The sequence below is a fragment of the Pseudomonas sp. NFX15 genome, assembly GCF_049132105.1.
GTDB lineage: Bacteria > Pseudomonadota > Gammaproteobacteria > Pseudomonadales > Pseudomonadaceae > Aquipseudomonas.
Genome location: NZ_JAFMPV010000007.1, coordinates 56210 through 113880, shown reverse-complemented (window position 1 = coordinate 113880; position 57671 = coordinate 56210). Strand labels below are relative to the sequence as shown.

The window sequence follows — 57671 nt, the reverse complement described above, 5'->3', positions numbered from 1 at the left end:
CCGGGTCAACGAACGCCTCACGACCTTTACCTGGCACCAGCGCGAACCACTCGACATGGGGCCGTGGTGGCGTGAAACGGCGGTCGAAAATCCCGATGCGCAGCCGATCACCAATCTGATCGAGGCTGACCTGTGGATAACCCTGTTTGCCGAGCGCCGCGACAAGGCCATCGCCGATGCCAGGCTCATCGCCGTGCCCACTGGCGATGAAGATGCGACGGCCCGCTTCAAGCGGCTGACGAGTTATCTGGACATCGGCTGGAATGTCTTCAATTTTGCCGCGATGCTGGTGCCCGGGCTGGGCGAAGCCATGCTCGGCATCATGGTCGCGCAAATGCTCGCCGAGGTGGCCGAGGGGGTTGAGGACTGGAGCGTCGGTGACAAAGAACAAGCTTCTGCTTACTTCACTGGCGTGCTGATCAACTTCGCGCAGTTGACGCTCATGGGCGCCGGGCATGTGTTGCCCGGTACCACGCTGGCGCCGCTCAAGGTTTCACCCTTCGTCGATGGGCTCAAACCTGTGGAGATCGGCGGCAGGGAGCGGTTGTGGAATCCGGATCTGCGGCCCTATGAGCAACCGCTCACCTTGCCGCGCGATGCAACGGCGGGTGAAGCGGGACTCTACCGGCACCGGAATCAAGACCTGCTGCGCCTCGATAACAAGTGTTACGGCGTTAAACAGGACCCGGACACCGGTGAACATCGCCTGCAGCATCCAACCCGCCCCGAAGCCTATCAACCGCTGCTGGAGCACAACGGTGCCGGCACTTGGAAAACCGAACTTGATCGGCCGCTCAAATGGGACCGACGCACATTACTCCGGCGCCTGGGTTCGTCTGTCGATGGATTCTCCGATGAAACCCTCGATCAGATTCTGACTGTGAGCGGTGTGCACGAAAATCTGCTGCGCAGGTTTCATGTCGAGCATGAAACCCCGTCCGCGCTGCTGGCCGATACCCTCGAGCGTTTCCGGGCCCATGCCGATGCCGAGGCCTGTGCGGCAAAGATTCTGGTCAATCAGGTGGGTGAAGAATGGGCCGCGTTTGTCCCGCGCTTCATGACGCAATTGCCCGGTTGGCCCAACGCCAAAGCCATCGAAGTCTTCGAGGGCGCGCAGCTGTCCGGCCTGTCGATCAAGAACGGCTATGCCGATGCGTTACCCGTGGATACCTTGCAGATCACCCGCCAGGAAGTGCTTGCCGGCGCGCTGCCCGAGCGTGTTGTGGGGTTTGTTGATGAACCTTCGCTTCGGCAACTGCTCGGGCAATGGTTTTCCGGTGACCGGCACAAACGCATCGAAGCGTTGCGCGATAAATTGGCGGGGCAGGCGCGTCAGCACAAAGGGCGTCTTTTTGATGAGCTTTACAGGCGTCGCACGCGTTCGGACGATCCATTGGTGAACCTGCTCAAGGGTGACGGGGAAGTGATCTCCACCCCGCAGGCGCGAACGCTGCTGCGTGATGCGCAACCCTCGGACATGCAGCACCTGAGCGAAAAAAAAAGTGTGCCTTTGAGGCTGTCTGAGCAGGCCCGGGAGGCCGCAGAGCAACTTCGGCTGACACGGGCTTACGAAGGGCTTTTTCTCGATGGCCTGCACAATCCTGACACCGCGCGCCTGGAGTTGCATTCGTTGGCGCATCTGTCGGGTTGGCCAGCAGATCTGCGCCTGGAGATTCGTGAATACTCTTTCGAGGGGACGTTGAGCGACAGTGTTGGGCCGGCAGACGCGCCGATCCGTAAGGTGCTGGTCTGGGGCGAGGATGGCCAATACGAAGCCCGGGACGCCCTTGATCAACACCTGCACGGCGCGGACAACTTGTATGCCGCGGTGTTGCATGCCTTGCCCGACGCGCAGCGAGTGGCGTTTGGCTTTGGTGTCAACGAGGCGTCACGGTTAGAGCGGGCGGTAAAAACGCGACCGTTGGAGCGCCACGTACTTGAATCGATTTTGCGTGATAACCCGAATTTCAAACCCACTTACGACCCGGCCGTCATGCGCCTGCGCGGGGGCATGCCGGGTTACGCGCAGCAAGTGCCGCAGGACATGAGCCTGAGACACCGCGCCCTGGCGCTGTACCCGGCCTCCACACCGCAAGAGGTCGAAAGCCTGTTGATAGCGCTCACTCACGACGATGGCTCAGTGGAGCCGCGTCTCACAGCGCTGGAGGCTGAATTCAATCAGTTGATCAAAAGTCTGGACCGTTGGAGAGATGCGCCTACAGTGTCCTGGCGCTTCTTGCCGTCAGGTGTGGAGGAGTGGCAATCACGCAATCTGCTCTGCAAGCGTTTCAGACAATGCTGGCAGCGCACCGGACCGGCGGGAGTCGAGATTGCAGGCGTGACACGACCTCAATTTTTGTCACTGGACAACATTCCCCAACTGCGTCGACTGCTGGAGACACTGCCAAAGCTGGACGCCAATTTTGACCATGTCACCAGCATGAGTCTGCGCGATAGCCAGTTGCGTCTGGAGCATCTGTCCCTGCTCGACTCGTTTCGTCAACTGCGCTATCTCAACCTGCAAGGAAACGCGCTGACCGCTGTTCCTGAAGCCATTGGCAGAATGGGTCATCTCACTGACCTGTTTCTCAGCGAAAATCGCATTGAACTGGATGTACTGGCTGTCAATCGCCTCAAAAATCTGACCCGTCTCAAGTCTTTGGGGTTGCGTGACAACCCCTTGAAGCGCCTTCCGGACATCAGTCGAATGCCGCACTTGCAGGCTATTTTGCTTAACGAAACGGGCTTGGACACCTGGCCAGTCGGGCTGTTTTCCCAGTCACGCCCGCGCCATATCTATCTGGATCTGAGCGGCAATCCGATCAGTCGTATTCCGCACGTCGCACCGGGTTCGTTCCGCGCCGAGTTGCTGGCGCGCACGGTAATCAGTCGGGAGCCGCGCTGGATCTCGCCGGCCAATCTCGAAAGGCTCAAGTTCTACATTGAATCGGTCGGCATGGACCCTGACCGTGCGTATCCGCCCCGCGGCACACTGGACAGCGCCGACTGGTGGATGGGCATGTCCGAGCGGCAATGGCAAAACAAGCAGGAACTTTGGAACAACGTCGAGGACGAGTTCGACTCGGTGCCGTTTTTCAACGAAATCCGCAAACTTTCCCAATCCGCCGATTTCGCGGCCGGCGGCACCTATCAGACGGAACTGACCGCCAAGGTCTGGCGCATGATCGAGGCCATGGCCCGTGACAGCGAACTGCGGATCAAACTGTTCGCTGAAGCCGCAACACCTACCGAATGCGTGGACGGTGGCACGCAGCTGTTCAACGCCATGGGCGTGCAGGTGTTGATTCACGAGGCGTACGCGTTGCAACGCGCGAGCTTGATCGAAGCGCGATTGCTCGAACTGGCGCTGGGCAAGTCGCGCCTGGATGAACTCGGCGCGATTGCCCGTCAGCGAGTGACCCTGCGTTTGGCGCAGGGCGAGCAGTTCCGACGGGTCGATGATCTTGGTCATGTCATTGGAACGATCGACGAAGTGGAAGTCCATCTGGCCTACATGACCGATCTCGCGCAACGCCTTGATCTGCCATGGCAAGCACGGGGCATGCAGTTCCGCAAGATCGCCGGGGTGAGCAAAGAGATGATTGATGCCGCGTTCGAGCGGATTGTGGCGCTGGAAGAAGGTGAGTTGCTGACCGACCGCATTCTCGACCAACCACTCTGGAGAACCTGGCTGGAGTCCGCGAGCCGAGAACCGTTGAATGGTTTGAAACGCCGGATTGATGCAACCACCGAGTTGCAGGATGCACTACAGCGCAGGGCCGAAGGGGCGGCTTTCACGGCTGAGGAAAAGACTGAAGTGGAATCAGAAATAACGGCGCTTTGTCTTGAGTTGGGCAGAAGTGAAAGCGACTTCGCCGAGGGTCAGATCATGTCGGACGAGGCATATGTTCAAGCCTTGGATGACATTGATCGGCAGATCACCCAGCAACTGAAAACCCTGACTCGCGAAGCGATGATTCGGGCAAATCTGGATCGGTTGCGAATCAACACTGCCCTTTAACCGGGCACTGTGTAGGAGCGAGCCGGCTCGCGATGGTCGTCTACGATGACACGTACAACCGGGAGCACGGGGTTACGTGAGTCCATCGCAAGCGAGCTCGCTCCTACAGTGATCGGCGCACGGGTTAGAACAGGAAGTAGCGCTGGGCCATTGGCAGGGTTTCTGCCGGTTCACACCAGAGCAAAACGCCATCGGCCTTGACCTGATAAGTCTGCGGGTCGACGTCGATACTCGGCAGGTAATCGTTGTGGATCAGGTCGGTTTTCTGCACCTCGCGACAGCCTTTGACCACGGCGATTTTCTTCTTCAAGCCCAGGGCTTCGGGCAAGCCTGCCTCCTGCGCCGCCTGGCTGATGAAGGTCATGCTGGTGGCATGCAACGAGCCGCCGAAGCTGGCGAACATCGGGCGGTAGTGCACCGGTTGTGGTGTCGGGATCGAAGCGTTGGCGTCGCCCATCAGGCTGGCGGCGATGGCGCCGCCCTTGAGGATCAGCGTCGGTTTCACACCGAAAAACGCCGGGCGCCAGAGCACCAGATCCGCCCACTTGCCCACTTCCACCGAGCCCACTTCATGGCTGATGCCGTGGGTGATCGCCGGGTTGATGGTGTACTTGGCGATGTAGCGCTTGGCGCGGAAGTTGTCGTTGCCTTCACCGTCCAGCGGCAGAGGGCCGCGTTGTTTTTTCATTTTGTCGGCGGTCTGCCAGGTGCGCGTGATGACTTCGCCGACGCGGCCCATGGCCTGGCTGTCGGAGCTGATCATCGAGAACGCGCCGAGGTCGTGCAGGATGTCTTCGGCGGCAATCGTCTCGCGGCGGATGCGGCTTTCGGCGAAGGCCACATCCTCGGCGATGCTCGGGTCCAGGTGATGGCAGACCATCAGCATGTCGAGGTGTTCATCGATGGTGTTGCGGGTGAACGGCCGGGTCGGGTTGGTTGAACTCGGCAGCACGTTGGCAAAGCCGCACGCCTTGATGATGTCGGGGGCGTGACCGCCACCGGCACCTTCGGTGTGGTAGGTGTGGATGGTGCGGCCCTTGAAGGCGGCGAGGGTGGTCTCGACGAAACCGGATTCATTGAGGGTGTCGGTATGAATCGCGACCTGCACGTCGTATTGATCGGCGACAGTCAGGCAGTTGTCGATACTCGCCGGGGTGGTGCCCCAATCTTCGTGAAGCTTGAGGCCGATGGCGCCGGCCATGACCTGTTCGATCAACGGCTCCGGCAGGCTGGCGTTGCCTTTGCCGGTCAGGCCGATGTTCATCGGGAACGCATCGGCAGCCTGGAGCATGCGTGCCAGGTGCCACGGCCCGGAGGTGCAGGTGGTCGCATTGGTGCCGGTGGCCGGCCCGGTGCCGCCACCGATCATGGTGGTCACGCCGCTCATCAAGGCTTCTTCGATCTGCTGCGGGCAGATGAAGTGGATGTGGGTGTCGATGCCGCCGGCGGTGAGGATCATGCCTTCGCCGGCGATGACTTCGGTGCTGGCGCCGATGGCGATGTTGACGTTGGGCTGGATGTCTGGATTGCCGGCCTTGCCGATGGCGGCGATGCGCCCGTCCTTGAGACCGACGTCGGCCTTGACGATGCCCCAGTGGTCGATGATCAGCGCGTTGGTGATCAGGGTGTCAACGACCTCGGCGGCCAGCAACTGGCTCTGGCCCTGGCCGTCGCGGATGACTTTGCCGCCACCGAATTTCACTTCTTCACCGTACGTGGTGAAGTCCTGTTCCACTTCGATCCACAGTTCGGTATCGGCCAGGCGCACCTTGTCGCCGACGGTGGGGCCGAACATGTCGGCGTAGGCCTGTCTTGAAATTTTCATGCGCTTGCCTTGGGATTCAATTGGATTTGAGACCGCTCGCGTTGCTCGCTTTCGCTGGCAAGCCAGCGCCTACAGGGATCGTATTCCAGCCCCGATACCCTTGCCGGCGAAGGGGCCGGAACTGACGCTGCATGGCTAGAGATTCCCCATGACCCGCCCGGCAAACCCGAACACGCGACGATGCCCGGCGAGGTCCACCAACTCCACCTCGCGGCTCTGCCCTGGCTCGAAGCGCACGGCGGTGCCGGCTGGAATGTTCAGGCGCATGCCGCGGCTGGCGGTACGGTCGAAGGTCAGCGCGTCGTTGGTTTCGAAAAAGTGGTAGTGCGAGCCGACCTGGATTGGCCGGTCACCGCTGTTGGCCACGTTCAGGCTGATCGTGCGCCGACCGGCGTTGAGTTCAATCTCGCCGGGCTGGATCTGGTATTCGCCGGGAATCATCAATGGGCTCCTTGGAGAATCTTGTAGTACAGGGCGGTCGGTTTGTAGCGGCCGCTCGGGTCGCAGGCATAGTCGGGAATCTCACCGGCGCGGGTATAACCCAGTGATTGGTAGAAGGCTTCGGCCGGCGAGCCGGCCTCGGTGTCGAGGTACAGCATGCCGCGCTTGTGCTGCAGCGCAGCCGCCTCCAGCGCCATCATCAATTGCTGGCCCAGGCCACGACGTCGCGCGTGTTCGCGTACCAGCAGCTTCTGCACTTCGGCACGGTTCAGGCCGTTGCGTTTCTGGCACAGACCCAACTGCACGCTGGCCTGCACCTGCTCGTCCTTGACCACCACCCACAGCAACACACTGCCCTTGTTCAGGTTGTCCTGGACCTCATCGAAATAGGCGTGGGCCTGCATTGCATCCAGATCAGCCATGAACCCGACACTGGCGCCGTAGCCGACGGCATCGAGCAGCAAGTCGATCAAGCCCTGACGATAATGCGCAAAACTTTCAACGTTGACGCGTCGCAGTTGGGCGGCGTTCATCGGGCTTACTCCTGGTCGATGCCTGGCGGTTGTGCGCCGGGATTGAGGGTCAGTTGCATGAAGGTCAGGTCCAGCCAGCGGCCGAACTTGGTGCCGACTTGCGGCATCTGCCCGGTGGTCACGAAACCGATGCGTTCGTGCAAGCGAATGGACGCGGCGTTACCGCTTTCGATGGCGGCGACCATCACATGCTTGCCGCAGCCTTTGGCGCGTTCGATCAACACGACCATCAGTTGCGGGCCGAGGCCGTTGCCGCGCTGGTCACTGCGTACGTACACCGAGTGTTCGACGGTGTGACGGAAACCGTCGAAGGGGCGCCAGTCGCCGAACGAAGCGTAGCCGAGCACCGTGTTGTCGGCATCGACGATCACCAGGATCGGGTACGCCTGGGCTTGCCGGGCGCTGAACCAGGCCTGGCGGTTGCCGAGGTCGACGGCCTGTTCGTTCCAGATGGCGGTGGTGTTGAGCACCGCGTCGTTGTAGATGTCACGGATGGCCGGCAGGTCGGCGTGCACGGCATCGCGGATGTGGTAAGTCATGACGCGGCCTCAGGCGATGGGTTGATGGACGGTGACCAGTTTGGTGCCGTCGGGGAACGTGGCCTCGACCTGGATTTCCGGGATCATTTCCGGGATGCCTTCCATCACCTGCTCGCGGCTCAGCAGGGTGGTGCCAAAGTGCATCAACTCGGCCACGGTCCGCCCATCGCGTGCGCCTTCGAGCAGGGCCGCGGAGATGTAGGCCATGGCCTCCGGATAATTGAGCTTCACGCCGCGGGCCAAACGCCGTTCGGCCACCAGGCCGGCGGTGAAAATGAGCAGTTTGTCTTTTTCGCGAGGGGTCAGGTCCATCGTTGAGCATCCATCATCGGCAGTTTTAAAGGTCTTGATCCCAGCAGGAGCTGGCTTGCCAGCGAAGCCTTTGGCGTCTTCGAGTACGCCTTCGCTGGCAAGCCAGCGCCTACAGGGGATCGGTGTCAGGTGTTCCATATTCTGGGTGGCATGGCTTCACGGCCAAGCAAGGCTGGGCGCAACAACTTCCACAGTTCGATCAGCCAGCCGCGTGCCAACAGCGCCTCACCAGCCAGGCAGCGGGCAACCAGCAGCCCCGGCAGCTGGCTCAGATCGCCGCGCACCGCGTGGGTCAGCGAGCGGCATTTTTCCAGCAGTTCACTATCGATTTCGCCCGTCACCAGCAATGTCGCAAACACCGGTTGCCCATCGAGTCCGATAGGCGAGTCGAGCAAACCGTCCGCCCCGACAATGCGCTGCCGTTCGTGCCAGAGCAACTGGCCGTCGCGACGAATGTTCAGCCGCGCCTGAAAGTGCCCGAGGTCGAAGCGCTCGCCACTGGCCGGACGCCCCAACGCCACCACGTCCCAGTAGAACAGCCGGGCGTCGCCTTCAAGGTCAATGGAGGTGCTGAGCTCTGCCTGCGCCGCACTGAAAATGATTGTCTCTTGCGGCAGCCATTCCAGTGTCGCGCCAGCCGCCACCTTCAGTTTCAGTTGCTGATAGGCGGGACCGGCCGCGCGGTACCACTTGGCCGCACCGGGGCTGGTGATTTGTGCCCAGGCATCGCGCTCGACGCTGGCCGAGATGTCCAGCCGATCACCGCCGGCAATCCCGCCCGGCGGGTGGACGATGATGTGTTGGCAGACCTCGGGTCCTTCGGCATACAGGTGTTTTTGCACCCGCAGCGGGCCAAGGTGTCGACGCTGGACCGGGCGCGTGCAGTCGCCGAATCGGGCGTAACCCAACTCCAGTTCGGCGTGCCAGCTGGGGGTGAACAAGGCGCCAGGGGCGGGAAGAGTCATAGTCAGTGCTTATCGTGAGGACATCACGAGGGTTGCAAAGGCTGTGCCGCAAGGTTTCGCGAGTGGGAGGCGCCCGTTTACCGATTTGGCGCACCAATAAAGAGCGTCGCAGGAAATATCGTGCAATAAATTGGTGCCCAGGGTGCCAGGGCTCAGATCGTAACCAGCCCGCGCACCCCTTCGGCCTCCATGTTTTCACCGCGACCCTGTTGCACGATTTCGCCCCGGGACATCACCAGGTATTGGTCGGCCAGTTCGGCGGCGAAATCGTAGAACTGCTCCACCAGCAGAATCGCCATGTCACCGCGGGCCGCGAGCGTCTTGATTACTGCACCGATTTCCTTGATCACCGAAGGCTGGATGCCTTCGGTAGGCTCGTCGAGGATCAGCAGGCGAGGGCGGCTGGCCAATGCGCGGCCGATGGCCAGCTGCTGTTGCTGGCCGCCGGACAGGTCGCCGCCACGACGTTGCTTCATCTGCAGCAACACCGGGAACAGCTCGTAGATAAACGACGGGACTTCCTTGGCTTCGCTGCCGGGCAAGCGCGACAACCCCATCAGCAGGTTTTCCTCGACGGTCAGGCGACCGAAGATCTCCCGGCCCTGGGGCACGTAGGCGATGCCGGCGTGCACACGCTGGTGGGGCTTGAAGGTGGTGATCGGTTTGCCTTCCCAGTTGACGGCGCCTTCCTTGGCCGGCAACAGGCCCATCAGGCACTTGAGCAGGGTGGTCTTGCCCACGCCATTACGCCCGAGCAGGCAGGTGACTTCGCCGACCTTCACGTCAAATGTCAGGCCGCGCAGGATGTGGCTTCCGCCGTAGTACTGGTGCAGTTTGTCGACTTGCAACATTCTCAAATTCTCCTCAAATCCCTGTAGGAGCTGGCTTGCCAGCGAAGCTTTTCGGCGTCTGCCAGGACGCCTTCGCTGGCAAGCCAGCGCCTACAGGTTTTGTGTTTGCAGGTCAGCGACCGAGGTACACCTCGATCACCCGCTCGTTGTCTTGCACCTGTTCCAGCGAACCCTCGGCCAGCACGCTGCCTTGATGCAACACCGTGACGTGGTCGGCAATCGAGCCGACGAAACCCATGTCGTGTTCCACCACCATCAGCGAATGCTTGCCGGCCAGGCTTTTGAACAGCTCGGCGGTGAACTCGGTTTCGGCGTCGGTCATGCCCGCCACCGGTTCGTCGAGCAACAGCAATTGCGGGTCTTGCATCAGCAGCATGCCGATCTCCAGGAACTGCTTCTGCCCGTGGGACAACAGGCCGGCCGGGCGATTGACCGATGTCGTCAAGCGAATGGTCTCCAGCACTTGGGCGATGCGGTCTTTCTGTTCGCCATTGAGGCGAGCCCGCAGGCTGGCCCACACTGACTTGTCGGTTTTCTGCGCCAGCTCCAGGTTCTCGAACACACTCAAGGCTTCGAACACTGTCGGCTTCTGGAACTTGCGGCCGATGCCGGCCTGGGCGATCTGCACTTCGCTCATCTGCGTCAGGTCCAGGGTTTCGCCGAACCAGGCCTTGCCGTGGCTGGGGCGGGTCTTGCCGGTGATCACGTCCATCAGCGTGGTCTTGCCTGCGCCGTTGGGGCCGATGATGCAGCGCAGTTCGCCGACGCCGATGTACAGGTTCAGGCTGTTCAAAGCCTTGAAACCGTCGAAGCTGACGCTGATGTCTTCCAGGGTCAGGATGGTGCCATGGCGCGTGTTGAGGCCTTTATCGGCGCGCTGGCCGAGGCCGATGGTGTCGCGGCTGGTGCCGGCGTCCTTGTTGGGTTCCACGGGGAAGAATGCCGGTTCGAGCATGAATTCAGCGGTTGCCGTGACTCTCATTGTTCACCTCTTTTTTTCAGCAGGCCGATCACGCCCTTGGGCAGGTACAACGTCACGACGATGAACAGCGCGCCGAGGAAGAACAGCCAATACTCGGGGAACGCTACGGTGAACCAGCTCTTCATGCCGTTGACCACGCCGGCCCCAAGCAGCGGACCGATCAAGGTGCCGCGCCCGCCGAGTGCGACCCACACGGCCGCTTCGATGGAGTTGGTCGGCGACATTTCACTCGGGTTGATGATGCCGACCTGCGGCACGTACAACGCCCCGGCCAGTCCGCACAACACCGCGCTCAACACCCACACGAACAACTTGAAACCACGCGGGTCGTAGCCGCAGAACATCAAGCGGTTCTCGGCATCGCGCAGCGCGGTCAGTACGCGGCCAAACTTGCTTTGCGCCAGGCGCCAGCCGATGAACAGGCTCGCCAACAGCAACAGCACCGTGGCGAAAAACAGCACGGCACGGGTGCCCGGTTCAGTGATGCCAAAGCCAAGGATGGTGCGGAAATTGGTGAAGCCGTTATTGCCGCCGAAGCCGGTCTCGTTGCGGAAAAACAGGAGCATGCCGGCAAAGGTCAGGGCCTGGGTCATGATCGAGAAATACACGCCCTTGATCCGCGAACGGAAGGCAAAGAAACCGAACACCAAGGCCAGCAACCCCGGCGCCAGCACCACCAGGCACAGAGTCCAGAGGAAGCTGCTGGTGCCGGTCCAGAACCACGGCAGTTCGGTCCACGACAGGAAGGTCATGAACGCCGGCAAGCCATCACCAGACGCCTGGCGCATCAGGTACATGCCCATCGCGTAACCGCCGAGGGCGAAGAACAGGCCGTGGCCGAGGGACAGCAGGCCGGCGTAACCCCAGACCAGGTCCAGCGCCAGGGCAACGATGGCGTAGCACAGGATCTTGCCCGCCAGCGTCAGGGTGTAGGCCGACACGTGCAGCGTGCTGTCCGCCGGTAACAGCGACAGCAACGGCAACGCCAGCAACAGAACGAGGATCACCACACCGACGGCAATCGTGACTTTCGGGCCGGCCTTTTGCGTGGCCGTGAGCATCAGGGGCTGGTTCATCAGTCGATCACCCGTCCTTTGAGCGCGAAGAGGCCTTGCGGACGTTTCTGGATGAACAGAATGATCAACGCGAGGATGAGGATCTTGCCGAGCACGGCGCCGATCTGTGGTTCGAGAATCTTGTTGGCTATCCCTAAGCCAAACGCGGCCAGCACGCTACCGGCCAACTGCCCGACGCCGCCGAGCACCACCACCAGGAACGAGTCGATGATGTAGCTCTGGCCGAGGTCCGGACCGACGTTGCCGATCTGGCTGAGGGCCACGCCACCGAGACCGGCGATGCCCGAGCCGAGGCCGAAGGCGAGCATGTCCACGCGTCCGGTGGGTACGCCGCAGCAGGCCGCCATGTCGCGGTTCTGCGTCACGGCGCGCACGTTCAGGCCCAGGCGCGTCTTGTTCAGCAGCAGCCAGGTCAGCACCACCACAAACAGCGCGAAGGCGATGATGACGATGCGGTTGTACGGCAGCACGAGATTGGGCAGCACCTGGATCCCGCCCGACAACCACGCCGGGTTGGCCACCTCGACGTTCTGCGCGCCGAACACCAGCCGCACCAACTGAATCAGCATCAGGCTGATGCCCCAAGTGGCGAGCAGGGTTTCCAGTGGGCGGCCGTAGAGGTGGCGAATCACCGTGCGCTCCAGCGCCATGCCGATGGCCGCGGTGACGAAAAACGCTACCGGCAGCGCGATCAGCGGATAGAACTCGATGGCCTGCGGGGCGAAGCGCTGGAACATCAGTTGCACCACGTAGGTCGAGTAGGCACCGAGCATCAGCATCTCGCCGTGGGCCATGTTGATCACGCCGAGCAGGCCGAAAGTGATCGCCAGGCCCAGCGCGGCCAGCAGCAGGATCGAGCCCAGCGACATGCCGCTGAACGCCTCGCCGAGAATCTCGCCGATCAGCAGTTTGCGTTTGACCTGGGCCAGGCTGGTTTCAGCAGCGGTGCGCACATTGGCATCGGCTTCGACGCCAGGATCGAGCAAGCCTTCGAGGCGGGTGCGGGCCAGTGGGTCGCCAGTCTCGCCGAGTAAACGGACCGCCGCTAGGCGTACGCTGGGGTCCGTGTCGACCAGTTGCAGATTGGCCAGGGCGAGACTCAGGGCGGCGTGGACACCTTCATCTTTTTCCCCCGCCAATTGTTGATCGAGGAATTTCAGTTGTGCGGGTTTTGCGCTTTTCTGCAATTGCTGCGCGGCGACCAGGCGGGTTTTGGCGTCGGCGGCGAGCAACTGATGGGTGGCCAGGGCGGTGTCGATCAGGCCCCGCAGACGATTGTTCAGGCGCAGGGTTTTGACTTGGCCGTCGAGGGTCAACTCGCCTTTTTGCAGGGCGTTGATCAACTCGATACGGGCCGGATCGGGCTGCGCGGCCCAGGCTTCCAGCAACCTGGCTTGCTGCACGGGATTGGCGGCAATGAAGTCTTCGCCATCGCCGGCGTGAACGGCCATCGGCAGCAACAATGCGATGGCGAGAATAAGGCGGGAAAGTACAGTGGGCATTTCAAATGTCCTGGCAATACGCGGACCCTGTAGGCGCTGGCTGGCCAGCGAAGCTTCTGGCGTCAGCCAGTACGCCTTCGCTGGCCAGCCAGCGCCTACAGGGAATTGTGTCGGGCCAAAGCTCCATGCTCAGGCCACGGCACCCCATGGCTCAGTTGCTCTTCATCGCGTAGTCCGGCTTCTTGTCGTTGCCGGGAATGAACGGGCTCCATGGCTGGGCGCGGATCGGGCCTTCGGTCTGCCATACGACGTTGAACTGGCCGTCACCCTGGATCTCGCCAATCATCACCGGCTTGTGCAGGTGGTGGTTGGTCTTGTCCATGGTCAGGGTGTAACCGGACGGCGCGGCAAAGGTCTGGCCGGCGAGGGCTTCGCGGACTTTGTCGACGTCGGTGGACTTGGCTTTTTCCACCGCTTGCGCCCACATGTGGATGCCGACGTAAGTGGCCTCCATCGGGTCGTTGGTCACCGCTTTGTCGGCGCCCGGCAGGTTGTGTTTCTTCGCGTAGGCCCTCCAGTCATCGACGAACTTCTTGTTCACCGGGTTCTCGACCGATTCGAAGTAGTTCCACGCCGCCAGGTTGCCCACCAGTGGCTTGGTGTCGATGCCGCGCAGTTCTTCTTCGCCGACCGAGAACGCCACGACCGGAACGTCGGTGGCCTTCAGGCCCTGGTTGGCCAGTTCCTTGTAGAACGGCACGTTGGAGTCGCCGTTGACGGTGGAGATAACGGCGGTCTTGCCGCCCGCGGAGAACTTCTTGATGTTGGCGACGATGGTTTGATAGTCGCTATGACCGAACGGGGTATAGACCTCTTCGATGTCTTTGTCGGCCACGCCTTTGGAGTGCAGGAACGAACGCAGGATCTTGTTGGTGGTGCGCGGGTAGACATAGTCGGTGCCGAGCAGGAAGTAGCGCTTGGCGCTGCCGCCTTCTTCGCTCATCAGGTATTCCACGGCGGGGATGGCCTGTTGGTTCGGCGCGGCGCCGGTGTAGAACACGTTCGGCGACATTTCTTCGCCTTCGTATTGCACCGGATAGAACAGCAGGCCGTTGAGTTCTTCGAACACCGGCAGCACCGATTTGCGCGACACCGACGTCCAGCAACCGAACACCACGGCGACCTTGTCCTGGGTCAGCAACTGGCGGCCCTTCTCGGCAAACAACGGCCAGTTCGACGCCGGGTCGACCACCACCGGTTCCAGCATCTTGCCGTTCACGCCGCCCTTGGCGTTGATCTCGTCGATGGTCATCAGCGCCATGTCTTTGAGCGACGTTTCGGAGATCGCCATGGTCCCGGACAACGAATGCAGAATACCGACCTTGATGGTCTCGGCGGCCTGGACGGTCCAGGTCATGCCCATTGCGGCAATGCTGGCCGAGAGTGTGAAAGCCTTGATCAAACTGCGACGCTTCATTGTGCGATCTCCATGAACTTATGAATTTTCTTGGTTGGCAGATGCGGACTACTGAAGGGTGTTTTGCAAAGGCTGTGCCCGGTCGGGTAAAGGTATGTAAGTGCCGTTCTAGAGGGGTTTTGTGATTTTGTGGCGCACCATGACGGATCGTGTTTGGCGCGTTGGTGCGAAGGGCTGCGCCACATTGGGGCGAGCGATGGCGATCAATTGTGGGACGCCCGGCAGCGATCACCTGTAGGCGCTGGCTTGCCAGCGAAAGCGTCGAGTCAGGCGTCATTCGAATTGGCTGGACGGCCGCCTTCGCTGGCAAGCCAGCGCCTACAGTTTGATCAGTGTCGTTTAGCGGCGGCGCATGAGGGCGATGAAGAACACACCACCAATGGCTGCGGTGGCAACGCCGATGGGCAAGTCTTCGGGGGCGATCAGGGTTCGGGCGGCGACGTCGACCCAGACCAGGAACAGGCTGCCAATCAGCACGCACACCGGCAGTAGTCTTCGGTGTTCTGCGCCGACCAGGCGCCGCGCAATGTGCGGCACCATCAGCCCGACAAACCCGATGGAGCCGCTGATCGACACCAGCACCCCGGTCATCAATGACGCAATCAAAAACACCCGCAGGCGCACGGTGCGCGCATTCAAACCCAGGGTCACCGCCGTCTGTTCGCCCGCCATCAGCGCATTCAGAGGTCGCGCCATCCCGAGCAACAACACCAGGCCGAGCAGCACGCTCAGCGCCGGTACGGCGAGCAACTCCCAGCGTGCCAGACCGAGGCCGCCGAGCATCCAGAACATCACCGCCGAACTGGCGCGGTGATCGCCCATGAACAGCAGCAAATTGGCAATCGCCATCATCACGAACGATACCGCCACACCGCACAACAACAAGCGGTCGCTGTCCAGGCGCCCGTGACGACTGGCGATCATCAGCACCACCAGCATGTTCAGCAATGCGCCGATGAATGCCGCGATGGGCAAGGTCAGCAAGCCAACGATTTCACCGACATGCAGCACCACGATCACCGCGCCCAGCGTCGCGCCGGACGTTACGCCGAGCAGGTGCGGGTCGGCCAACGGGTTGCGCGTCACCGCTTGCAGCACCGCGCCGATCAACGCCAGCCCGGCGCCCACCAGCGCACCGAGCAACATGCGCGGCACGCGGATCAGCCAGACGATGTGTTCCTGCCCGGCACTCCAGTGCGGCTCACCGACACCGAGCAACTTGTGCTGCAGGACGCGCCACACCACATCCAACGGCACCTGCGCCGGGCCGAAGCCCAGCGACACCACGCACGACACCAGCAACAGCGCACCGAGGGCGATCAGCAACAGGGTGTAGCGACGGTTGATCATTCGCCGTGAAAACCCTTGGCCAGGGTTGCGACCGCCAGCACATTGTCGATCCCCGGCGTGGCCTGCACATAAGGGATGACGATGAACCGCCGGTGTTTGATCGCGTCCACCGATTGCAGGGCTTTGTTATCGAGCAGGAACTGAATCTTCTGCTCGGCTGTGATTTCGCTGTAGTCGACGATCACGATCACCTGCGGGTTGCGCTCGACCACGGTTTCCCAGTTGACCCGCGTCCAGCTCGCGTCGACATCCTCCAGGATATTGCGCCCGCCAGCGGCGTCGATCAGTGCTTGCGGCATGCCCAGGCGGCCCGAAGTCATGGCCCGGTCCTCGCCGCTGTCGTACAGGAACACCCGTGGTTTATCTACGGACAGGTTTTTTTGAATACTCGCCACTTGCGCCTGCATTGCGGCGATCAAGGCATTGGCGCGGTCCTGCACGTCGAAGATCTTGCCGAGGTTGCGCAGGTCGTTGTAGGTGTCATCGAGGCTGGCCGGCGGGCGCTTCATCACGAAGGCGCAGGACTCGGTCAATTCATACACATTGATGCCCAGCGGTTGCAGGGTTTGCGGCGTGAGGTCGCCGCCGACGCGCATGCCATAGTCCCAACCGGCGAAGAGGAAATCGACATTGGCATCGAGCAGGGTTTCCACCGACGGGTACTTCGCCGCCAGTTCCGGCAAACCTTCGAGAATGACCTGCATCTGGGGCGTGACGGCCTTCCAGCCACTGATGCCGCTGTAGCCGACCATCCGCGGCTTGAGGCCGAGGGCGAGCATCATCTGGGTCATGTTGATGTCGTGGCTGAGTGCATGTCTTGGCGCCTGCTTGAAGGTCACGTCGCGGTTGCAGCTCTTGATGGTCAGCGGGTAATGGGTGGCTTCGGCCAGGGCCTGTGCACTGCCCGACAGCAGCGCGAGGCAGAGGCCGGCGCGCAGCAGAGAACGCAAATTCATGGTTGGGTTATCCAGGTGATTCGTGGGTAGCCGTGCAGCGGGTGTGCGTCGATCAGCGCTTCGACGCCGAACACTTCGCGCAGCAGCGCAGCTGTCAGAACGTCTTGTGGTGTGCCGCTGGCGACGATGCGACCGTGGTTGATTACATACAGCCGATCACAAAAAGCCGCTGCCAGATTGAGGTCGTGGATGCTCGCCAGGGTGCCGATGTCCAGGCCCTTGACCAACTGCAACAGCTCAAGCTGATAACGCGGATCGAGGTGGTTGGTCGGCTCGTCGAGGATCAGCAACTGCGGCTGCTGGGCCAATGCGCGGGCAAGGATGACCCGCTGTTTTTCACCGCCCGAGAGCGTGGCGAAGGCGTGGTCTTCGAAGCCCTCGAGGCCGACCGATGCCAGCGCCTGTTTGATCAGGTTCGCGTCTTCGAGGGTGTCGCCATCGAACAGGCCTTTATGTGGTGTACGGCCCATGGCGACCACCTCTTCGACGCTTAAGCCGAAGGCATCGGGGAATTCCTGCAACACCACGGCGATGCGTTGTGCGCACCAGCGTGAGGATTGCTGCCAGACATTGTGATGATCGAGCCTGACCTCGCCGTACTCGGGTTTGCTAAAGCGCCAGGCACAGCGCAACAGGCTGGTCTTGCCACTGCCGTTGGGGCCTATCAGCCCGACGAACTCACCGGCGGCCACGTGCAGCGAGGCATCGCGCAGTTGGAACTGATGATGGCAATGGCCGTGGCCCAGTGGGGACCAGGTGAGGCTAGTCAGGTTCAGCGAGGGCATGCAGTGGCTCTTGAGGTGATGCTGGTGGCCCCTTCGCTGGCAAGCCAGCTCCTACAGGGTTCATGCACATTCTGTAGGAGCTGGCTTGCCAGCGAAGGGGCCCGAAAGGCAACCCTGAATGGGTAGGGCGACGCGCGGGGATTTTACAGCCCATCGAGCCCCGCGCATCTCGCCGGTTTCAAGATGAAGATGAAGCGCTCTCAGTTTGCCGGGTAAAGCGCGACAACAGCAGGCGATCGAGCACCCACACCACCACCAGCGATGCGCCCACCAACGGGAAGGCCACCGCCAGGGCGAACATGATGACCATCGCGGTTTTCCATTTCGGCAGGTCGTGGCGCAGCGGCGGTACGCCGAGTTTTCCTTGGGGTCGACGCTTCCACCAGATCACCACGCCGCTGACGGCACTGAGCAGAATCATCAGGCAGATCAGCAACACGACAATCTGGTTGAACGTGCCGAACATCTTGCCTTCGTGCAGCATCACGCCGATTTCGGTGGCGCGGGCGACGGTGCCGTACTGCTCGAAACGGACATCGGCCAATACCTTGCCGGTGTATTGATCGATGTGCAGCGTGGCGTCGTTGCGCGGGTCGTCGGCGAACACGGCGATGGTGAACACGCCGGTTGCAGTGGTCGGCAAGGTAATGCTGTAGCCCGCTTCGACCTTGCGTTCGCGGGCGATGTTTTGTACCGATTGCAGGCTGATGGTCGGTGAGGCCGGGCCGGCCGACGCGGCGTCATGGGCCATGTGTTCGGCATGGTCGCCGGACATCGGCATCGGCGTGTTTTCCATGGCCCACGGCACGGTCTGGCGGGTGGCGCTGTTGAGGCTGCGCGCCTCGACGTCGGACTTCGGCACGTCATCCCACATGGCCGCCGGGAACACGTTCCACACTTCGGCGTATTGCTTGCCCCAGAAACCGGTCCAGGTCATGCCGCTGAGCAGCATCACCAGCAGCAAGGACGCGCCCCAGAACCCGGTGACGGCGTGCAGGTCACGCCACAACACGCGACCGCGGCTATTGAGGCGCGGCCACAGGATGCCCGCTGCCTGGCCCCGCGGCCACCAGAGGAACAGGCCGGAAACGACCAGGACGATGCCCCAGCCAGCGGCCAGTTCGATCAACCGATCACCCACGGTGCCGATCATCAACTCGCCGTGAATTGCCCGGGCAATGGCTTGCAGGTTCTTCTTGGCGTCTTGCTCGCCGAGGATGTCGCCGTGGTACGGGTCGACGAAAACGTTCAGCTCCTGGCCCTCGTTGAGCACGACGAATTGTGCGCTGCGTTCGGCGTTCAACGGGGGCAGGTACTGGGTGACCAGGCCTTGCGGGTAAGCCGTTTTCACCCGGGTCAGCAGGTCGTCGGCCGGCACGGTGTGATGACCGGCCGGGACGTTGAGCAGGCTGCCGTACATCAACGAGTCGAGTTGCGGTTTGAACAGGTAAATGGTGCCGGTCAGGGCCAGCATCACCATGAAGGGCGCCACGAACAATCCGGCGTAGAAATGCCAACGCCAGGCCAGGTTGTAGAAGTTGACTTTGGGCTGTTTCATCACGTGTGCTCCGCTTGGCTGGATCTTTTTAGTTGTCTGGTTTGCGGTTGCTGCGCAACCGATCGCGGGCAAGCCCGCTCCCACATCGGGAGCGGGCGCCCTCAAGGGTTAGAAACTCATGTCCACCTTGGTCCAGAGCGTTCGCCCCGGTTCCTTGATGGCTTGCGGGTCGTTGGCCGGGTAGCCGAATCCGGCGTTGCCCGCCAGGTTCAAGTGTTCGGCGTAAGCCTTGCCGAACAGGTTGTCGACGCCGCTGCTGACCTTCCAGTTGCTGTTGATCCGATAGGCACCGTTGAGGGAAAACACGCCGAACCCTGGCGTCTTGTCGAAGTCCTTGCCGACCACGTTGCCCTTGTTCTGGTCGATGCGGTTTTGCGCGGCGACCACTCTCCACAGTGCGCCGGCACTCCAGTTGTCTTGGCTGTAGGTCAGGCCGAAACGCGCATCCAGCGGCGGCATCTGCGGCAACGCAGTGCCATCGCTGCTGTTCTTGCCCCAGGCGTAGGCCAGGGTCGCGTCGGCTTTCCAGTTCTCGGTGAAGTGGTAGGCGCCGCCCAGTTCGCCGCCCATGATCCGTGCGTCGATGTTCTCGGCTTGCGAGGTCGTGCCCATCATGGTCGGGGTGTAATTGAACAGGATGTAATCGCGTACTTGCCCAACGTACGCCGAAGCCCAGGCTTCGACGGTTTCGGTCTTGTATTGCAGGCCGACATCGAACTGGGTGGTTTTTTCCGGCTTGATCGAATCGAAGGCATTCACCGAACCGGCGGGGCCTGAGTCGGGTGAAAACAGCTCCCAGTAATCCGGGAATCGCTGGGTATGACCGAGGCCCGCATACAGCGTGGCCGGGCTGTCGGCCAGGTCATGCTCGTAGCGGATGAAACCACTGGGGAGGGTGTCGGCGCGGGTGTCATCGGCAGTCGGGTTCGGTCGGGTCGTCATGCCCGAGCCGGTGGTTTGCCGGTAATCCTTGGCCGAGGCACGGTCCAGGCGCGCGCCGCTGATCAGGCGGTCGCGGTCGGCGGCGTACCAGGTCAGCTCGCTGAACACGCCGTAGTTATGGAAGTCGGCATCCTTGGTATACGGCAGGTCCTTGTAGGCGTCGACGCCCATGGCGCTGCGCTGGCGATGCTCATTGGTCTGCGCGTCGATGCCGCTGATCAACTGCACATCGGCCCAGCGCCAGGTGGCCTTGATGCGTGCGCCGAGGGTGCGACGGTCGACATTGGAGGCCATAGGGCCGGCCATCATCCCGGTGCCGGACGGCGTGCGCAGTGTGTAGTTGTCCATCACGTGGTCGGCATAGTTGTAGTAGACCTGCGCCTCGACCTTATCCAGAACCTCGCCGATGTTCGATTGCTCGAAACGCAAGCCCAGGCTTTCGCGCAGGAACTGTGCACCGTCCATGCCGCGCCCGGCGTAGCGCGCATCGCCATCGCCACGGCCGGCGGTCAGTTCCAGCAAGGTGTCGGTGTTCGATGTCCAGCCGACGGCCACGTCGCCGTTCCATTTTTCATAGCGCGACGCCACGGTGTCGTTGTTGCCGTCCTTGTAGTCGTCGGCGTGCGCGGTATTGCCGATGACCCGCACGTATCCCGATTGGCCGCCGGCCGCAGCGTCCACCAGTTTGTCGAAGCGGCCATTGGAGCCGCCGAGCACGCTGGCGTTGAACCGCGTACCGAGTTCGCCGAAGTGCTCCGGCTCGCGATCGAACAGGATGGTCCCGGCCGAAGAACCCGGCCCCCACAGCACGGTTTGCGGGCCTTTGATCACGGTGAGCTTGTCGTAGGTTTGCGGCGAAATGTACGACGTCGGCGCGTCCATCCGGCCCGGGCAGGCGCCGAGCATCATGCCGCCGTTGGTGAGGATGTTCAGGCGTGAACCGAACATGCCGCGCAACACCGGATCGCCGTTGGTGCCGCCGTTGCGCACCATGGCGAAGCCTGGGATGGTTTTCAGGTAGTCGGCGCCGTCGCTGGCCGGCACCGGCTGGCGCGGGTCCTTGGGGTTGGTGACAATGGTCAGGGGGGAACTGGGCGCCACGGCGGTAATCACCGTCGGGCTCAGTTCTTCACTGTGGCCGGCATGTTCATCGGCGAACGCGGAAGGCGCGAGCAAGGCACCGCACAGGATCGCGGTGGCGTGCCTGAAGCGAACACCGGATGCATTCAGGGCAGAGAAGGCTTGAGCAGCGCTCAAGCAAGGGACAGCGGTAAAACTGGACATGACAATTTCCATCGAACAGTCGTAAACGACACGGCCGACTGCCTGCGCAACTCCTGTAGGAGCGAGCTTGCTCGCGAAGGCGGCGTGCCAGACGACATCAATGTGGCTGACACTCCCTTTTCGCGAGCAAGCCCGCTCTCACAGGGTTGCGGTGGTTGTCTTGCGGACCGTGTGCAATCAGAAGTGGGTGTTTACGCGACGATGGGAGGGGCGCGGGTGCGGGCGCCGGGGAAGAAGGATCGCCGGGCATGGCCCAGGCGCGGAGAAGGCGGGGTAAAGGTGTTGACGGGCGGGATGACGAAGTTGGCGAAGGACATGCCACCGGTCAGCGCCGGGCAATTGAAGAGCAGGCTGCAATAGCCGCACTTCTCCCACAGCACATGGTGGCCCGGGGCTGGCGGGCAATGTTCGTCAGTGGCTTTTTCGCCGTGGTCGGCATGCACCATCGCCGACCTGTCCATGCTGTCCATCGGCACGTCCATGCTCATGCCCACAGGCATGGTCATCGACATGGCGCGAGAATCCATCGGCATCGACTGGGAAACCAGCGGGCCGATAAAGATCATCAACATGGCGAACAGGCTGATCCAGCTGCCGCGTGTCAGGCTCAATGCCTGAGGGCGCGATGCGGATGACCTGGCGCTAAGCGGGCGCATGGGCGTGTTCAGCGCAGGCGGTTACTGAGCGTGCTTGTGTGCTTGCATGGCGTCGGGCGCCTGCTTCTGCACCGCGACCTCGACTGTCACGTCACCGGCCTTCTCGAAGTGCAGCGTCATCGGGAAGCGCTTGCCGTCGACCAGCAGGCTGCGGTCCTTAAGGTTCAGCAACATCACGTGATAGGCCATCGGTGCGAAAGTGACCTCGCCACCGGCGGGCACTTCCACGCTCGGCACGTGCTGCATTTTCATCACGTCGCCTTGCATCACGTGCTCATGCAGTTGCGCTTCGCCGGCAATCGGTGTGTCGACGCTGAGCAGGCGGTCGGCGGCCTTGCCTTCATTGTCGATCACAAAGTACGCCGCCACGGTGGGCGCATTGGGTGGCAACTCCTGGGACCACGGATGGGCGATTTCCAGCGCGCCGACCTTGTATTCGTGGGCATTGGCAAAGCAGGCAGGCAGCAGCAACGCAGCCAGGACGATGAGTTTGTTCAACATGGCAGTTCTCCGGAACGATTTATACGCAGGTCAATTGCGAGAAAAAATCACACCAGAGGGGAAGCTCGGGGGTTGAGGCTCGGCCATTGCTGGCGCGGTGTCGGACTTTGCAGCGAGGTGACAGGCAGGCTTCGATTGGACTCCAAGTGCGCGAAATACAGCTGCGGCGTATGACTCGGCAACGCCACCAACGGCGCAGAACCCGAGCAACACCAGCAATGCTGCATGTTGGAATGATCGTCGTTTTGCGGGGTTTTTTGTTGCGGGTCCCCAATGGAAATCGCCACCATCCTGGTGCCGCTGGCGGTGCAGAAACTGCTCCACAACAGTTGTTCGGCGGGTGACTTCGCCGTTTGTGCCATCGCTCCGGACATCGGCATGGCGAGCAAATTGAACAGCACTGCGAAGCAGGCTATCCAGGCTATTGCGAGCCGTTGTCGGGACATGGGGCAAAATCCGTTTGGGTGGGCGATCAGGCGCGGGCTATTTAGCCTGATCAGGGCCGATAAGTAAAAAAGCGGCGTGCGGTTTGGTGTCGCAGCAAAAAGACAATCACTTAGTGCGCACGTACTGCGTGTAGTTTCTACTCCAAGCGTAGCTCCTATCGGGTGAAGATCGACAATGCGCCAAGTGTTTCGTCAAGCGTCAGGAACTCCCGATCAACCCCCGGCAACACCGGCCGCTTCAAGACAATCACCGGCACCCCACGTTCACGCGCCACTTCCAGCTTCGGCTCCGTCGCGGTGCTGCCGCTATTCTTGCTGATCAGCACGTCGATGTGGCGCCTTTCGAACAGCGCACGTTCATCGTCGATCAGGAAGGGCCCGCGTGCGCCAATCACTTCGCAGCGCTCATTGCCCGGGTACACGTCCAGTGCGCGTAGGGTCCAGAATTGCTCGGGCGGGATTTCGTCCAGATGTTGCAGGGGCTCGCGGCCGAGGGTGAACAGGGGACGCCGGAAGGGTTTCAGGGCTTCGATCAGTTCGATCCAGCCGCTGACTTCGCGCCAGTCATCACCGGCCTGGGCTTGCCACGCCGGACGCCGGAGTGCCCAGCAGGGAATGCCGCTCAGGCGCGCGGCGGTCGCGGCGTTCTGGCTGATTTGGGCAGCGTAGGGATGGGTGGCGTCGAGCAACAGATCGATGCCTTCATCGCCAATGAATTGTGCCAGGCCTTCGGCACCGCCGTAGCCACCGACACGAACCTGGCATTGCAGATCCGTTGGCACCCGGCCGACACCGGCCAGACTGTAGATGTGTTGCGGCCCCAGCGTGCGGGCAATGGCCATGGCCTCGGTCACGCCGCCGAGCAGCAGGATGCGCTTCATTGGGCTGTGTCTGCGTGATCGAGAGGTTTCGTCACGTCCAGCAAGGTTATCGGCAGGGCCTGGCGCCATGTATCGAAGCCGCCCAGCGGTTGGGCTTGCGCGATATGAATGCGGGTCAGCTCGCCACCGTGTTGCTGGTGCCAGGCCATCAAGGTCATTTCACTTTGCAAAGTGACGGCGTTGGCAATCAGCCGACCGCCGGGTTTTAGTTGCGCCCAGCAGGTGTCCAGCACGCCTTCGCGGGTAACGCCGCCGCCAATGAAAATCGCATCCGGCGGCTCCAGCCCGGCCAGAGCCAGTGGTGCACGGCCGCGCACCAGTTGCAGGCCGGGCACGCCGAGGACGTCACGGTTGTGCTCGATCAACGCCTGGCGGCCGTCATCCGCTTCGATGGCCAGTGCGCGGCAACTGGGGTGAGCACGCATCCACTCAATGCCGATCGAGCCGCTGCCGGCGCCGACGTCCCACAGCAATTCGCCGGGCAGCGGCGCCAGGCGGGCAAGGGTGATGGCGCGCACATCGCGCTTGGTCAATTGGCCGTCGTGCTTGAAGGCCGAGTCGGGTAGCCCGGCCAGTCGTGACAGGCGAGGGGCATCGGGTGATGCAACGCACTCGATGGCGACCAGGTTCAAGTCGGCAAACGGCGCATCATTCCAGTCGTGGGCAGTGCCGTCGACACGCCGCTCGGCTTCACCGCCCAAGTGTTCCAGCACGGTCAGGCGGCTAGGGCCGAAACCACGTTCACGCAACAGGGCCGCGATGGCGGCGGGGCTGCGACCGTCGTTGCTCAGCACCAGCAGGCGCACGCCGCTGGACAACTGCGCGTTGAGTGCGGCGACGGGCCGGGCCACCACTGACAGTGTGACGACATCCTGCAACGGCCAGCCCAGTCGTGCGGCAGCCAGTGAGCAGGAAGAGGGCGCGGGAAGCGTGAGCATTTCACTTGCCGCCAGTTGCCGGGCGAGGCTGGCGCCGACGCCGAAGAACATGGGATCGCCACTGGCCAGGACGCAGACGGGTTCGCCGCGCTGCGACAACAGCGACGCCAAGGAGAACGGGCTCGGCCACGGCTGGCGCTCGCCACGGATGCACGGCGGCAGCAGATCCAGGTGGCGTTGGCCGCCGAAGATTTTCGTGGCGCGCAACAGTGCATGCCGGGCGTTTTTGCCCAGGCCTTTGAATCCGTCTTCGCCGATGCCTACAACCGTCAGCCAGGGTGCCATGCCGTTCCTCGATCACGCGTTCACATTGGCCGGCATGATAGCGCGGGTTCCTCGGGCTGACTGCCTGCTCTTGTGCGGCGAAGAGGGCCGGACATCAAATGTCGCGGATGTTTTTTTAGCCGGCATTTATTAGTTGCTAGGGTGGTGTTCGCCCTGGGTTCGAATGACCTGGGGACCAATCAACCCATGCCAGGAAGGCAGGTAATCAAAGATGGATACGACATTCAACGACATGCAACCCAGTACCCCTTCGTCTGACGGGCTCGATGCCGCTGTACTCGACGACACGCTGCTGGCGTATTTCCCCGGCCTGACCCGAGAAGACAAACAGTACATCAAGAACAGTACGCGCTGGGCGGAACATCGCGCCGACCAGCGCCATGGCCGCGAACAGGACCCCGCGCAATGGTTCGAGTTTTATTCGGGGGTGCTGTGGTCGGTCGGCTGGAGCCTGGAGTACCAACCGGTGATCATCGTTGACAACTTTTACACCGGCAGCCTGCTGGACAGCTGGTCCAAGGCGTTGTCGACGCAAGTGAGCCGCGGCAAGTTGAGCCTGATCCGGCAAGCGTTCGGCCGACTTGAACAGGATCGTCCGGCACTGGAGTTGCTGACGTTCAGTGCCCGACAATCGGGCGATCTTCGTTTTCTGCCAGCCGAGTACAACCGTACCGGCGAGTTGGAGATCGTGCTGACAAACGTGCGATTGCTGAGTTCGAGTTGGGGGAGCCGACTGTGGTTCTGGGAGGTGGAGCAACCGCAAAAGCAATTGGACATCCGGGTACGGCGGTTCGCAATCAAGCCGCGGGAGATGAACAAACACCGTGAAATGCTGAACGCGGCAGTGAAGGATATGCGCTTGCGGGAAATTGCACTGACGACATAGGGACTGTCGCGTGGCGGGATTGCCGTTGAGGTTGATCAGGCATTCCGACCGGAGTCTTTTCATGCGGTGAAGCAAAGCAGGCATAATACGGCGCACTTTTGCCCTCACTTGCTTCGCCACCTGAACGGATCCGCCTTGAACCAACATCCACTGCCCGCTGCCTTACGCCCCTCGGCCTGTCCGGGGTTGCTGCGTATTGTCCCGGCGCTGGATGGCGGCATCTGCCGGATCAAGCTCAACGGCGGCTCGATCAGTAGCGCCCAGGCCGAGGCCGTGGCGGTTGCCGCCGAGCGTTACGCCAGCGGGGCCATCGAGGCGACCAATCGGGCCAACCTGCAGATCCGCGGCATTGGCCACGAACAAGCGGCGCTGGTTGACAGCCTGCTGGCCGCGGACTTGGGGCCGCAGCATCCGGCGGGCGACGATGTGCGCAACCTGATGCTCAGCCCGTCTGCCGGGATCGATCGCCATTCGCTGTTTGACACCCGGCCGCTGGCCAGCCGGATTCTCGCCACCCTGCAAAGCCACGCGCCGTTCCACGACCTCAGCGCAAAGTTCGCCGTGCAGCTTGATGGCGGTGAATCCCTGGCGATGCTCGAACATCCCCACGACCTGTGGCTCTCGGCGTTTGAACACGACGGCGAACAACGGTGGGCATTCGGTTTGGCAGGATGCCCGACCGACAGCCCCGTCGGTTCGGTTGCACTGGCGGACGGGCACGCCTTGGTAGTGGCGGTCCTTGAGTTGTTCCTTGAACTCGCGCGGCCAGAGCAGACGCGAATGCGGCATGTGCTGGCCGGATACCCGGTCGAGGACATTCAGCCGCGATTGGCAGAGCGCGTGCCCCTGCAAGCCGTTGTCGATTGGCAGCGAGTGTCGGGCTCGCCCGATTTACACATCGGTGCCCACCCCCAGCGCGAGCCCGGTGTTGTCTACGTCGGCGCCGTCCCACCGTTGGGACGACTCAATCCGGCGATGCTTCGGGGTGTGGCACAAGTGGCCCGCGAGTTCGGGGACGCCAGCCTGCGCTTCACGCCGTGGCAAAGCGTGCTGCTGCCGAATATTGGCGCGAACAACGCTGGCGAGGTCGTTCGGCGTTTGCAGCAGTTGGGCCTGCTGTGCGAAATCGATCAGCCATTGTCGCGGTTGATCGCCTGCACCGGCTCCAGCGGTTGCAGCAAAGGCCTGGCCGAGACCAAGGGCGATGCCCTGCAACTGGCTACATTGCTGCGTCGCCACAGACCGGCACTGAACATTCATCTGAGCGGTTGCTTGCGTTCCTGCGCCGCCGCGCACACCGCGCCCGTGACCTTGCTGGCTGTCGCGCCCGGTCACTACGATCTCTATTTTCGCGATGCAGCGCAGCCGGGTTTCGGTGCGCTGCACGCACGCAACCTTACTATTGAAGCGGTCGCGGCCCTGCTCGACGCCCGCTCACGGAGCCCCCTTGATGCTTGATTACATCCGCGACGGTCAGGAGATCTATCGCAACTCCTTCGCGATCATTCGCGCCGAAGCGAACCTCGACCGCATCCCGGCGGATCTCGAGAAACTCGCGGTGCGCGTGATTCACGCCTGCGGCATGGTCGAGGCCATCGACGGCTTGCAGTTTTCAGAGGGCGCGGGCAAGGCCGGGCGCGAGGCGCTGGCGGCCGGCGCGCCGATTCTGTGCGATGCGCGGATGGTCTCCGAAGGCGTGACCCGTGCACGCCTGCCGGCGAACAACCAGGTGATTTGCACGCTGCGCGACGAGAGCGTGCCAGAACTGGCCCGCGAGCTGGGCAACACCCGCTCGGCCGCTGCGCTGGAACTGTGGCGCCCGCACCTGGAAGGCAGCGTGGTGGTCATCGGCAATGCGCCGACCGCACTGTTTTACCTGCTGGAAATGCTCGACGCCGGCGCGCCGAAACCGGCGCTGATCCTCGGTTTCCCGGTGGGCTTCGTCGGCGCCGCCGAATCCAAGGCCGCGCTGGCGGCCGACAGCCGTGGCGTGCCGTTTGTCATCATGCAGGGTCGCCTGGGCGGTAGCGCCATGGCCGCCGCCGCCGTCAATGCCCTCGCCACGGAGATCGAATGATGCAGCAACCTGGACGTTTGATCGGCCTTGGCGTCGGCCCGGGTGACCCGGAACTGATTACGCTCAAGGCCCTGCGCTTGTTGCGCGAATCGCCGGTGGTGGCGTACTTCGTTGCCAAGGGCAAAAAGGGCAACGCTTTCGGCATCATCGAAGCGCATTTGCAAGAGGCGCAGAAACTGCTGCCGCTGGTGTACCCGGTGACCACCGAAGCCTTGCCGGCGCCGTTGTCCTACGAGCAAGTGATCAGCGACTTCTACGATGAAGCGGCCGAAGCGCTGGCCGAACATCTCGATGCCGGTCGTGACGTGGCGGTGATCTGCGAAGGCGACCCGTTCTTTTACGGCTCCTACATGTATCTGCATGACCGCCTCGCCGAACGCTATCAGGCACAAGTCGTGCCTGGCGTATGTTCGATGTTGGGCGGCGCCTCGGTGCTCGGCGCGCCGCTGGTGTATCGCAACCAGAGTCTGTCGGTGTTGTCCGGCGTGTTGCCGCACGACGAGCTCAAGCGCCGCCTGGCCGATGCCGACGCGGCGGTGATCATGAAACTGGGGCGCAACTTTCCCAAGGTCCGCCAGGTGCTGGAAGAACTCGGCCTGGCCGAGCGGGCGTTGTATGTCGAGCGCGCAACCATGGCCAATCAGAAGATCGTGCCGCTGGATCAGGTCGAGCCGATGTCTTCGCCGTACTTCTCGTTGATCATCGTTCCCGGTCAAAGGTGGCAAGGCTGATGACCCGTCCAGTTCCGGCGATTGTCATTCTTGGCAATGGCAGCCTCGCGACCGCACGCCGCATTCAACAGGTCTATCCCGGCGCCCTGATCCACGGCCTGGCCGAACGGGTTGAAGGGGCGGACCGGGTTTATCACGAATTCGGTGTGACCCTGCGCGAGCTGTATCAACAGGGCTCGCCGATCATTGCCCTGTGCGCGGCGGGGATCGTGATCCGCACGCTGGCGGCCTTGCTGTTGGAAAAAGGCGCCGAGCCGCCGGTGCTGGCGGTGGCCGAGGATGGCAGCGCCGTGGTGCCGTTGCTCGGTGGCCTGGGCGGGGTAAATGTGATGGCGCGCGAGATTGCGGCCGCGTTTGAAGTCGCCGCCGCGATCACCACCAGTGGCGAGTTGCGTTTCGGCACGTGCCTGCTCAACCCACCCAGCGGCTATGCCCTGGGCGATCTGGAGCAGGGCAAGCGGTTCGTCTGCGATTTGCTCGGCGGTGAAACCGTGCGTATCGAAGGTGCGGCGCCGTGGCTGGCGCAAGCGCAATTGCCCGAAGACGCACAGGCACGGTTGGCGGTGCATGTCAGCCATGCCGAACGCGAACCTGCAGCCCATGAATTGCTGATTTATCCGCGTAACGTAGTGGTCGCGGTAGACGCTGGCGTGGTCAACGTTGCTGCGACGGTCCGTGAGGCGTTGCATCGGGAACGGATCGCGGTGCAGTCGCTGGCCTGCCTGTTGGCGGCTGATACTGAAATGGCCAGTGCGATGTTGCGCGAAGCCGCACTTGAGCTGGGTGTACCGTTGCGTTTTGCCAGCGCCGAAGACGCGCTTGGCGAGCGCTTGAGCCTGGCGATCGGTCAGCCTGTCACCCTTCACGGCGGCAACTCGCTGGCCATTGCCGTTGCCGCTCAACCGTTGGACCCGTTGCGCATCGGCCGCCCTCGCGGACGGCTGGCCGTGATCGGTCTGGGACCCGGCGCTGCCGAACTGATGGTGCCAGCGGTGAAGGCGGAACTGGCCCGCGCCACCGACGTGCTTGGCTACGAAACCTACGTGCGCATGGCCGGGCCGTTTCGCACCGATCAGGTGCAGCATTGCACCGACAACCGCGAAGAGATGCAGCGCGCACGCCACGCCTTCGAGCTGGCGGCACAGGGGCGGTCGGTGGTGGTGGTGTCGTCGGGCGACCCGGGGGTGTTCGCCATGGCGGCGGCCGTGCTGGAAGCCCTGCATGAGTCCACCAACGCCGATTGGCACAACGTGGATCTGGAGATCCTGCCGGGGGTTTCGGCCTCGCTGGCGACGGCCGCGCAGGCCGGTGCGCCGCTGGGGCATGATTTCTGTGTGTTGTCGCTGTCCGATAACCTCAAGCCCTGGGCCATCATCGAGAAGCGACTGGACCTGGCCGCCCAAGCCGATCTCGCGTTGGCGTTCTACAACCCGATCTCGCGATCTCGTCCGTGGCAACTGGGCCAGGCGCTGGACATCGTCGCCCGGCACCGTGTACCAGCGACGCCGGTGGTGCTGGGTCGCGACATCGGGCGGCCGGGGCAGACGCTGCGGGTCACCACCCTCGGCCAACTGACCGCGGATCAGGTCGACATGCGCACCATGGTGTTGATCGGCTCGTCGCTGACCTGCGTTTTTCCGCGCTCCGAAGGCGGAGCCTGGGTCTATACGCCACGCTGGTATGGCCACAAGCCCTAGCCTTGTTTGAACGCGGTCTGTTCGGGCCGCGTTCAATACGTCGAAGTTGATTGTTATTTAAACTTCAGAATAGTTTGAGTTGTTGTTTCTGAAACTAATTGAATTCCTTGTTGTTTGATTAACGCCGGGCGGGGCGCTAGTTTGATCTGGCGCCGGACTGGCGTTTAATTAACTTGAAAGGAATCAATGAAGTGACTGAACTTACCCATCAAAAAATGACGGCTGTCGAGCGTGTTGCGTTAATTGAAGAAAGCAATGCGTTTATTGCCCAGCTTCCTCAGCCCCGCTCATTCACTGGCTTCTCCGCCGCAGAGTTGCCCATCGACAAGGACGAACTGAACGCGGCCATCATGGGCACCGGTATCGCCGGTTTTGATGAGAGCATGTCAAAGCGCAGTAAGCGTATTGTAAAGAATACTTATATGTACGCTGATCTGGTGGCCCTGCTTAAATTCCCGGCTGCCAATCAGAAAGAGCAGCGTTACAACGAGTTCATGCGGTTGATGAAACTGGCGGGCTGGTTTGCTTTTAGCCAGCCGTACAACCGTTATCAAGCGTCCTCGCACAAACTGACGATGGACAACATCGCCCTGGGAATCATCCATACCGCTATCGGCGCGGCCGTCAGCAAAGGCGCGGCGGCGCTAGGTGTGCTGTCCAAGGTGGCCGATGCGACCATGGATGCCCTGAAGAATGAGCCTGAAGCACTTAAGTTGTTTGAGCGAAATTCGAAGAAAGCCGAGGGCGGAAACTTCTGTATGGCAAGTGCACTTGAAGGTGCGGACGGCGATATCACCCTGGCTATTGGCGCTGTGCAGTATTTCGCCAAGGCACTGCCGACCAAAGTGCTGTTTGTGGAGTGGAGCACATCCAGTGTCGAGATCTACAACGGCTCGGCGACCATGCACATGGATGAAGAAGACTACGAGATGGTCGAGCCGCTGATTTTGAAAGCATTGGCAGAACAACGTCAAAAAGCGCTTTCTTATGAGTTCAAGGCAACTCAGGTTTCTTGAAGATCATTGTAGGGGCGAACTTGCTGGCGCGCGTTGTCAGTGATAACGCGGGTGTCTGGTTGTTCTTCGCGAGCAGGTTCGCTCCTACAGGGTTTGCGGTTTGCAATGCCTCTGGTTCCTTGGCGGGGAAAGATCGATGAATACGGGTTTGAACTACACCTCTTATGTGTGTGCCGGTGGTGTGATTCTGCTGGCGGACGAATTGTCCGGGGCGGACCGGCAAGATGGTCTGGACGCGTTGCTTTACGCTTACACGGTGGCCTCTCACAAGTGCCCGGACTTCAGGGCGTTCGGCGACTGGGCACAGGCCAACAAGTTGGCTATGAGGACGCTGGGCGGAGCACTGGTCAACGATAGCCATGGCAGTTTTCCTGCACCGCTGACCGGCAGTTTTACCTTGAGTGAATGGTTGCCGCAGGTCGTGGCAAAAGGTGTGTCTGCTTCAGCGTTAACGTCGCTGGCGGACAGCCTGGAACGAATATCACGCCAGACGTCGGCATCACCATCGACTGAGTTGCTGCGAAGGCATGCGGTGCAGCAGGAGCGGTGGGTACGATTGCAGGTGGCGGTGATGTCGACCGGCACCCGCATGACTGTCTTCACCATCGCCTTCGAGTATGGCGAACCGGTGGCGGGCAATCTGGCGGCGCAGCGTTTCCAGGCTGCAAAAGTCAACGCGAACGTAGCGGTCAGTGGCTATCAGGCGCTCGTCGAGCGGGAAGATTACGACCTGTCCCGCGCGACGATCATTTCATTGCTGGGGGAGCGGCGTCAGGAGCAGGTCGTTGCGCTGCACTGAACAGGGCCGTCGGCGTCAGGGCACCAGATAGCCCTTCACCCCGGTAAAGATGATCTGTGCCGCCAGCGCGCACACGAATAACCCCATCAACCGGCTGACGATCTGTAATCCCTGATCGCCGAGAATCCGCTCGATACGGCCAGACAAAAACAGCACCACGCCCACGGTAAAACTGGCCAGGGCAATGCTGACGATGGCCGTGAGTTTGTCGTCCCAGTGCGGCTGGCTCACGCCCATCACCAGCAAGGCACCGATAGTACCAGGGCCGACGGTCAGCGGGATGGTCAGCGGGACGATGGTGACATCCTGCTGCACGTTGTCGGTCTGTACCGCCGATTTGCCTTGGGCCATGCCCAGTGCCGAGATAAACAGCACACTGCCGGCGCCGATGCGGAAGGCGTCCACGGTGATGCCGAAGACGCTGAAAATCACTCGCCCGAACAAGTACAGCAGCACGCTGGAGACCAGTGTCGCCAGCGCCACTTTCCAGGCCAGCCGACGCTGTTCCTTGCGCGAGTAACCACGGGTCAGGCTGATGAAGCAAGACAATACGAAGAACGGGCTGTAGAGCACCAGCATCTTCAGGTAAACGCTGAACAGCACATGGAGCATGGGGCCGGGCTCACTGGCGAGGGAAGTCGAGGGGGAGTCTATCAGGGGTTGTGCAGTCTGTCGGCTCAGGACGTCTGGGTCGTCGCGCGATTCTGCTGGTCACGCTGTGCGACCCAGTGCTCGATCAGTTCGCGCAGTTGCGACAGTTCCACCGGCTTGGCCATGTGTCCGTCCATGCCGGCCTGGCGCGCACGCTCCTTGTGTTCGGCGAGGATATGCGCAGTCAATGCCACCACGGGGGTGCGAACCCGCTGGTTGGCGACTTCCCAGGCACGCAATTGCTGGGTTGCCGAGAAGCCGTCGAGAATCGGCATTTCGCAGTCCATCAGCACCAGGTCGTAATGCTGGGCTTTCATCGCCTGCAAGGCTTCCTCGCCGTTGCAGGCGGTGTCCGGTTGCAGGCTGAGCTTGCTTAGCATGCCGCGGATTACCTTGGTCGAAATGCTGTTGTCTTCGGCCACCAGGATGCGGAAATCGCTGGGGACCTTGACCGGTAAAGGCTGGCCGCTGGGTACAGGCTGGGTGACGAGCACGCCTTTGTTGCGCTGGGTCAGTTCGTCGGCCAGCGTAGTCTTGAGGGTGTAGCCGGCCACCGGTTTGGCGAGGATGCGCTTGATCCCCGAGTTGCGCGCGATGATCTTGCTGGGCGCGTTGCTGATGCCGGTGAGCATGATCAGCAGGATGTCGTGATTGAGGCTCGGGTCTTCCTTGATCTTGGCCGCCAATTGCATGCCGGTCATGCCGGGCATGTTCTGGTCCAGCAGGACCACATCGAAGTAATCGCGCAAATGCGCCTTGGTGCGCAGCAACGCCAGTGCTTCCTTGCCGGAAGGAGCGGCGCTGACGTTCAGGCCCCAGGCGGTACATTGCTGCACGAGCACCTTGCGACAGGTGTCGTTGTCGTCCACCACCAGCACCCGCGCACCTTGCAGCGGTCCATCGAGGTCGGAGGTCGGGTGTTCGAGGCGATCCGGGTCCAGGGGCAGGGTCAGCCACAGGGTGCTGCCCTGGTTGCTGCCGCTCTTGATGCCGAATTCCCCTTGCATCAGGCGAATCAGTTGACGGGCAATCACCAGCCCCAGGTTGCCGCCCAGATGCGTCGCCGAGAGGAAGTGCCGGCTGTGCAGTTCGGCGTGCATCAGCGCATCGCGTTCCTCGGCGTCCATCGGCTCGCCGCTGTCCTGCACGGCGATCCGCAGGCGCGGCTTGGCGCTGCGCTCGTCGAGCGCGACGACGATGAGGATTTCGCCCTCGTCGGTTTTTTTCAGGGCATTTTCCAGCAGGCTCAACAAGGTCTGGCGCAGGCGCGTCGGGTCGCCGCTGATCACGCGCGGCACCTGTGGCTGGATGAAGCTGATCAACTCGACGTTCTGCTGTTCGGCCTTGGCGCGGAAGATACTCAGGCAGTCTTCGATCAGCGCGTTGAGGTCGAACTGCACATCGTCGAGTTCGATCTGTCCGGACTCGAGTTTCGAGATGTCGAGGATCTCGTTGATCAGGGTCAGCAGTTCGTTGCCGGCACTGTGGATCGTCTGCACGTAATCGCGTTGCTTGACCGACAGCGGCGTGCCCAGCAGCAGTTCGGTCATGCCGAGGACGCCGTTCATCGGGGTACGGATCTCATGGCTGATCTTCGCCAGGAACTCGGCCTTGGCGTTGATCTCGGCATTACTGGCCGCCAGGTCGCGGCTGATGCTGAAACGGTCTTCGGTGATGCGGCGCTGGCGCTCGCTCAGCGCAATGCTCATCAGCAGGCCGCTGATGCAGATGAATACCAGCAGGGTGGTGATCAGGCCATGAGGTTCGATCAGGGTCAGGCCTAACAGGGCCGGCAGGATGATCAGTGTGCCAAGGTTGAATACCACCATGGCCGCGACGAAGAGGCGCGCCGGGCGATAGCCTTTTTGCCAGTGATAGGCGCTGACGAACAGCATGCTCAGGCCGGCCAGGGCCACCAGGCCGTAGGTGATGAAGTTCAGCGGCAAGGTGTTGACGAACAACAACAGCAGGCCGCAGGCGGTGATGAGCAACACTTCGGCGAACAGCACGCGGTGCAGCAGGTGCGGGCCGAGCGGGGCGAAGAAGCGATAGGCGAGCATCAGCCCGCAAGGCGCGGTCAGCAGCAGGGCCAGGTAGGCGCCGGGCGTTTGCAGCGCATGCCAGTCCGGCAACCAGGGGCCGGTGAGGTTCAGCAACAGCAGCAGGCTGAGCATCAGCATCCCTTCGCACGCCGCCAGCCAGAGTGCACTGCGCGAGCGGGTGTAGGCATAGCGGATGAGGTTGTGCAGGATCAGCATGGCGATGCAACCGAACAGCAGGCCGTAGATCAGCGTCTGGTTCTGGTTGGCGGCGGTCATGATCGCCGATTGCAGGGTGATGTACGGCCGTAACTCATGGTCGGAGGCCAGTCGCAGGTAAACGTCCAGTGGCTTGTCGCTTTGCGGCAACGCCAGCATGAAGTCGCTGCTGGGCAGAGGCCGCTCGGATTGGGGCTGTTCGTTACCGGTGCTGGACTGGTCGATCAGTTTGTCGCCGTCCAGTACGTACATGTTGAACTGACGCAGGTCGGGCGCGAACACCCGCAGCAGTTGTTCGTGCTTGCCGGGTGCGAGCCTGAATCGCAGCCACAGCGCACCCTCGGGCTCGGCCGCCGTGATTCGGTCGAGTTCGATGGGGCTGAATTGATTGGTGTAGCGAGCGGAGCGGATGTCGCTCAGTTGCAGGTCGCCCTGTTCGTCGAGCAATACCGCCCAGCCACTGCCTTGCGCGGCCTGGGCCGGGAGCATGCAGAGCAAGGTCAGCAAAGTGACGGTCAAGCTTATGGCAATCCTGAGCCAGCGCACGGCGAAATCCCTTCGTTAGGTTGGTGCAAGAATATAACGATGCGCGGCGCCGGAATAGCCAGGCAACAAACCGTATTGATTGCCTGGCGCGGTGTTGACCTTATTCCTGGGTTTCGCCACGTTCGCGAGCAATGGCGCGGTAGCCGATGTCCTTGCGATAGAAGCAGCCTTCCCAGTCAATCGTAGCCGCCAGTGTGTAAGCCTGCTGCTGCGCCGCATCGACACTGGCACCCATGGCGGTCGCGCACAGCACCCGACCACCGGCCGTCACCACTTGACCATCCTTGAGCGCGGTACCGGCGTGGAACACCTTGCCTTCCAGCGCCGCGGCTGCATCGAGCCCCTTGATGGCCGCGCCTTTGGCGTAGTCACCCGGATAGCCGCCAGCGGCCAGGACGATGCCGACGCTCGGGCGTGGGTCCCATTGCGCTTCCACTTTGTCCAGCGCCTGCGCCAGGGCAGCTTCGACCAGCAACACCAGGCTCGACTGCAAGCGCAGCATCACCGGTTGGGTCTCAGGGTCGCCGAAGCGGCAGTTGAACTCGATGACTTTCGGGTTGCCAGCCTTGTCGATCATCAGGCCTGCGTACAGGAAGCCAGTGTAGACGTTGCCTTCCTCAGCCATGCCGCGCACGGTCGGCCAGATCACCAGGTCCATGACGCGCTTGTGCACCTGGGCAGTGACCACGGGCGCCGGGGAGTAAGCACCCATGCCGCCGGTGTTCGGGCCGGTGTCGCCGTCGCCGACGCGTTTGTGATCCTGGCTGGTCGCCATCGGCAGCACGTTCTTGCCGTCGACCATGACGATGAAGCTGGCTTCCTCGCCATCGAGGAATTCTTCGATGACCACGCGCGAACCGGCATCGCCAAAGGCATTGCCGGCGAGCATGTCGCGCACGGCGTCTTCGGCTTCAGCCAGGGTCATGGCGACGATCACACCTTTACCGGCAGCCAGGCCGTCGGCCTTGATCACGATCGGCGCACCCTTTTCACGCAGGTAAGCCAGGGCCGGCTCGATTTCGGTGAAGTTCTGGTAGTCGGCAGTCGGGATCTTGTGGCGCGCCAGGAAATCCTTGGTGAAGGCTTTCGAACCTTCCAGCTGGGCAGCGCCAGCGGTCGGGCCGAAGCAATCCAGGCCACGGCTGCGGAACAGGTCGACGACGCCAGCGACCAGCGGCACTTCAGGGCCGACGATGGTCAGGGAAACGTTTTTCTCGGCAAAGTCTGCCAGTTGCTCAAGCGCCAGCACGTCGATGGCGACGTTCTCGCACTTGGCTTCAATCGCCGTACCGGCGTTGCCCGGCGCGACGAACACTTTCTGCACGCGTGGATCCTGGGCTACTTTCCAGGCCAGGGCGTGTTCACGGCCACCGCTGCCAATGATCAAAACATTCATTTCAAAAACCTCGGATGACGCAAATTCTGGGAGGCATCCGGCTGGATGCTCTTGTAGGAGCTGGCTTGCCAGCGAAGGGCGCGCCGCGGTGTGTCAGGCGGGGCGCCTTCGCCGGCAAGCCGGCTCCTACAGTTGATCGTGTGCTTAGTGACGGAAGTGGCGCATGCCGGTGAAGACCATCGCGATACCGGCTTCGTCGGCAGCAGCAATCACTTCAGCATCGCGCATCGAACCGCCTGGCTGGATCACCGCAGTGATACCGACCTTGGCGGCATTGTCCAGACCGTCGCGGAACGGGAAGAACGCATCCGATGCCATCACCGAACCGGCTACCTGCAAACCGGCGTGCTCAGCCTTGATGGCCGCAATGCGCGCGGAGTTCACGCGGCTCATCTGGCCGGCGCCGACACCGATGGTCTGGCGGTTCTTGGCGTAGACGATGGCGTTGGACTTCACGTACTTGGCGACTTTCCAGGCGAAGATCAGGTCGTTGATTTCCTGCTCGGTCGGTGCGCGCTTGGTCACCACTTTCAGGTCGTCGGCACTGATCATGCCGATGTCGCGGCTCTGCACCAGCAGGCCACCGTTGACGCGTTTGTAGTCCCAGGCAGCGGCGCGGTCAGCGGACCACTCGCCACAAGCCAGCAGGCGCACGTTGGCCTTGGCGGCGACAATGGCGCGGGCTTCTTCGCTGACGCTCGGGGCGATGATCACCTCGACGAACTGACGCTCGACGATGGCCTTGGCCGTCTCGGCGTCCAGTTCGCGGTTGAAGGCGATGATGCCGCCGAAAGCCGATTCGGTGTCGGTGGCGTAGGCCAGTTCGTAGGCCTGACGGATGCCGCCTTCGGCATCAGGGCTGACCGCCACGCCGCACGGGTTGGCGTGCTTGACGATGACGCAGGCCGGCTTGACGAAGCTCTTCACGCATTCCAGCGCGGCGTCGGTGTCGGCCACGTTGTTGTACGACAGTTCCTTGCCTTGCAGCTGGGTCGCGGTGGCGATGCCGACTTCGGCAGGTTTGGCCTCCACGTAGAACGCCGCGCTCTGGTGCGGGTTCTCGCCGTAGCGCATTTCCTGGGCCTTGATGAACTGGCTGTTGAAGGTGCGCGGGAATTCGCTGCGACCTTCTGTGCTGAGTGTGCTAGCTGCCTGGTTCACGGTGCCCATGTAGTTGGCGATCATGCCGTCGTAGGCGGCGGTGTGTTCGAACGCCTTGAGCATCAGGTCGAAGCGCTGGGCGTAGGTCAGGCCGCCGGTCTTGAGGTTTTCCAGGACGTGGGCGTAGTCGCTGGCGTTAACCACGATGGCCACGTCTTTGTGGTTCTTTGCAGCGGAGCGGACCATGGTCGGGCCACCGATGTCGATGTTCTCGATGGCGGTCGGCAGGTCGCAGGCTGGCTTGTTGATGGTCGCTTCGAACGGGTACAGGTTGACCGCAACCAGGTCGATCGGCTTGATGCCGTGCTCGTTCATGATGGCGTCGTCGATACCGCGACGACCGAGGATCCCGCCGTGGATTTTCGGGTGCAGGGTCTTGACCCGACCGTCCATCATTTCCGCAAAGCCGGTGTAGTCCGCGACTTCCACTGCGGCAACGCCGTTGTCCTGCAGCAGCTTGAACGTCCCGCCGGTGGAGAGGATCTCGACACCCAGGGCTTCAAGCTCCCTGGCGAATTCGAGGATCCCGGTCTTGTCGGAAACACTGATCAAGGCGCGGCGGATCGGCAGGCGGGTAGTCTGGTCGGTCATCTCAATTTCCATCAAAAGCAAAGGAAGTCAGCAAAAAAGGCGACCGGTTTTACGCGGGCGCCTTTCTGGTTTGATTGAATGCTTACAGCAAATCGTACTGCTTGAGTTTCTTGCGCAGCGTGCCTCGGTTGAGCCCGAGCAGCTCGCTGGCCTTGGTCTGGTTGCCCTTGACGTAGTTCATCACGCACTCGAGCAGGGGAGCCTCGACTTCGGAGAGCACCAGGTTGTACACATCCGTGACGGCAGCGCCCTCAAGGTGGGCGAAATAATTGTGCAGCGCCTTCTCGACACTCCCGCGAAGGGTCTGGCCTTCTTCGCTGGGCGTATTGAGGTGCTGTTTCAAATTCACGTTGTCGCTCACGGGTGTTGTTCCACTCACTAAAGTCTCGGTCATCGTCGTCATGCGGCCACCCACTCTCCGTCCCCTGTCAGGCTCTTGTAACGTTCGGCGAAAAACGCCTGAACGTTGGCGCATTGTGTTTCCGTACCATCCAAACGATTGAAGTGGGCGCGAAACTCCCTGGCGCCCGGCAGGGTTGCGAGATACCAGCCCACATGCTTTCGAGCAATGCGCACGCCCATGACATCGCCATAGAAGGCGTGCAGGGCAGCCAGATGCTCTAGCAGAATGCGTTCCACCTCGACCAGTTCCAGCGCCGGGAGCTTCTCGCCGGTACGCAGGAAATGGTCGATCTCGCGAAAAATCCATGGCCGCCCCTGGGCGGCCCGGCCAACCAGCAGGCCGTCGGCGCCGGTCGCGTCGAGCACGTACCGGGCCTTTTCCGGCGAATCGATATCGCCGTTGGCAAAGACCGGGATCGACACCGCCTGCTTGATCGCGGCAATGGTGTCGTACTCGGCAACACCTGTGTACAGGTCGGCACGGGTGCGGCCATGCACCGCCAGCGCCTTGATGCCTGCCTGTTCGGCGATCTTCGCCACCGTCAGGCCGTTCTTGTTGTCCCGGTCCCAACCGGTCCGGATCTTCAGGGTAACCGGCACATCGACCGCCGCCACGACAGCCTGCAGGATCTCGGTCACCAGGGCTTCATCTTTCAACAGTGCGGAGCCGGCGGCCTTGTTGCAGACCTTCTTCGCCGGACAACCCATGTTGATATCAATAATCTGTGCGCCCATTTCAACGTTGGCGCGGGCAGCGTCCGCCAGCATCTGTGCGTCGCCACCGGCAATCTGTACCGAGCGTGGCTCGGGATCACCTTCGTGGATCATGCGCAGGCGCGACTTGCGGGTGTTCCACAAGCTCATGTCGCTGGTGACCATTTCTGAGACTACTAGTCCCGCGCCCAAACGCTTGCACAGCTGACGAAAGGGCTGGTCAGTGACGCCCGCCATCGGGGCGAGAATCAGGCTGTTATCTAATGTGTATGGGCCGATGCGTACCGCCGACATAGGACTTCCCTGTTGTGGGGCCGGATCATGAGAGTTCGAAAAAGGGTTGGCATGATACCCGCTCTCGATGACTGGATAAAGGCTGAATTGAACAAAATCTGAACAGTTCTTCCGTTATTGCCAGTGGTTTGGTGTGCCCGGGGTCGTCAGAAAGCCGACGTCAATCGGCGAGCGATGAAGCGTTTCACTCCGGCGAGTGAAAGCTCAGGCTGTAGTTAACGGCCTTGGCGCCAGGGTCGAGAATGTCCAGGGCGATGTGGATCGGTGTTTGCGGGGGCATTTCCGCCATGCCTTCGAGGTCGCCGTTGAGGTATTCGCCGGGTTTGAAGCGGCGGCTGGCGATCAGGTGGCCGTTGAGGTCGGCGAAGCGCAGTTCCAGCAACGGGAACGGCTGGGAGAAGGGCGCGCGGTTATAGATGATCGCATCGACCACCAGGGCGCCATTGAAGTCGGGGTGGCTGCGCACCACCAGGTTGCTGCTCTTGATCTTGGCGATGTCGACCTTGGAAGGCACGGTGCAGCCGATTTGCGGGCAAACCTGCTGGAACCATGGACGGTACTGGTCCTGTCGCGCCAGTTCGTCGAAATGGTAGGCGATGTACTGCCCGGCCAGTGCGCCAGCGGCGATCAGCACTAACAGCAACCACAGCAAGCGGCGGCCCCAGGGCGAACGGCGTCGTTGCCAGTCCAGTTGCAGCGGGTCGTCGGTCAGGTCTTGCAGTACCTCGGCACGTACGCCCGGTTCGCTGCGTTCGCGGCGTTTGCGCAGGGGTTCGATCGAGGGCAGGTCGTCGTCGATTTCATTCTCGTCGGCAGCTGACAGCCGTTCGTGGTGCAACGGTGCATCGAGCGGGTCGTGCAGGCGCAATTGCGGAGGCTGCGGCTCGTCGTCGAGATCAACCGGTTCCAGTGACAGCGAAGGTTCAGTGCGTGATTCGTTGACAGGCCCGGGCGTAGGTTCCACTGCTTCGGGGCTGTCGAACGTCTCGTCGACGTGCAAGCGATCGGCGGCCGGTTCGCTGAACAGGCTGTCGGACCATGGCTCGTCGTCAGGCTCGGCGCTGTCGCGGCGGGCACTCAGGGGCTCCTCGCGATGGCGGCCGAACTCAGTGGTTGGCTGGATCTCGCGTTGTTCGAGCCGGGCGAGTTCTTCGTCGAGGTCGAGGCTGTCCAGGTCCAGCTCCGCGGCGCTCCATTGCTTTTGGCTGATGGCGCGCGGTGGCGCGGGCTCGACCGGCACCGCAGGTTCTGCAGCTTGCGCAGGCGAGAGGGGCGTCGCTATCGGTGCTTCCTTGCCAGCCTGCTCAAGCAGTTGCTTGGCGGCGTTGAACACCTGCAGGCAGGAGCCGCAGCGCACCACGCCACGTGCCACGCTCAACTGGGCATGGCTGACGCGGAAGCTGGTTTGGCAATGCGGGCACTGAGTGACGAAGCTGTCGGTCATGCGGCGTTCCGGATTATGCAGGCGATCATTCTAGCGCCGACGGCCAGTGATGCGCACCCAGCCATCGCGATTGGCGATCGGATCCAGGTCGAAGTCCTTGGTGTACGCGGCGGCGACTTCATCGCCCTGCTCGGCGAGGATGCCCGACAGTGCCAGACGACCACCCGACTTGACCAGGCCGGACAGTTGCGGCGCCAGGGACACCAGCGGGCCGGCAAGAATATTGGCGACCAGGATGTCAGCCTGAACCTGTGGCAAGTCTTCCGGCAGGTACAGCGGGAACAGGTGCTCGGCGATGTTGTTGCGCCCGGCATTGTCGCGGGACGCTTCCAGCGCCTGCACGTCGATGTCGGTACCCACGGCTTCCTTTGCACCGAGCAACAGCGCGGCAATCGCCAGGATCCCCGAGCCGCAACCGAAGTCGAGCACGTTGCAGTCTTTCAGGTCCTGACCGTCGAGCCATTCCAGGCACAGCGCCGTGGTCGGGTGGGTGCCGGTGCCGAAGGCTAGGCCCGGGTCCAGCAGCAAATTCACCGCATCAGGTTCCGGCGCGGCGTGCCAGCTTGGCACGATCCACAGGCGCTGGCCGAATTGCATCGGCTGGAAACCGTCCATCCAGCTGCGTTCCCAGTCCTGGTCTTCGATCACTTCGCTGTGGTGCTCAGGCAGCGGGCTGCCGGTCAGCAGTTCGAGGTGCGCAAGTACCGGGCCGGGCTCGGTGCCACCTTCGAACAGGGCCAGCAGGTGGGTGTGCGACCACAGTGGCGTGGTGTTGAGTTCCGGCTCGAAGATCGGCTGGTCTTCGGCGTCCATGAAAGTCACCGACACGGCGCCCACTTCAAGGAAAGCGTCTTCATAGGTTTCGGCTTGTTCTGGGCTGATGGCGAGACGTACTTGCAGCCAAGGCATGGCGGGCACCTTTGAAAAATATTGATTGCAGCCTAGCGGGCTGCGAGAAGCGCGCAAGTTTACGCGAGCGCGCAGCGTTTGTGGGAGTGGGCGTAGTTTGCATTCGCCGGGCTGGTCTGGGACCGAAGTGTACCCTGTAGGAGCAAGCTTGCTCGCGATGGCGGCGTGTCAGCCGACTTTGATGCTGAATGCTTAGACGTCTTCGCTGGCAAGCCAGCTCCTACAATGAGTAGTGAGAAATCTTCAGAAACAACAAAGCCGCCCGAAGGCGGCTTTGTTGATGGGGTCGAAGCTTAGTGCTTCTCGCCAGCCAGCTTGTGCTCGAGGTAGTGAATGTTCACGCCCCCTTTGCAGAAGCCTTCATCGCGAGTCAGGTCGCGGTGCAGCGGGATGTTGGTCTTTATCCCGTCAACCACGATCTCGTCCAGCGCATTGCGCATGCGCGCCATGGCTTCTTCACGGGTGGCGCCGTAGGTGATCAGCTTGCCGATCAACGAATCGTAGTTCGGCGGAACCGCATAACCACTGTACAGGTGCGAATCGACGCGAACGCCGTTGCCGCCTGGGGCGTGGAAGTGCTTGACCGTGCCCGGGCTCGGCATGAAGGTTTTCGGGTCTTCAGCGTTGATCCGGCATTCCAGCGCGTGACCGCGGATGACCACGTCATCCTGGGTGAACGACAGCTTGTTGCCGGCGGCGATGCTGAGCATCTCCTTGACGATGTCGATACCGGTGACCATTTCCGAAACCGGGTGCTCTACCTGGACACGAGTGTTCATCTCGATGAAGTAGAAACGACCGTTCTCGTACAGGAACTCGAAAGTACCCGCGCCACGGTAGCCGATGTCGATGCACGCCTTGACGCAGCGGGCGAAGACTTCCTGGCGAGCCTTCTCGTCGATGCCCGGTGCCGGCGCTTCTTCGAGAACTTTCTGGTGACGACGTTGCAGCGAGCAGTCGCGGTCACCCAGGTGGATGGCGTTGCCCTGGCCGTCGGAAAGCACCTGGACTTCCACGTGACGTGGGTTGGTCAGGAATTTTTCCAGGTAGACCATCGGGTTGCCGAACGCCGCGCCTGCTTCGGTGCGGGTCAGCTTGGCGAAGGAGATCAGGTCTTCCTCTTTATGCACCACGCGCATGCCGCGACCACCGCCGCCGCCAGCGGCCTTGATGATCACCGGGTAACCGACTTCGCGACCAATGCGCAGAGCGGTTTCTTCGTCTTCCGGCAGCGGGCCGTCAGAGCCCGGAACGGTTGGCACGCCGGCTTCGATCATCGCGTGCTTGGCCGATACCTTGTCGCCCATCAGGCGAATGGTGTCGGCTTTCGGACCGATGAACGCGAAACCGGAGTTCTCGACCTGCTCGGCGAAGTCGGCGTTTTCCGCGAGGAAACCGTAGCCTGGGTGAATGGCAGTGGCGCCAGTCACTTCAGCAGCAGCGATGATGGCCGGGATGTGCAGGTAAGACTGAGCGGCAGAAGCTGGACCGATGCAGACCGATTCGTCTGCCAGGCCCAGGTGCATCAGCTCTTTGTCGGCCTTGGAGTAAACGGCGACGGTCTTGATGCCCATCTCTTTGCAGGCACGCAGAATCCGCAGGGCGATCTCACCGCGGTTAGCGATCAGAACTTTTTCCAACTTCGCAGTCATCAAAGGCTCTCCGCGGTTCAAACGATGGTGAACAGCGGTTGGTCGTACTCAACCGGCTGGCCGTCTTCAACGAGGATGGATTCGATCACACCGCTGGTTTCAGCTTCGATGTGGTTCATCATCTTCATGGCTTCAACGATGCACAGGGTGTCGCCTTTCTTCACGGTCTGGCCGACTTCTACGAAGGACGGCGAGCTTGGCGAAGACTTGCGGTAGAACGTACCGACCATCGGCGAACGGGCAACGGTGCCGTTCAGCGCTGGTGCGGCGGCAGCAGCAGGTGCAGCAGCGGCAGCCGGAGCGGCGGCAGCGGCAGGCGCGGCAACCGGTGCAGGCATTGGCGCCGGTGCGTAGTACTGCTGGGCCGGAGTCTTGCTGTGACGGCTGATGCGTACGGACTCTTCGCCTTCCTTGATCTCGAGCTCGTCGATGCCGGACTCTTCCAGCAATTCGATCAGTTTCTTAACTTTACGGATATCCATGAATCATCAACTCCCAAGGGTCGGTCAGGGGCGGTTAACTTGTTGTTCAAGCTGTTCCAGGGCAGCCTCCAGGGCCAGTCGATAACCGCTGGCGCCAAGGCCGCAGATCACTCCCACCGCTACGTCGGAGAAGTAAGAGTGATGGCGGAAAGGTTCGCGTTTGTGCACGTTGGACAAATGCACTTCGATGAATGGGATGCTCACCGCCAGCAGCGCGTCACGTAATGCGACACTTGTATGTGTAAAAGCTGCTGGGTTGATCAGAATGAAGTCGACGCCTTCGCCGCGGGCAGCGTGGATGCGATCGATCAATTCGTACTCGGCGTTGCTTTGCAGGTGCAGCAGATGGTGGCCGGCATCGCGGGCACGGCGTTCCAGGTCCTGGTTGATCTGCGCCAGTGTCGTGGCGCCATAGGTGCCCGGTTCACGGGTGCCGAGCAGGTTCAGGTTGGGGCCATGCAGAACGAGTAGCGTCGCCATCGGCGGTTCCTATGTTATCTGTGAGCGATTGTCAGAACCCGGCGACTATGCCGCAAAGCCTTTGTGACTGTCCAGTTCTCTGCAATAGCCAGCACGATGACCGATGTTTGCGCGAAGTATGTGACTGCTGCATTAAATTTGGTCATTCGCCTTCGCAACACGTTCGGCGAAGTCCCAGGCCTTGATCTCGCCGATCACCCACATATCTTGGCGTTCGACGCCGACCTTGCCGAAAAACATCAGCGCAGGAGGGCCGAACAACGGATAGCGGTCGAGCAGGGTGCGTTGTTCGGCGTCGCCGGTAGAGGTAATAACCTTCAGTGGCGCCGAAGCGCAGCTTGATCGATTACGGCGTGTTGTCGACCAGGCTCAATCCGCTGGCAAGCCAGCTCCTGCAGGATATGTGCAGATCTTTGTAGGCGCTGGCTTGCCAGCGAAGGCGGTCTGTCAGACGCGGAATGCCTGAACGGCCGTGTGCAATCGCCCGCCCAACACCAGCAAATGCTCCCCTTGCTCACGCCCTTCGCCGATGCGCAGCAAGTTATCCCCGCCCAATTGATGAATCCGCTCACTGTGATCACGGATCTCGCTGACTGCGCCACTTTGCTGGGCCGTGACATCGGCGATGCGTACCGCCGTGTCGGAAATGGTCTGGATCGCCCCGACGATTTTATCCAGCGCACCGTCGGCGGCCTGGGCCTGATTGGCCGTGGCTTCGGCGTGTTCGACCTGGGCGCGCATGCCTTCCACCGACTGCCGTGCCGCGGTTTGCAGGCCGGCGATGAGGTTCTGGATTTCCGCGGTGGCGCCGGCGGTTCGTTGTGCCAGTGAGCGCACTTCTTCGGCCACCACCGCAAAGCCTCGGCCCATTTCCCCGGCGCGGGCCGCTTCGATGGCGGCGTTCAAGGCCAGCAGGTTGGTCTGGTCGGCAATGGAGCGGATCACCGTCAACACGCCGCCGATGGTGGCCGACTCCTCGGCCAGGTGTTCGATCATCTGTGCATTGCCCTGCACTTCATCCACCAGCGCATGCAGGCCGGTGAGACTCAGGCCGATGACTTTCTGTCCATGCTCCACAGCCAGCCCTGCATGACGGCTGGCGTCGGCGGCCTGGCTGGCATCGCCGGCGACTTGTTGAATGGTCGCCTCCAGTTCGCTGAGGGAATCGCGGATCAGTGCGGTGTCGCCGGCCTGATGCTCGGCGCCGTCGTGCAGGTCGTTACTCAAGTCGGCCAGGGTTCGGCTACTGCCGGCGACTTGTTCGGCATTCAGGCGAATGGTGCCAACCAGGTCAACCAGGTAGGCGCGCAAGCGATTGAGCGACGCTTCAATGTCATGCAATTCGCGGTTGGTGTTGCCCAGTTGAATGTCGCGGCTGAAGTCGCCTTCGGCCCAGGTCGACAGGGCCGGGGCGAGGTTGGTCAGGGTCCGCGCCAGTTTGCGCTGCAGGGTGTCGATCAGCAGGGCGATCAACAGGATCAGGCCGATCATTACGCCTTGCATCAGCCGCACTTCGCCCTGGATTTGCCCGTGCTGGGCGCGCACCACCGGTTCCAGCCCGGCGATGGCCTGTTGCACTTCGGCGATTTTCTGGTGGGTCGCGGTGCTGAGGTCGGCGCGTTTCTGGATTTGACCGCGAGTACGCGACAGTTCGGCCGGGTAGCGGGTGAGCAGGCTGTTGAGTTCGCGCTTGAGGCCGACGCCGGCATCTTCGGCGACGGTTTTTTCCTTGTTTTCAAGGCCCATCATCGAGGCGAAATCATCGGTGTTCGATTCGCCACTGGTGGTCACGCCGAGCAATGGCAGGGCGTCGATAATCTCCGCCTGGCTGCGGATGGTGGCCACTTCGCGCTCGACATCGGCCGCCAGTTCGCTGCGGCCGCTGCTGACCAGTTTGTCCCGCGCCAGCGACAGCTTGCCCAGGTGCTGCGATGCGGCGAGCAACGGTGTCAGGTAGGCCGCGTTGCCACCGGCGTACTGGCTGAGCTGATCGAGACTGGCACCCAGTTCGCGCTCGGCCTGCAGCAGCAATGCCTGCGGATCGCCGGCCAGTTTACCGGCGGCCAACAGGTCGGTCTTGCTGAATTCTTCAAGGGTCGACAGGCTCGGACGCAACGTCTCGGCCAAGGCTGGGGGCAGTTCGCCGAGTTCTTTTTGCAGGCCGTCGATGCTTTGGGTGGCACTGCTCAGGCGCAAAGCATCGCCGCTGCCGAGGTAGTCCTCGACGCTGCGGGCCACTTCATTCTGAAATGTCTGCGACAGGCCGAGGTAGCGCTCCATTAATAGATACGGACGCTCAAGGGCTTTCTGCGACCACCACAGGGTAGCGCCGAGGGCCACGCACACGGCCACCAACAAGAGGGTATTGAGATTGGTCAGCAGCTTCAGGCGCATTACGGACTACCAACGGCAGAAATGGTAAGTGCCTGAAGTTATTGCGTTTCTGTTACAGGGTTATGACTGTATCGGTCGTTTCCGATAAAAAAGTGGCACTTTGCTTTGACGTGCGTGCCGACTGCACGCGGTTGCGTCCGCCGTCTTTTGCGCGGTACAGCGCCTCGTCTGCCTGGCTGGCCATCGTCAGGCTGTCGGAGCTTTCGCAAAGCTCGACCACCCCGGCACTGAACGTGCACCACAGATCCTGCGGTTGCGCCGGGTAATGGATCTCGGCGAAACGCTGGCGGATTTCATCCAGTACATTCACGGCCGCGTCGATATCAGTGTCCGGCATGACGATGGCGAACTCTTCGCCACCGTAGCGGCCGATGAAGTCGGTCTTGCGCAGGCGCTGCTTGAGAAACAGCGCCAGGCTTTTGATCACCCGGTCGCCCATCGGGTGGCCGTGGCTATCATTCACCCTTTTGAAGTGGTCGATGTCGAGCATGGCAAAGCTCAGTGGCTTGTTTTCGCGACGGGCGCGGAACGAGCAATCTTCGAGCAATTGCAGGATGTGCGTGTGGTTGTACAGGCCGGTGAGGCTGTCGCGGACCATCCGCGCCTTGAGGTTGCGGGCGCGCGCTGCGCGGTTGCGCACGGTGGTGATCAGGTGCCGGGGCTTGATCGGTTTGGTCAGGAAGTCATCGCCGCCTTCGCTCATGGCGTCGAGCTGCTTGTCCAGGTCGTCTTCGGCCGACAGGTAAATGATCGGCACGCTGACATAACGGTCGTTATGGCGGATCACCTTGGCCAGTTCCGTACCGGTGCAGGCCGGCATGTACATGTCGAGGATGATCAGGTCGGGCTGGAAATCCGCGAGTTCGGCCATGGCCTGGATTGGCTCGATCAACGTGCGGGTGACGATCCCGGCGCTGTTGAGCAGGCGCTCGGTGTGCAGTGCCTGGGCGCGGGAGTCATCGATGATCAGCACTTTGTAAGGTTCGTACTGGGCGACGCAGGTCAGGACTTCGATTTTCTCCAGCAGGCTCGACGCTTCGAGGGTGCCGGTGAGGAACTCCTGGCCACCGGCGCGTACCGCGGCGAGACGGGTCGGGGTATCGGTTTCATGCAGGCTGAAGAACAACAGCGGCAAGCGATGATCGAGGCCTTCCTGGGCTTCCTCCGCCAGTTTCAGGCCAACGCCGGGGCCGCTGAAGTCGACGTCCATCACAATCGCGGCTGGCAAGCGCGCGACCATCGAGGAGCGAAACGCGTCGACGCTGCCCAGGGATTGGGCGCTGAGCCCGAAGAACTCCAGCTGTTTGGCCAGGCGCTCGGCGCGGTCGTGATCCTGCAACATCACGTAGATGGGCTTGCGCAGCGGAGGCAGCAACGTTTGATCGAGTTGGTCGCCATGGCGCAGGCCGGTGCGCGACAGGCGCTGCATCAAGCGATTGAGGTCGGTGATCAAGCCACTGCTCAAGCGTCCGCGGTTGGCATCGACCGCCTCCAGGGACTGACCGATGTGGCGCGCCAGTTGGGTGTGTTCCGGTTGCTCGAAGCGCTCGGCGAAACGCAAGAGGCGCAAATTGGCCTCGCTCAGTTCCGCAAAGTCGGCGCTGGACCACTCACTGCGTTGCAGGCGCTGCCATATCTCAAGAATCTGACGAGCCTGATGAATTACCCGCTGGGCAAAGTGGTGCTTGAGGCGCTCGCGGCTGGGGTCTTCTGGCTCGGTCATATCCTGACTACTAGTTAGGGTGCACGCTGAGGTCGAGTGGTGGCTCTATGCTAGCACCACTTTCCGATTACATGACTACCTGACGTCAATAATCTGCAATGTGGCTGCATTCAGTTTGTGACTGTTTGGTCTGTTATTGGTTGGTGGTTCTTGGTTAGGGCCAGGTAAGCCGGGGACTTCAAGGAATTTTCTTGTTTGTTGCTTCGCCCTTTCCGCGTGAAGGGCGGAGCACGTCTGTCAGGATTTTCTGATTTTTTGCCGACAGGATTCGGGCGGGATTTTTGCCTGATAGGGTTCAGGGATTCCCTTAGAGGACCTTCGTCCGTCATGACCCAGTGTTTCAAGGATGACCCCAGCGACAATCAACGTCTGAACCACAACAGCACGCCGGTAGCGGATTGCGAGTGCAGGGAAGAGCGGCTGTATGGTAGCAAGACCCTCGTCACGCAGGTACCGATCCTCACTTGCGCATGCCTGTGGCGTACCTACCAGCGCGAGGCACAAGAGATCGTCGCGCCTCGCGGGGTGCTGATCGCCGATCCGGTCGCACGCAACCGGGCGATCAACGCCGCCTACGCCCGCTTGTGGCTACAAGACCCGCGCTTCCAGTGGGCCGGGTTGGCGGCGTTTGCTTCCAAGCAAGTGGGTTGCGGGTTGTTGCATGCGGCAGACAGCGTCGAGCTTATTCGCCAGGAGCGTGAAGCGAGGCAACGCTTACATGACAGTCGCCGTGAGCACGGCTTGTTGACGCCGGCCAAGATGTCCGAACAGGCACAAGCGTTGCGTGACTATAAAGAAGCCAATGCGCGCAACCCTGTGCCTTCGGTGGATTTCCATCCGGCGGGGGAAGACTTGTCAGTGGTGCAGCAACAGTTCCGGCATGTGCACGACATGATGGCGCTGGGTAATACCACGTTGTTTCTGGATGTTTTTCCACTGCATGCGTTTTATGCCAAGCGTGGTTGGCAGGCGTTCAAGACGTGCCTGGAGGCGCGCAAGGGTATTTACGGGCACCCGAAGTTTCCGGTGTTGTGGCCGGTCGGGAGTGAAACGCTTGTTTTCGGGTTGCAGTATCCCGAGATTCTGAAAGCGTTTGAGGCGATGGAGGCGGGAAATATTGCGCTTAGCGTGGAGCTCATGGCGTGGCACGAGCAGCGCAACATCCTCCAGCCAACGATTTACCAGGACCGTCGACTCGTCTCCCTTTTGCGTGGAAATCACCTCTCCTACGTTACCGGGTTTCCCTCTGGTGTAGCCCAGGCCATCGAGTTGACGCTCACCAGCCAATGCCAAAGCGTCCAGGACGGACGAACCATCAGTTTTAGCTCCCGTCCGTTGGCGGACTTGTCGGACATCAATCAGCGTATGCCTTTCGTTCTTCAGGCTGCGATGAGTTTTGAGAACATGCTCCACGACCACAACCGAAGCACATTGGAGCAGTCAATTCAGGAAATCGCTTCGGGTTCAGAAGTATGAATTTGAGCCGTCGGCTTCGCGGAACGGGCTTGTTGCTGCTTGCTGTATTGACGTTCGTCGGCTTGCGCCCACTGCTTCAGCTCCTGGTGGGGGAGCCGGAAATCGCTTTGGAGATTGGTGGAACGTATGAAGCGATGAGGGGCCATTCCTCAGCCTCCTTTAGTCCCTTGATCCGTGGGCACCACTGGCTGGGTATACCAATGGTCGATGCGCGATTGCGATTCATAGATTCGCAATACGGATTCACCACTCCTGCAGCGCGCTTTTTTACCGTTGGGTTTGACGACAACGTTGTTGTGGACATCCGTATGTCCCCGCAAATCGAGCCACTGTTGCTGGAGGATGCCCTCAAGGTCGTTGGCGACCTGCAAGACCAATGGCGGCAAAAAGGCTGGGTGGCGAAGGGGCGTCGAACCCCGATAATTGCTGATACCCCAGAATGGCGGGCGCAGCTGCGTCACGGCGTTCAGCCAGGACTTTCCTATTGGCAGGCGGGTGATAAATATCAAGTAATGTTGGTATTGGCGCGCTTCAAGGATCACAGGCATCCGGTAGAAGAGCGCTACCTGATTACGCTCGCACTGTCTGAACCTTGGATATCCCTCCAGGAAGCAGGGCACCAGAAAGAATTCGAAGAACCCCAGTTACCTGTCTCGCAATCTGAATAGCAAGGAGCCTCACCATGCCGACCCCCGCCTTCATGACCCTTCACGGCGAAAAACAAGGACTGATCAGTAGAGGTGCCTTCACCGAAGCGTCGGTGGGCAACGTCTATCAGTTGGGCCGCGAAGACCAGATCATGGTTCAAGCCCTGAGCCATGGCATTTTCGTGCCCAAAGGACCTGGAGGAGGGCGGCGGGTGCACAAGCCGTTGATCATCACCAAGGCCATCGACAAGGCTTCGCCGCTGATCAATATCGCTTTGTGTTCTGGAGAGTCGCTCAGCAAATGTCGGGTCGAGTGGTACCGCACCTCGGCTCACGGCATGCAGGAGCACTTCTACACAATGGAACTGGAAGATGCGGTGATCATCGGCGCCGAAGTGCTCATGCCCCATTGCCAGGACCCCGGCAGCGCTCACCTCACTCAACTGGAGAAGGTTCACTTCGGTTATCGGCGCATCTATTGGCGGCATGAAATCAGCCGGACGATGGGTTCCGACGAGTGGAGCGCAGAGTGACCGGTGCGAAGCTGGTCAGGGCGCTTTATCTGTCCGCGTGGGAGCGCCAGCAGGCATGTTCGAGCGAGCAAGCGCTGGCTCATGTGCGCCAGGCGTTGGACGATCGACAATCGCTCGAAGGCCTGGATGAGCTGCGCACTGGCCTCTTGATCGATATCGATAGCGAGGTGCTGGATCAGATTGAGCGGGGCGAGTGGTGTTTGGTTAAGGCTGAATCCGGCTACGCGGACTGGACCCTACCCACCTCGCACTTCGATCAGCGGGTCATGGCATTAATGAGAAAACCGCCAGTACAGCCCTCTCGAACGCCAAGGATCTTCCGCCTCGTCGACAGCGTCACCGGTGAACCCTTGGTGCTGCGTCATTACCAGTCAACGGTGGACGGGCGGACGAGCGAGCATAGAACCGACGCCCTAGGCATCGCCCATCTCTTTGTGACGGACCGGGTACAACAGATTTCAATGGAGGTCATCGGCGTTTAGCGTGGGCGTGGGTGCTGGAGTTCACTGGTTATCAACGGTTAGAGCAGTAATTTCCGGGATTGGTCCAACGGTGGGTGCCGGGCCAAGGCACGTTGTTGTATGGTTGTGGTCGAACCGTTGAACCCAAGTTTGAAAGGAAATCGCCATGCTGGACTGGAAGAACCGCACAGGCAGCGCGCCTGAACGTGCCGCTGAACCGAAGTCGGAGGCCCGCAGTTATCTGGGTGGCCTGTTGTTCAGCCGGGCGCTGGCCACGTTGCTGGGCATCTACCTGTTGGTGGCGGGTGTCCTGGGCTGGTACTGGAGCGAGGAACCGGCACTGTTTCCGGTCCAGCAAACCGCGCAACTGGCGGCCGAGAAAGAGGGCAAGCAGATGGTGGTCGGCTACACCACCGTGGAAACCCTCAAGACCGTCGCCGGCACCTTGCTGAATAAACCAGGTGGCTACATTTCCAACGACCGCTTCCCGCCAGGCCTGTGGATGGACAACATGCCGAGCTGGGAATACGGCGTGCTGGTGCAGGTTCGCGATTTGAGCCGTGCACTGCGTAAAGACTTCGCCCGTTCGCAATCGCAGTCTGCCGAAGACGCCGACCTGGCCAAGGCCGAGCCGCGTTTCAACTTCGACAACAAGAGCTGGGTGCTGCCTTCCAGTGAGTCCGAATACCAGGAGGGCATCAATTCCCTGAGCCGCTATCAGGCTCGCCTGTCCGATCCCAACCAGAAAAGCGCACTGTTTTATGCCCGCGCCGACAACCTGAACAACTGGCTGGGCGACGTCGGGACCCGTCTGGGTTCGCTGTCGCAGCGGCTGTCGGCCAGTGTCGGCCGGGTCAAGCTCAATACGGCGTTGAAGACTGAAGTCGTGGCGCCGGGCGAGGTGCCGCAAGTCGACGAAGAAATCGTCGAGACCCCATGGATGCAGATCGACAACGTGTTCTACGAAGCCCGCGGCCAGGCCTGGGCCCTGTCGCATTTGCTGCGCGCCATTGAAGTCGACTTCGCCGATGTTTTGGCCAAGAAGAACGCCACGGTCAGCGTGCGCCAGATCATCCGTGAGCTAGAGGCATCGCAGGAACCGGTGTGGAGCCCGATGATCCTCAACGGCAGCGGCTTCGGTGTGCTGGCCAACCACTCGCTGGTCATGGCCAACTACATTTCCCGGGCCAACGCAGCGGTGATCGATTTGCGCCAACTGCTCAATCAGGGCTGAGTCATGGTTGATAACGCTGCCGATGGAATGCGCGAGGCTGCGCACCGTGCGGCTTCCGATGCCGAACAGATCGCCTGGGTCGACGAGCACGACAACCTGCTCGGCGCGCTGGTCCGCTCCGACCTGCGCCAGCGCGGGCTGATCGGGCGCGGTACCTACATCATGCTGTTCAACTCCGCCGGGGAGCTGTGCGTGCATCGCCGCACGTTGAGCAAGGCGATTTATCCCGGTTATTGGGACGTGGCGGCGGGGGGCATGGTGCTCGCCAGTGAAACCTACGCCGAGTCGGCGGCCCGTGAGCTGGAGGAAGAGTTGGGCGTGAGTGGTGTGGCGCTGACGGCCCATGATCACTTTTTCTTCGAGGACACTGGCAATCGCCTGTGGTGTTCGGCGTTCTCGGCGGTATGGGATGGCCCGTTGATCCTGCAACCGGAAGAGGTGCTCGAAGCGCGTTTTATCCCTATCGACCGGGTCATGCTGGAAATCGAGCAAAAGCCTTACTGCCCGGACTCGCTGGCGGCGTTGAAGCGCTATCTGAAGGCTCAACAAAGCGACGTCGCAAAACCGCTATAAATTGGCGCCGATTGGCTCTTAGCAATCGGCGTTTTTGCCGTTACACTGCGCGACCTTTTCAAACTGAACCGGTATTGCTGGTTGTTGTTGTAGGAGCAAGCTTGCTCGCGAAGAACGAGAGAGCGACACGTTTAGCCTGATGCCGCGCGTCATCGTTGACCTCCATCGCTGGCAAGCCAGCTCCCACAAGATAGAGTTGTACCGTTTCAGTAGCGCTGCCCCTGCCTGAGTGGGGCTTCGCGGTCGATAGCCTTCCCGAGTGCTACGACCAGTCTTTAGTCCTCCAAAGAGGATTGCCGGTGGCCAAAAAAGCCGCATCTTTCGCCGCCCTGGGCGGCCTGGTATTTTCCACCGACGCAGGTCGTCATTGCCCGGAGTGCAGTCAACCGGTGGATGCCTGCATCTGCAAACAGACCGTTATCCCGGCCGGCGACGGCATCGCGCGCGTGCGTCGCGAAAGCAAGGGCCGTGGCGGCAAGACGGTGACCACTATCACCGGCGCGCCATTGGCTGAAGACGCGCTCAAGGATCTGGCCACGACGTTGAAGAAACGTTGTGGTACCGGTGGAGCGCTGAAAGACGGTGTCATCGAAATCCAGGGCGATCATGTCGAGCTACTCTTGGCAGAACTGATCAAGCTCGGTTTCAAGGCGAAGAAGTCCGGCGGCTAGCAGCCTCTGTGAAAACCACCCGCGATTTGATCCGGCCCTGATGGCATTCAGGCCTGGCGTCGTCCACATGGTTTTCACAGAGCCTGTTCATGACCGGTTTCTAAACTCGTTGCGGTCAGTGGGGTCTACCACCTCGTTGACGAACCGTCATTTTCATTCTTTAGACTGCGCCGGCCTGAACCCAGGCGACGCATCATGACTTCTTTATAGGGGACTTCAATGTCCGTACGACGCACACGCAAAGACGATGGCAGCCAATGGACAGTTGCGGACAGCCGCAGTGTTTACGGGATTCGCCATTGGGGGGCCGGGTATTTCGCGATCAATGACGCCGGTCGCGTCGAGGTTCGTCCGAACGGTCCGAGCAGCGCGCCTATCGACCTGTTCGAGCAAGTCGACCAGCTGCGTAAAAGCGGCCTGTCCTTGCCGTTGCTGGTGCGCTTCCCGGACATTCTGCAAGACCGCGTGCGTCAGTTGACCGGCGCCTTCGATTCCAACATCGAGCGCCTGGAATACCAGAGCAAGTACACCGCGCTGTACCCGATCAAGGTCAACCAGCAAGAAGCGGTGATCGAGAACATCATCGCCACCCAGAACGTCTCCATCGGCCTTGAAGCCGGCTCCAAGCCTGAGCTGCTGGCGGTGCTGGCCTTGGCGCCGAAGGGCGGCACGATTGTCTGCAATGGCTACAAGGACCGTGAGTTCATCCGCTTGGCGTTGATGGGCCAGAAGCTCGGCCACAACGTGTTCATCGTGATCGAGAAAGAGTCCGAAGTCGGCCTGGTGATCGAAGAAGCGGCCTCGCTGAAGGTTAAGCCGCAGGTCGGCCTGCGCGTGCGCCTGTCGTCCCTGGCCTCGAGCAAGTGGGCAGACACCGGCGGCGAGAAATCCAAGTTCGGCCTGTCGGCGGCGCAACTGCTGTCGGTGGTCGAGCGTTTCCGTGCTGCCGGCCTGGACCAGGGCATCCGCCTGCTGCACTTCCACATGGGTTCGCAGATCGCCAACCTGGCGGACTACCAGCACGGCTTCAAGGAAGCGATCCGTTACTACGGCGAACTGCGCAACCTCGGCTTGCCGGTTGATCACATCGACGTCGGCGGTGGCCTGGGCGTGGACTACGACGGTACGCACTCGCGTAACGCCAGTTCGATCAACTACGACATGGACGATTACGCCGGTGTCGTGGTCGGGATGCTCAAGGAATTCTGCGACGCGCAGAGCCTGCCGCATCCGAACATCTTCTCCGAAAGCGGCCGCTCCCTGACCGCGCACCACGCCATGCTGGTGGTGCAGGTCACCGACGTCGAGAAGCACAACGACGATGTGCCGCAGATCGAGAACAAGGAAGCCCTGCCGGAAACCGTGCAGTGGCTGGTGGACCTGCTGGGCCCGACCGACATCGAGATGGTCACTGAAACCTACTGGCGCGCCACGCACTACATGAGCGATGTCGCTACCCAGTACGCCGATGGCAAGCTGACCCTGGCCGAGAAAGCCCTGGCCGAGCAATGCTACTTCGCCGTTTGCCGTCGCCTGCACAACTCGCTGAAGGCGCGCCAGCGTTCCCACCGCCAGGTGCTGGACGAACTCAACGACAAGCTGGCCGACAAGTACATCTGCAACTTCTCGGTGTTCCAGAGCCTGCCGGACACCTGGGCCATCGGCCAGGTCCTGCCGATTATCCCGTTGCATCGTCTCGACGAAGAACCGCTGCGTCGTGCGGTCCTGCAAGACCTGACCTGTGACTCCGACGGCAAGATCAACCAGTACGTCGACGAGCAGAGCATCGAGACCAGCCTGCCGGTGCACGCGCTGAACGAGGGTGAAGACTACTTGCTGGGTGTGTTCCTGGTCGGTGCCTACCAGGAAATCCTCGGTGACATGCACAACCTGTTCGGTGACACCGACTCGGTGAACATCTACCAGAACGCCGACGGCAGCGCGTACCACGCCGGTATCGAAACCCACGACACCATCGAAGACATGCTGCGTTACGTGCACTTGTCGCCGGAAGAGTTGATGACGCACTACCGCGACAAGTGCGCGAGTGCGCGCATCAGCGCCACCGAGCGCACCCAGTTCCTCGACGCACTGCGTCTTGGCCTGACCCGTTCTTCTTACCTGTCGTCCTGAGGTAAGTACCACGCTCATCGGGTTGTCTGAAAATTTTCCGTTCGTTGCGGAAATTTCAGATGACCAGGTGCGGCGATTCTCTTTTTCCAGACGAATTTGCCTACGTCCTCGGCATTTCATGCCATTTGGTCTTCTTTTCGCGTAGGTCATTTCCTAAGTTGTACTTCAGCTCTCTACTCGGCCATGTCTCTCAGCGAGAATCCCCGGCCGCCCTCCTGTAGAGATACGCCGATGTTCAATCCAGTCAGCGAATCGTCATTTCGTCTGCAAGTAGCAGGTCTGCCCGACGCCCTGGAAGTCCTGGCCTTTACCGGTAGAGAGGCCATCAGCGAGCCGTTTGTGTTCGACCTGGAGTTGCTGGTCGAAGACCCGCTGCTTGACCTCGCCAGTTTGCTGTATCGCCCGGCCGCCCTGCATTTCGGCTCGGGGGGCAGCCCCGTGCATGGCCTGTTGCATGAGCTGGTCCAGCGTGACCCTGCTTCGGTGCCCCGGCTGTGCCAGGTACGCCTGGGGCCGACGTTGGCTTGTCTGGCCCAGCGCTCCAGCCAGCGGATCTTCAGCGCGCGTTCCGTGCCGCAGATTATCGATCAGGTG

At 61.5% G+C, this 57671-nt stretch carries 51 protein-coding genes (2 of these 51 running past the window's edge); 17 read left to right on the top strand and 34 right to left on the bottom strand.

Annotated features, from left to right (window positions below; genetic code table 11):
• Nucleotides 1–4021, top strand: the 3' portion of a protein-coding gene (locus J1D76_RS10245) for a dermonecrotic toxin domain-containing protein (protein ID WP_421138202.1). It extends 1250 nt beyond the left edge of the window; 4021 of the gene's 5271 nt are visible here — the last part of the coding sequence; its start codon lies off the left edge, out of view; the stop codon is at nucleotides 4019–4021.
• Nucleotides 4022–4145: 124 nt separating this feature from the next.
• On the opposite strand, the gene ureC is transcribed toward J1D76_RS10245, so the two are convergent.
• The 21 genes from ureC to cbiE form a co-directional block, all read right to left on the bottom strand.
• A complete protein-coding gene (gene ureC, locus J1D76_RS10240; protein WP_421138201.1) occupies nucleotides 4146–5846 on the bottom strand; it encodes an urease subunit alpha in 1701 nt (566 codons plus the stop codon).
• Nucleotides 5847–5981: 135 nt separating this feature from the next.
• The gene (locus J1D76_RS10235; RefSeq protein WP_421138199.1) at nucleotides 5982–6287 is read right to left on the bottom strand and encodes an urease subunit beta; all 306 of its coding nucleotides are present in this window, start codon (nucleotides 6285–6287) and stop codon (nucleotides 5982–5984) included.
• Nucleotides 6287–6820: a GNAT family N-acetyltransferase gene (locus J1D76_RS10230; RefSeq protein WP_421138197.1), complete on the bottom strand. Its 534-nt coding sequence runs from the start codon at nucleotides 6818–6820 to the stop codon at nucleotides 6287–6289. Before J1D76_RS10230 ends, J1D76_RS10235 begins: the two co-directional genes overlap by 1 nt.
• Nucleotides 6821–6825: 5 nt before the next feature.
• A complete protein-coding gene (locus tag J1D76_RS10225) occupies nucleotides 6826–7359 on the bottom strand; it encodes a GNAT family N-acetyltransferase (protein ID WP_421138196.1) in 534 nt (177 codons plus the stop codon).
• A gap of 9 nt (nucleotides 7360–7368) precedes the next feature.
• Nucleotides 7369–7671, bottom strand: a complete 303-nt coding sequence (gene ureA, locus J1D76_RS10220; protein WP_033055605.1) for an urease subunit gamma — start codon at nucleotides 7669–7671, stop codon at nucleotides 7369–7371.
• A gap of 125 nt (nucleotides 7672–7796) precedes the next feature.
• On the bottom strand, nucleotides 7797–8636 hold the full coding sequence (locus J1D76_RS10215) for an urease accessory protein UreD (protein WP_421138195.1): 840 nt from the start codon (nucleotides 8634–8636) through the stop codon (nucleotides 7797–7799).
• A gap of 152 nt (nucleotides 8637–8788) precedes the next feature.
• On the bottom strand, nucleotides 8789–9487 hold the full coding sequence (gene urtE, locus J1D76_RS10210) for an urea ABC transporter ATP-binding subunit UrtE (protein WP_421138194.1): 699 nt from the start codon (nucleotides 9485–9487) through the stop codon (nucleotides 8789–8791).
• A 112-nt stretch (nucleotides 9488–9599) separates the two neighbouring features.
• Complete coding sequence (urtD, locus tag J1D76_RS10205) at nucleotides 9600–10469, bottom strand: urea ABC transporter ATP-binding protein UrtD (protein WP_421138192.1); 870 nt, start codon at nucleotides 10467–10469, stop codon at nucleotides 9600–9602.
• Entirely contained in the window at nucleotides 10466–11545 is a 1080-nt protein-coding gene (gene urtC, locus J1D76_RS10200) for an urea ABC transporter permease subunit UrtC (RefSeq protein ID WP_421138190.1), read from the bottom strand. The genes urtD and urtC overlap by 4 nt, the downstream gene beginning before the upstream one ends.
• On the bottom strand, nucleotides 11545–13047 hold the full coding sequence (urtB, locus tag J1D76_RS10195) for an urea ABC transporter permease subunit UrtB (protein ID WP_421138189.1): 1503 nt from the start codon (nucleotides 13045–13047) through the stop codon (nucleotides 11545–11547). The genes urtC and urtB overlap by 1 nt, the downstream gene beginning before the upstream one ends.
• Before the next feature lie 151 nt (nucleotides 13048–13198).
• Nucleotides 13199–14464, bottom strand: a complete 1266-nt coding sequence (urtA, locus tag J1D76_RS10190; RefSeq protein WP_421138188.1) for an urea ABC transporter substrate-binding protein — start codon at nucleotides 14462–14464, stop codon at nucleotides 13199–13201.
• A 339-nt stretch (nucleotides 14465–14803) separates the two neighbouring features.
• Nucleotides 14804–15814, bottom strand: a complete 1011-nt coding sequence (locus J1D76_RS10185; RefSeq protein WP_421138187.1) for a FecCD family ABC transporter permease — start codon at nucleotides 15812–15814, stop codon at nucleotides 14804–14806.
• Entirely contained in the window at nucleotides 15811–16770 is a 960-nt protein-coding gene (locus J1D76_RS10180) for an ABC transporter substrate-binding protein (RefSeq protein ID WP_421138186.1), read from the bottom strand. Before J1D76_RS10180 ends, J1D76_RS10185 begins: the two co-directional genes overlap by 4 nt.
• On the bottom strand, nucleotides 16767–17555 hold the full coding sequence (locus J1D76_RS10175) for an ABC transporter ATP-binding protein (RefSeq protein ID WP_421138185.1): 789 nt from the start codon (nucleotides 17553–17555) through the stop codon (nucleotides 16767–16769). Before J1D76_RS10175 ends, J1D76_RS10180 begins: the two co-directional genes overlap by 4 nt.
• Before the next feature lie 178 nt (nucleotides 17556–17733).
• Nucleotides 17734–19113, bottom strand: coding sequence for a PepSY-associated TM helix domain-containing protein (locus tag J1D76_RS10170; protein ID WP_421138184.1), 1380 nt, complete (start codon nucleotides 19111–19113; stop codon nucleotides 17734–17736).
• Nucleotides 19114–19221: 108 nt separating this feature from the next.
• Nucleotides 19222–21339, bottom strand: coding sequence for a TonB-dependent copper receptor (locus tag J1D76_RS10165; RefSeq protein ID WP_421138183.1), 2118 nt, complete (start codon nucleotides 21337–21339; stop codon nucleotides 19222–19224).
• A 191-nt stretch (nucleotides 21340–21530) separates the two neighbouring features.
• On the bottom strand, nucleotides 21531–21995 hold the full coding sequence (locus J1D76_RS10160; RefSeq protein ID WP_421138182.1) for a DUF2946 domain-containing protein: 465 nt from the start codon (nucleotides 21993–21995) through the stop codon (nucleotides 21531–21533).
• A gap of 21 nt (nucleotides 21996–22016) precedes the next feature.
• Nucleotides 22017–22496, bottom strand: coding sequence for a copper chaperone PCu(A)C (locus J1D76_RS10155; RefSeq protein WP_421138181.1), 480 nt, complete (start codon nucleotides 22494–22496; stop codon nucleotides 22017–22019).
• A 47-nt stretch (nucleotides 22497–22543) separates the two neighbouring features.
• The gene (locus J1D76_RS10150; RefSeq protein WP_421138180.1) at nucleotides 22544–22942 is read right to left on the bottom strand and encodes a DUF2946 domain-containing protein; all 399 of its coding nucleotides are present in this window, start codon (nucleotides 22940–22942) and stop codon (nucleotides 22544–22546) included.
• A 155-nt stretch (nucleotides 22943–23097) separates the two neighbouring features.
• On the bottom strand, nucleotides 23098–23823 hold the full coding sequence (locus tag J1D76_RS10145; protein ID WP_421138179.1) for a cobalt-precorrin-6A reductase: 726 nt from the start codon (nucleotides 23821–23823) through the stop codon (nucleotides 23098–23100).
• Nucleotides 23820–25046 (bottom strand): precorrin-6y C5,15-methyltransferase (decarboxylating) subunit CbiE, encoded by a 1227-nt coding sequence (gene cbiE, locus J1D76_RS10140; protein ID WP_421138178.1) that lies wholly within the window; start codon nucleotides 25044–25046, stop codon nucleotides 23820–23822. The genes J1D76_RS10145 and cbiE overlap by 4 nt, the downstream gene beginning before the upstream one ends.
• 211 nt (nucleotides 25047–25257) lie before the next feature.
• Here cbiE and J1D76_RS10135 point away from each other — a divergent pair, with 211 nt between their 5' ends.
• From J1D76_RS10135 to J1D76_RS10105, 7 genes are all read left to right on the top strand, one after another.
• Nucleotides 25258–25932, top strand: a complete 675-nt coding sequence (locus tag J1D76_RS10135; protein ID WP_421138177.1) for a hypothetical protein — start codon at nucleotides 25258–25260, stop codon at nucleotides 25930–25932.
• 135 nt (nucleotides 25933–26067) lie between these two features.
• Nucleotides 26068–27390: a precorrin-3B synthase gene (cobG, locus tag J1D76_RS10130; protein WP_421138176.1), complete on the top strand. Its 1323-nt coding sequence runs from the start codon at nucleotides 26068–26070 to the stop codon at nucleotides 27388–27390.
• Nucleotides 27383–28009 (top strand): precorrin-8X methylmutase, encoded by a 627-nt coding sequence (locus J1D76_RS10125; RefSeq protein ID WP_421138175.1) that lies wholly within the window; start codon nucleotides 27383–27385, stop codon nucleotides 28007–28009. Before cobG ends, J1D76_RS10125 begins: the two co-directional genes overlap by 8 nt.
• Entirely contained in the window at nucleotides 28009–28740 is a 732-nt protein-coding gene (locus J1D76_RS10120) for a precorrin-2 C(20)-methyltransferase (protein WP_421138338.1), read from the top strand. The genes J1D76_RS10125 and J1D76_RS10120 overlap by 1 nt, the downstream gene beginning before the upstream one ends.
• Nucleotides 28740–30437, top strand: a complete 1698-nt coding sequence (cobJ, locus tag J1D76_RS10115) for a precorrin-3B C(17)-methyltransferase (RefSeq protein ID WP_421138174.1) — start codon at nucleotides 28740–28742, stop codon at nucleotides 30435–30437. Before J1D76_RS10120 ends, cobJ begins: the two co-directional genes overlap by 1 nt.
• A 191-nt stretch (nucleotides 30438–30628) precedes the next feature.
• On the top strand, nucleotides 30629–31453 hold the full coding sequence (locus J1D76_RS10110) for a hypothetical protein (RefSeq protein WP_421138173.1): 825 nt from the start codon (nucleotides 30629–30631) through the stop codon (nucleotides 31451–31453).
• Nucleotides 31454–31589: 136 nt separating this feature from the next.
• The gene (locus J1D76_RS10105) at nucleotides 31590–32252 is read left to right on the top strand and encodes a hypothetical protein (protein ID WP_421138172.1); all 663 of its coding nucleotides are present in this window, start codon (nucleotides 31590–31592) and stop codon (nucleotides 32250–32252) included.
• A gap of 15 nt (nucleotides 32253–32267) precedes the next feature.
• Here J1D76_RS10105 and J1D76_RS10100 read toward each other — a convergent pair whose 3' ends face one another.
• The 13 genes from J1D76_RS10100 to gcbA form a co-directional block, all read right to left on the bottom strand.
• Nucleotides 32268–32864, bottom strand: a complete 597-nt coding sequence (locus tag J1D76_RS10100; RefSeq protein WP_421138171.1) for a MarC family protein — start codon at nucleotides 32862–32864, stop codon at nucleotides 32268–32270.
• A 65-nt stretch (nucleotides 32865–32929) separates the two neighbouring features.
• On the bottom strand, nucleotides 32930–35707 hold the full coding sequence (locus J1D76_RS10095) for a response regulator (protein WP_421138170.1): 2778 nt from the start codon (nucleotides 35705–35707) through the stop codon (nucleotides 32930–32932).
• A 100-nt stretch (nucleotides 35708–35807) separates the two neighbouring features.
• On the bottom strand, nucleotides 35808–37103 hold the full coding sequence (purD, locus tag J1D76_RS10090) for a phosphoribosylamine--glycine ligase (RefSeq protein WP_421138169.1): 1296 nt from the start codon (nucleotides 37101–37103) through the stop codon (nucleotides 35808–35810).
• 144 nt (nucleotides 37104–37247) lie between these two features.
• On the bottom strand, nucleotides 37248–38855 hold the full coding sequence (gene purH, locus J1D76_RS10085) for a bifunctional phosphoribosylaminoimidazolecarboxamide formyltransferase/IMP cyclohydrolase (protein WP_421138168.1): 1608 nt from the start codon (nucleotides 38853–38855) through the stop codon (nucleotides 37248–37250).
• A gap of 82 nt (nucleotides 38856–38937) precedes the next feature.
• On the bottom strand, nucleotides 38938–39258 hold the full coding sequence (gene fis, locus J1D76_RS10080) for a DNA-binding transcriptional regulator Fis (protein ID WP_421138167.1): 321 nt from the start codon (nucleotides 39256–39258) through the stop codon (nucleotides 38938–38940).
• Nucleotides 39255–40265 (bottom strand): tRNA dihydrouridine synthase DusB, encoded by a 1011-nt coding sequence (gene dusB, locus J1D76_RS10075; RefSeq protein WP_421138166.1) that lies wholly within the window; start codon nucleotides 40263–40265, stop codon nucleotides 39255–39257. The genes fis and dusB overlap by 4 nt, the downstream gene beginning before the upstream one ends.
• A 184-nt stretch (nucleotides 40266–40449) precedes the next feature.
• Nucleotides 40450–41709, bottom strand: a complete 1260-nt coding sequence (locus J1D76_RS10070) for a DUF3426 domain-containing protein (RefSeq protein WP_421138165.1) — start codon at nucleotides 41707–41709, stop codon at nucleotides 40450–40452.
• Nucleotides 41710–41739: 30 nt separating this feature from the next.
• On the bottom strand, nucleotides 41740–42618 hold the full coding sequence (gene prmA, locus J1D76_RS10065; protein WP_421138164.1) for a 50S ribosomal protein L11 methyltransferase: 879 nt from the start codon (nucleotides 42616–42618) through the stop codon (nucleotides 41740–41742).
• 293 nt (nucleotides 42619–42911) lie between these two features.
• Nucleotides 42912–44270, bottom strand: coding sequence for an acetyl-CoA carboxylase biotin carboxylase subunit (accC, locus tag J1D76_RS10060; protein WP_421138163.1), 1359 nt, complete (start codon nucleotides 44268–44270; stop codon nucleotides 42912–42914).
• 17 nt (nucleotides 44271–44287) lie between these two features.
• Nucleotides 44288–44752 carry an acetyl-CoA carboxylase biotin carboxyl carrier protein gene (accB, locus tag J1D76_RS10055; protein WP_421138162.1) on the bottom strand — a complete coding sequence of 155 codons (465 nt, stop codon included), beginning with the start codon at nucleotides 44750–44752 and terminating at the stop codon, nucleotides 44288–44290.
• A gap of 24 nt (nucleotides 44753–44776) precedes the next feature.
• Nucleotides 44777–45232 (bottom strand): type II 3-dehydroquinate dehydratase, encoded by a 456-nt coding sequence (gene aroQ, locus J1D76_RS10050; RefSeq protein WP_421138161.1) that lies wholly within the window; start codon nucleotides 45230–45232, stop codon nucleotides 44777–44779.
• 447 nt (nucleotides 45233–45679) lie between these two features.
• On the bottom strand, nucleotides 45680–46723 hold the full coding sequence (locus J1D76_RS10045) for a methyl-accepting chemotaxis protein (protein ID WP_421138337.1): 1044 nt from the start codon (nucleotides 46721–46723) through the stop codon (nucleotides 45680–45682).
• A gap of 955 nt (nucleotides 46724–47678) precedes the next feature.
• On the bottom strand, nucleotides 47679–49349 hold the full coding sequence (gene gcbA, locus J1D76_RS10040) for a diguanylate cyclase GcbA (protein WP_421138160.1): 1671 nt from the start codon (nucleotides 49347–49349) through the stop codon (nucleotides 47679–47681).
• 327 nt (nucleotides 49350–49676) lie between these two features.
• Between gcbA and J1D76_RS10035 the strand changes: the two genes are divergently transcribed.
• From J1D76_RS10035 to J1D76_RS09995, 9 genes are all read left to right on the top strand, one after another.
• On the top strand, nucleotides 49677–50825 hold the full coding sequence (locus J1D76_RS10035; protein WP_421138159.1) for a DUF2515 family protein: 1149 nt from the start codon (nucleotides 49677–49679) through the stop codon (nucleotides 50823–50825).
• A complete protein-coding gene (locus J1D76_RS10030; protein WP_421138158.1) occupies nucleotides 50822–51493 on the top strand; it encodes a hypothetical protein in 672 nt (223 codons plus the stop codon). Before J1D76_RS10035 ends, J1D76_RS10030 begins: the two co-directional genes overlap by 4 nt.
• A 14-nt stretch (nucleotides 51494–51507) precedes the next feature.
• Nucleotides 51508–52005: an Hcp family type VI secretion system effector gene (locus J1D76_RS10025; protein ID WP_421138157.1), complete on the top strand. Its 498-nt coding sequence runs from the start codon at nucleotides 51508–51510 to the stop codon at nucleotides 52003–52005.
• Entirely contained in the window at nucleotides 52002–52487 is a 486-nt protein-coding gene (locus J1D76_RS10020; RefSeq protein ID WP_421138156.1) for a hypothetical protein, read from the top strand. Before J1D76_RS10025 ends, J1D76_RS10020 begins: the two co-directional genes overlap by 4 nt.
• A 145-nt stretch (nucleotides 52488–52632) precedes the next feature.
• A complete protein-coding gene (locus J1D76_RS10015; RefSeq protein ID WP_421138155.1) occupies nucleotides 52633–53700 on the top strand; it encodes a DUF2333 family protein in 1068 nt (355 codons plus the stop codon).
• A 3-nt stretch (nucleotides 53701–53703) separates the two neighbouring features.
• On the top strand, nucleotides 53704–54273 hold the full coding sequence (locus J1D76_RS10010) for an NUDIX hydrolase (protein WP_421138154.1): 570 nt from the start codon (nucleotides 53704–53706) through the stop codon (nucleotides 54271–54273).
• A gap of 299 nt (nucleotides 54274–54572) precedes the next feature.
• Nucleotides 54573–54944 (top strand): translation initiation factor Sui1, encoded by a 372-nt coding sequence (locus J1D76_RS10005; protein WP_421138153.1) that lies wholly within the window; start codon nucleotides 54573–54575, stop codon nucleotides 54942–54944.
• 219 nt (nucleotides 54945–55163) lie between these two features.
• The gene (gene speA, locus J1D76_RS10000; RefSeq protein ID WP_421138152.1) at nucleotides 55164–57077 is read left to right on the top strand and encodes an arginine decarboxylase; all 1914 of its coding nucleotides are present in this window, start codon (nucleotides 55164–55166) and stop codon (nucleotides 57075–57077) included.
• 231 nt (nucleotides 57078–57308) lie between these two features.
• Nucleotides 57309–57671, top strand: the 5' portion of a protein-coding gene (locus J1D76_RS09995; RefSeq protein WP_421138151.1) for a type VI secretion system Vgr family protein. Its footprint extends 957 nt past the window's final position; only the first 363 of its 1320 coding nucleotides appear in the window; it begins with the start codon at nucleotides 57309–57311; its stop codon lies beyond the right edge, outside the window.

Bases quoted from the DNA above. Each gene is read 5' to 3' on its own strand.
- ureC (WP_421138201.1), bottom strand. From the start codon at position 5,846: ATGAAAATTTCAAGACAGGCCTACGCCGACATGTTCGGCCCCACCGTC.
- J1D76_RS10235 (WP_421138199.1), bottom strand. From the start codon at position 6,287: ATGATTCCCGGCGAATACCAGATCCAGCCCGGCGAGATTGAACTCAAC.
- J1D76_RS10230 (WP_421138197.1), bottom strand. From the start codon at position 6,820: ATGAACGCCGCCCAACTGCGACGCGTCAACGTTGAAAGTTTTGCGCAT.
- J1D76_RS10225 (WP_421138196.1), bottom strand. From the start codon at position 7,359: ATGACTTACCACATCCGCGATGCCGTGCACGCCGACCTGCCGGCCATC.
- ureA (WP_033055605.1), bottom strand. From the start codon at position 7,671: ATGGACCTGACCCCTCGCGAAAAAGACAAACTGCTCATTTTCACCGCC.
- J1D76_RS10215 (WP_421138195.1), bottom strand. From the start codon at position 8,636: ATGACTCTTCCCGCCCCTGGCGCCTTGTTCACCCCCAGCTGGCACGCC.
- urtE (WP_421138194.1), bottom strand. From the start codon at position 9,487: ATGTTGCAAGTCGACAAACTGCACCAGTACTACGGCGGAAGCCACATC.
- urtD (WP_421138192.1), bottom strand. From the start codon at position 10,469: ATGAGAGTCACGGCAACCGCTGAATTCATGCTCGAACCGGCATTCTTC.
- urtC (WP_421138190.1), bottom strand. From the start codon at position 11,545: ATGAACCAGCCCCTGATGCTCACGGCCACGCAAAAGGCCGGCCCGAAA.
- urtB (WP_421138189.1), bottom strand. From the start codon at position 13,047: ATGCCCACTGTACTTTCCCGCCTTATTCTCGCCATCGCATTGTTGCTG.
- urtA (WP_421138188.1), bottom strand. From the start codon at position 14,464: ATGAAGCGTCGCAGTTTGATCAAGGCTTTCACACTCTCGGCCAGCATT.
- J1D76_RS10185 (WP_421138187.1), bottom strand. From the start codon at position 15,814: ATGATCAACCGTCGCTACACCCTGTTGCTGATCGCCCTCGGTGCGCTG.
- J1D76_RS10180 (WP_421138186.1), bottom strand. From the start codon at position 16,770: ATGAATTTGCGTTCTCTGCTGCGCGCCGGCCTCTGCCTCGCGCTGCTG.
- J1D76_RS10175 (WP_421138185.1), bottom strand. From the start codon at position 17,555: ATGCCCTCGCTGAACCTGACTAGCCTCACCTGGTCCCCACTGGGCCAC.
- J1D76_RS10170 (WP_421138184.1), bottom strand. From the start codon at position 19,113: ATGAAACAGCCCAAAGTCAACTTCTACAACCTGGCCTGGCGTTGGCAT.
- J1D76_RS10165 (WP_421138183.1), bottom strand. From the start codon at position 21,339: ATGTCCAGTTTTACCGCTGTCCCTTGCTTGAGCGCTGCTCAAGCCTTC.
- J1D76_RS10160 (WP_421138182.1), bottom strand. From the start codon at position 21,995: ATGCGCCCGCTTAGCGCCAGGTCATCCGCATCGCGCCCTCAGGCATTG.
- J1D76_RS10155 (WP_421138181.1), bottom strand. From the start codon at position 22,496: ATGTTGAACAAACTCATCGTCCTGGCTGCGTTGCTGCTGCCTGCCTGC.
- J1D76_RS10150 (WP_421138180.1), bottom strand. From the start codon at position 22,942: ATGTCCCGACAACGGCTCGCAATAGCCTGGATAGCCTGCTTCGCAGTG.
- J1D76_RS10145 (WP_421138179.1), bottom strand. From the start codon at position 23,823: ATGAAGCGCATCCTGCTGCTCGGCGGCGTGACCGAGGCCATGGCCATT.
- cbiE (WP_421138178.1), bottom strand. From the start codon at position 25,046: ATGGCACCCTGGCTGACGGTTGTAGGCATCGGCGAAGACGGATTCAAA.
- J1D76_RS10135 (WP_421138177.1), top strand. From the start codon at position 25,258: ATGGATACGACATTCAACGACATGCAACCCAGTACCCCTTCGTCTGAC.
- J1D76_RS10125 (WP_421138175.1), top strand. From the start codon at position 27,383: ATGCTTGATTACATCCGCGACGGTCAGGAGATCTATCGCAACTCCTTC.
- J1D76_RS10120 (WP_421138338.1), top strand. From the start codon at position 28,009: ATGCAGCAACCTGGACGTTTGATCGGCCTTGGCGTCGGCCCGGGTGAC.
- cobJ (WP_421138174.1), top strand. From the start codon at position 28,740: ATGACCCGTCCAGTTCCGGCGATTGTCATTCTTGGCAATGGCAGCCTC.
- J1D76_RS10105 (WP_421138172.1), top strand. From the start codon at position 31,590: ATGAATACGGGTTTGAACTACACCTCTTATGTGTGTGCCGGTGGTGTG.
- J1D76_RS10100 (WP_421138171.1), bottom strand. From the start codon at position 32,864: ATGCTCCATGTGCTGTTCAGCGTTTACCTGAAGATGCTGGTGCTCTAC.
- purD (WP_421138169.1), bottom strand. From the start codon at position 37,103: ATGAATGTTTTGATCATTGGCAGCGGTGGCCGTGAACACGCCCTGGCC.
- purH (WP_421138168.1), bottom strand. From the start codon at position 38,855: ATGACCGACCAGACTACCCGCCTGCCGATCCGCCGCGCCTTGATCAGT.
- fis (WP_421138167.1), bottom strand. From the start codon at position 39,258: ATGACGACGATGACCGAGACTTTAGTGAGTGGAACAACACCCGTGAGC.
- dusB (WP_421138166.1), bottom strand. From the start codon at position 40,265: ATGTCGGCGGTACGCATCGGCCCATACACATTAGATAACAGCCTGATT.
- J1D76_RS10070 (WP_421138165.1), bottom strand. From the start codon at position 41,709: ATGACCGACAGCTTCGTCACTCAGTGCCCGCATTGCCAAACCAGCTTC.
- prmA (WP_421138164.1), bottom strand. From the start codon at position 42,618: ATGCCTTGGCTGCAAGTACGTCTCGCCATCAGCCCAGAACAAGCCGAA.
- accC (WP_421138163.1), bottom strand. From the start codon at position 44,270: ATGACTGCGAAGTTGGAAAAAGTTCTGATCGCTAACCGCGGTGAGATC.
- accB (WP_421138162.1), bottom strand. From the start codon at position 44,752: ATGGATATCCGTAAAGTTAAGAAACTGATCGAATTGCTGGAAGAGTCC.
- aroQ (WP_421138161.1), bottom strand. From the start codon at position 45,232: ATGGCGACGCTACTCGTTCTGCATGGCCCCAACCTGAACCTGCTCGGC.
- J1D76_RS10045 (WP_421138337.1), bottom strand. From the start codon at position 46,723: ATGATCGGCCTGATCCTGTTGATCGCCCTGCTGATCGACACCCTGCAG.
- gcbA (WP_421138160.1), bottom strand. From the start codon at position 49,349: ATGACCGAGCCAGAAGACCCCAGCCGCGAGCGCCTCAAGCACCACTTT.
- J1D76_RS10035 (WP_421138159.1), top strand. From the start codon at position 49,677: ATGACCCAGTGTTTCAAGGATGACCCCAGCGACAATCAACGTCTGAAC.
- J1D76_RS10030 (WP_421138158.1), top strand. From the start codon at position 50,822: ATGAATTTGAGCCGTCGGCTTCGCGGAACGGGCTTGTTGCTGCTTGCT.
- J1D76_RS10025 (WP_421138157.1), top strand. From the start codon at position 51,508: ATGCCGACCCCCGCCTTCATGACCCTTCACGGCGAAAAACAAGGACTG.
- J1D76_RS10015 (WP_421138155.1), top strand. From the start codon at position 52,633: ATGCTGGACTGGAAGAACCGCACAGGCAGCGCGCCTGAACGTGCCGCT.
- J1D76_RS10010 (WP_421138154.1), top strand. From the start codon at position 53,704: ATGGTTGATAACGCTGCCGATGGAATGCGCGAGGCTGCGCACCGTGCG.
- speA (WP_421138152.1), top strand. From the start codon at position 55,164: ATGTCCGTACGACGCACACGCAAAGACGATGGCAGCCAATGGACAGTT.